This window comes from Bacillus sp. V3B (genome assembly GCF_024494465.1).
Taxonomy (GTDB): Bacteria; Bacillota; Bacilli; order Bacillales; family Cytobacillaceae; genus Bacillus_BD.
On sequence record NZ_JAETXM010000011.1, the window covers coordinates 1 to 57,671 of the forward strand.

Below are 57,671 nucleotides of genomic sequence, written 5' to 3' on the forward strand. Positions count from 1 at the left end.
TTTTCGTTATACCCAAAAATACTTGAAACTTCTTTTGCTACGGCTAGTAACTGTTGACTCGCCTTATGATCTGTATCTTGAGGAAAGAACTGTAAAAATCCGACAAGGATTATAGTACCAAGTAAGGTCCATCCAACTTTAGCCTACAACGTTTTATCGCCGGCATTAGTTTAGGGGGAGTCATGCCGAATCTTATTGTATTAGTAACCTAATATGTATGCTCTAAAAGAAGCTTCGCAATACTCTTGTTGCTATCATGTTTAGTGGCCATGTAATGGGGGCAATTGTTGCATCACTGGGTACTTTAGCGTTATTACCGATCGCTGACTGGCGCGCAGTTGTTTGGCTTGCCGGTATTCCGTTATTAACATTACCAATCTTATATAAATCACTTCCAGAATCTTATAGTGACCATTTAAATCCTGCAATAATATGTCTCACTTAAAATTTTGGCATGGCATCCACAGCTTCTGCTAAATCACGGTATGAATCCTTTAAGTACCTGCTTGTAGTCGCAATATTGCTATGGCCAGCCAGTCTTCTTACCTTTTCAATATCATTATTTGTAGCTTTTAACATCCATTTGCAAAACGTATGGCGAAACATATGAGGCGTTAATTTCTTATTTTGTAAGCTGTAACCCTCAATCATAGTCTGGATCCCCCGAACAGTAAACTTGGGTGATCGCTGACTATAGAACACATATGGAGATTGGTCCACATGTGGTTTCTTTTTAGCCCTATCTGCTCGGAATGTCAACCAATCTTGGATTTCTACAAGTAGTGTATCAGAAATCGGAATCGTTCTAATTTTCTTGCCTTTCCCTACGATTCGAACGCGTTTCAAATCTAAATCGATATCCATTAATTTTAAATTGGATAGTTCATGTACACGTAGACCGGCATATGTAAATAAATAGATGATAGCCCGATCACGACGATACTTTTCTTCTGGATCTACTCCTCGACTCTTGACTGGTTTCTTTCTTAATTTATTAAGCAATTCCTCAAATTCATCTTCCGTTAGCCACATAATTTTTTCGGAATCCTCATCGGCAGATTTTAAATCCTGAATATCCTGCATTGGGTTATGCTGTAATCTTTTATTTTTTGTTGCCCAAGAGTAAAAACTCCGTAAAGAATTGAGGCGTCGATTAATACTTGAAGTCGCTAGTGGTTTTAGATCGGTTGGATTTAACATTTCATGAATCCATTTACGAATGTCTGCTGCAGTGACATAGTCATCGGCTTTGATATTTGTTTCATTAAAAAAAACATTCAAATCACCCTTATAAGAAATGATCGTATTTTGAGCCATTCCTTTTTCTTCTAGGTAGGAAATATAGTCGTAAAACATCTTTTCACTCCCTTCACTTATATGCTGAATATATCATATATAAAAGGATATATTCAGCATATAATGGGATATTATGTGATGAGTTATATTAGGCTGTTTGAACCTATAATGAAAAATGCAAAGACTAAACATAATTTATTAAATTGAAGTAGAAAAATTCATAGCCTATTTCGACCAATAAAGTTGTTTAATTTTTTGTTAAAAATGCAAAGAAGATATTACTTAAATTGTAATATCTTCTAATAAAGTAATTTAAGACTCTAGTTACCTTGATTTTATATAGAAATATATTTAATTATTTAAAGTGTCTATTAGCGCTTCAGCTCCAGCATCATACGGTTCCCAACAAACTGTACATAAACCTTTTTTTACGAATGCAGGATGAGTTGTATCAACAATCCCTTTACATACTGTACATTTAATTCCTTCACCAACTTCAAGACGATGCTTTAGAAAGAATTCCTCATCTAGAGCCACTCGCCGAACCGTTCGAAAATTATCTATAACTCCAATTTCCGCCAGATTAGTTATATCTAATTCATTAGCTGTAACATTTGAGCTTGTGTAACATCCATAATCAACTGAATATACATCATAAACTACATCCGGTATATCTTGATGCGAGTAGCCCCTCTTCCTCAAATGGATAACTCTTAAGTCTACTAATTTTTGAAGATGTTCATTGCTAAAACAAATTTGTGGAATCAAAAAATGTGTTATTTTCTTTTCTCGAATCACATAATCTACTATCTTATCAAGAAGATTCTTTGCATCAGGTGAACTATCTATTCTATTTTGCTTATCCATCCTATACCAAGATTGAGTGGCTCTTCTAATTTGATTAACTGTTATTCTTTGATCATTACTATTTAAGTATTCTTGATGTGCATTAATAAAGATGTTTAAAAAGTCTCGTGATACCCCTGCACTACCAATTAGTAATTCCTTTAAAGCTTGAGGTGTAAATATAATGTTTAAAAAGTCTTCAGACACACTTCGAGCTCCTTCATCCCAATAAACTTTTAAATGTTCATGATACCTATATAAATGTCTATATAAAAGCTCTGAGAAATAAGCTCTAGTGTTAACTTTATTAGTTTCGTAAACATATTTATTATCAAGGTCGAAACCAAATATATCTCCACCGTCTTCTAATCCGTACGTTAAGCTGTCAATTTCTTTGAGAAGCTTTGTTCTATACTTTATAGCTCCTATCTTTAATTTGACGTTACTCGCTACAAAAGCTAATTTTAGGAGATCCGCAAGATAAGGTTGAGTTTTAATATCAACTTCAGACCATTCATCTAAAAGAAGTACAACGTTTTGCTGATTCAATAATTCTATAATTTCATTCATTAATAATGAAATAGCACCAAAGTTGATGTAACTATAACCCTCTATTTTTTCTTGCTGCTTTTTCTGTTTATTCATATTTACAAAAACGTTTTTCCAACCTACTTGTGCATTCGCTCCACTAGTAGTTTCGGAATCTACTATAAAATCACCAGGTTTTTGTATTTGACTTCCTTGAAATATTGCAGTTAACTTTTTTAAAGCTGTATGCCAATTATTCTGGATTTCTTTTACATCATAAGGAGATAATTGCAATATAGGATTAACAATAAACTCTAAGTTATTATTAATATTTTCAACCATATTCTCAATTATGTTCTTAAAATAAATAAACGCTTGCAACTGGTTATCATATATTGTATCAGCCTTAATAGTAGCTATATTTCTTAAATCTATATAAATTGGATAAACTTTATTTTCATGTCTTGTTTCATTAAATAGCTCCTCTAATGCTTTTAATAAATGAGTTTTCCCAGTACCCCTCCTTCCATAGATTATTTGATTTCTTATACTATGTACTTGCCCTAGTATGTCACCGGCATATAATTCTAAGTATTTACCTCTTATATCTTCAGATCTTAAAGAATTAGATACCTTATTGATAGATTCTATCATTGACTCCGACTTCAAATTCATTATAATATTATCACCTTCCACATTAAGCTTTATATTTGACTACTTTATTTCATCCTATTCAAATATTAGAAGTTCAATATATTCATTCTTTATCTCTTATAATTATCTAATTTTATCATGTGTATTGTAAAAACACCCTTTATAAATTAATAATGATCCTAGCTTCGTCCTTATCTAAAATCTGCTCATTGGAATTTATCTTGATTCATTTCAAAAACCATGGTTTTTAAGGGAAATAAAACAGAGGTGAAAGTCACCCCTGTTTATGTTTATTTTTCCGTCAAAACTTATTCCAAAATCAAACTATCATAAACAGTTGTTTTTGAATGTTTATAAATAGTATTAAATTGAAGATAACAAAGAAATTTAACACACCCTATTACCAATTTAGATAAATTCCTCAATTCACGATATTATCCAGAACAAGGGTAAAATATGACGGGTATTGTGAAAGCTTTTCACGAATTTCTCTTTCTTTACTCTTAATCATCTTTTTTAGGATCCCCTTACTTTTTGGTACACCTGATTGTTTTAAAACTAAACATAAATCTAAAGAAATAATTCGATCAGCGAAACCTAATTCATAAGTCATTACACTTAATGAATCAGGCAAACCATACTTTAAGCGTTTTTGCAATATCTTAAGGTTATCAACAATATTTTCATTTTGAATACCTATTAGAGATCCAGTTAGTTCTGCTACTGCACCAATAAGCAACATACCTTCATATGAAAATGCACTTTCGCAAATTTCTACAACATGATCTATTTTAAACACTCTTCTCTGCTTTTTAGTGCTGATTCTAATATCCTTTTCTTTAAGGATATTAAGTAACTCAAAGTATGATTTTCCATTAATCCACCCTAAAGCTATATCCCTTAAGACTTCTGGTTTTTCACATTTATTAAAAATACTGTTATTAATATTCGCTGATAAAAGTGGCCACAGAACATCTAATAGTTCCTCAATAGTGTTACAATCCTTTAGCTCTTCTAAATGCGTTGTGGTCCATTCTTCAATTATCATAGCGACTTTTACACCATACAGCATCTTTCCAAACAGTTTCCTTTTTGAGTTTTCGGGAATCTTTGTAGTAATATTCTGAGCAAGTAATTCAAAAAGGGAGATAATTTGTTCTTTTAACTCTTCACTGGCTAAGGTATACGCTAGTGTTTCTTTAGCAAGAGTGCTTATTTTAACTTCATCTATTTCTGGAGTAATATCTTCCCAATTAGCCATCAAATAACTCTCAATAGATGAGATAGCATCTATCTTAGATATAACTTGTCGCCTTAATCCATCCGATGTAAATCCTTCTTTAGCATATAATGTTGCGATTTTTTCTAAACCTATGAAAATTTTATCTGGATCCTCTATGTAGGCTTTAAAGAACTTCAGATAATCAATTTCATATTCATATTTTTTATCAGCACTATATAAGGGGTTAAATATTTTTAATAGTGAGCTTCCAACAGGTTCCGAGTTATCTGGATCTAATAATTCCTTTACTTGCTTCCAACGCCACTTTTCTCTTCTATTGTTTCGTTTATCATAAGCACTTGGGTCTGCAAAAATTATACTACCCTCTGTGTGCATACCAGACCGACCGACACGGCCAATTAAATTATGAAAATCGCGAACTTTTATCTTTTCAGATCCTTGATAAACACTTGTTACAATAAGATACCTAATTGGAAGGTTAACACCTTGTGCTAAGGTTGACGTACATATTACAAACTTTGCTAAACCTTCTTTCATAGAATGTTCAACAGCAAGACGAATACCAGAAGGAATATTTCCATGATGTGTTAAAATTCCTAGTTCTGCACTTTTAGTAACTGGCTCCCTTGAACCGAGATGACATTTATATAGAAAATGCAGTTTTTTTATTTCACTTTTTTCTGAAAAATCATAGGGTCTTTTTAGAGATAATCCACGATCATAAGCATCAACAATTTTTTCACAAAGACTTGATACACTGTTTTTCTTCCCACAAAATATGGCTACACTTCCATTTGAAATAAGCTTTAATCCTAAAAATAACGAAATAGTATTCCCATCGTTTTTTTTAGGAAATAATCGTTCGTTTTTTTCCCGTCCTTTTAGCTGCAGTTGTTGTTGTTCAATTATCCTTGGTACATAAAACTCGCCTTCATCCGGATTTTCTATATTTACAAATTCAAGCCTTCCAAGACGATCAAGCCAACTTGCTAATGCTACAGTACGATAAGTAGGAGAAAGATTGATTCCTGAAACTACTTTACTTTCTTCTCCATTAAGCCAGGAGCTGACGATTTCAGCATTGCTTATTACAGCTGATATTAATACTTTTTGTACATTTTCTGGGACCATCCCTTTTAATGATGTTAGTAGTAATTCATAATTAATTCCACGTGTTCCACTATCAAACTGATGACCCTCATCATAAATCAATAGCCCTATTCTTTCAGCTAACTCTGGAAAATGACGTAACATGTAAATCAGCTTTTCTGGAGTGACCACCAGGATTAGTTCATCCCTAAGTATTGACGCAAGTTTGAAATCAATTTGAGGTATATCAGACAATTCATCTATATTAATAGATTCATTTTGAAAAGACTTATTAAGACTGTCACTGATTTCATGACATAAAGCTTTAAAAGGAGCTACAATTACAGCTAAAGAGGTCCTATTTGATAGAAAAGCACTACGTATTATTACTTCTGTTGCTTTAGTCTTTCCTGCACTGGTCGGCAATTGGACTACAGCCGATTCCCCTCTGAAAATCCCATTTCTCCCAAGGAGATGCTGAGCAGGCCAGAACTCTTGTATAAAATTTTTATTCCTTAAAGTAACTCCCCAATCTTCAACGTTTAAACCAGAATATCTAGGTAAACATTTCCGGCTAGAATTTTCAATTCTTTTTTTTACTACTGCGCTTATTACATCAGCAAAAAGTAATTCTCTTGGTGTACCATACTGATATGCTTTATTCCTAAGAAAGTAAATAGCTTTATAAATTTCTGGCTCAGCATAACCTGAATCATAAAAATTACTCAGCAACTTTGAAGTTTCCTGAATTTCAATTTTATAGGTTCCTTCTATTACCTTTAAGTAGGTTGAGAAATCCCCAATAAGAAGCCAAACTAATAATGTATCTAAATTAGAACATTCTAAGTTAAGATTATCTTTATTAACACGATTCACTAGAACTAAGGAGCTTCCTGGTAAGTCACATAAATAATAAGAAGCCGAACCTAACAATAAAACGTAATTATCTAAATCAGCTCTAAGATTAGTTTGTAAATATGCATCAAAAAAGTGTGCGGAAAATTGGAGATTATCACGTAATTCCTTCACGTATTCCTCATTTGTATTCTCGGAATTCAAATGGGCAGATAAATCACCCAGTAAACCTATTGCTAATGTAAAAAGAGTTGATGGATCTTTGCTAAGGTTTATATGATATTCCTCTTCAACGCCGTATTCATTCATCTTTGCTTTTGATCGAGTAGCACCTAATAGTTGTCTTGATTGTCTCTCAGGCTTCATCTGCTGCCCTCCTATACAACTCATGAACAAGATCCATCATATCTTTACCATGAATTACTACTAACTTCAGATTATTTTGATTTGGATGATCATTAGCAGATGTATTAGAAATTATCGTAGGATCAAATAAGTTTGAAGAAAATAAAGCAACAGCTCCAGAAACTTCATTATACGGACGATCAATAGGATTTTGAAACCTGTCTATCCTAGTAGCTTCTTGCATCTTGTTCTTAAAAAATAGTTGTTGCTTAATTGCATTGAGAGATTCAGCTTTTCTAGCTTGGTCCTTAACTGAATCATTAATTGCATCTTGAAGCCTCGCCTTAGGTTTTTTTCCAGAGAATTGCGCTTTAGCTTCAAAGATTGCTAGTGTATCCTCTAGTTTATCTTCTCCATCTTTAATAATTTTAAAAGCTAGGGTGTCGCAACCTTTAGTTGATTCATTACTAACTGTTTTTGCACCATAACGAGTACGAGGTACCCAGTAATCTAGTATAAACTCAAGATAATCAGCAACTAATATCTCACTAAAATCCCCTGCTCGTGTACTAGGACCTGGAGCACGAGATGGATCAGGGAATTTAATTTTATTTAGGAATTCAGTTTTTGTGTAACCATAACCTTTTCTAAAGTAATCAATTTCATCATCCAAACAATAGTGCTGTCGAAAGTGCTCGGCCCAAAAAGATAAGACTTCTTCATCAGATTCATGTTTAAATTCCAAAACTTCAATATTTTCACCTTCAGGGGTTGTAATACTTTTACCTGTATTTGCAAACCATCTAATGTGTTCTGGTATAGTTGTTGTCATATAGCACATTCCTTACTAAATATATTTCTGTAGGAGCATTGTTTAATTAATATTTTAACAAACACCAAAGATTATTAGTTTAATGATAGACCAATACGTATCCCTTTTGTTAAAAAAACACATGCCTTTTTAAACAGAAGTTCTATTATATATATTTCTTCTATAATATATGTCTATTAAGACAGCTCTTCTTTATACAAAAAGGAACCAAGATCATTCAGAGGAATGAGGGGCCACATATGAAAAAATCATCAGTTTTTTATAACATATCTTTTTCCATTTCCTTGTCAAGAATCCAGTATTGTACCGTTTTTTTTATAACTCCAGTTTCTTTTGTAATGACAGTCACTATTTTCTCTGTGACTTTAAGAGATAAATTACACACTTTTTAAACGCTAAATTGCATTCAAAATGGATAGTCAGATTTTGTACTGACTACCCATTTTGTTTAGTCGTTAGATCCAATAACTTAAATGTCCCCTGCTGTTTCGATCGCTTCTATTGTTATCCTTTTAGTCTATTTATTCCCTTAATTCATTCAATTTCTAAAAACGAACGTTGAACTAGCTCCACCAGTAATTTTGATGATGTGACTGTGAACATTGCTCAAGTTCCCTTGCCCCCATGATTACTGAGAGGATTCATTTTCTTTTAGTTTTCGGTACAATGTCATTCTCGAGATCCCGGCCTTCACTGCAGCATCCGTACGACTCAGCCCTTGGTCTATAAGGTATAAAGCATAATTAACTTTTTCTTCATCGGTTTTCGGTCTTCCCGGATATTTTCCTCTTTTCCTTGCAGCCTGAATCCCTTCCTTTGTCCGTTCTGAAGTTAAGTCTCTTTCAAACTGAGCAATTCCGGCAAAAATGGTAAAAAGCATTTTACCGTGTGCCGTTGTTGTATCCAACCAGGATTCCTTTAAACTTTTTAGATGAGCTCCTTTTTGGGAAATCAGTTCTGTAATTTCAATAAGATCTTTCGTGGAACGTGATAGACGAGTCAGGTCGGTGACAACAACCGTATCTTCTGATCGAAGAAACTCCAGCATACGATTTAATTCTGGCCGATCTCGTTTGGTTCCTGTTACCTTCTCGAAAAAGATACGCTCGCATCCAAATTCTTCAAGTTGTCTTTTCTGGCGGTCCAGATTTTGGTCAATGGTAGAAACGCGCATGTAACCAAACTTCATTGTCATCCTCTCCTTTTATGATATTGTATCAAAAATCATAAAAAGTTAGTATTGTTACAAATAATAATGTTACATATTTTTGTTACACCTATTTTGCTAGTTTGCTAAACTGGTGTCACTTTACATTTTATTTTGCATGTTTTTGACAAGGTATTTTGCGCATTTGGTGTAAAAGAAATAGCAGAAAGTGGGTTCTTTCTGTGGCTTTGAAAGAAAGTCGTACTGTTTATAAAAAAGTTGTACCGGTTTTACCCCTTTGGATATGGTTATCTAAAGGGGGGGGTTTTATAGTGAAAAAGGAAAGAATACCTGAGTTGAAAGGTGGTTTATGGAACTGTTGAGTGACAATAGAGTTGTTCTGTTAAATGGCCCTTATCTACAGTATCAGTGAAAAAGGGTTGATAGAATGCAGCTTTTATCATTGTGTACATGTAGTCATAGATAAGCGTTTAAGGACTTGACTTGGAGCCTCTATGGGTACGATTTGTCTTGAAAGTCTGAAGCGGTTGTTTCATCAGGCAACGAGCCTATCATACCCATCTCTCCAAATAAAGTCCTATCTTTGTGTACGTTGAATACTATAAATAATTACTGTAGATAATGCTTCCACAAAGATAGAAAACTACCATTTTTGATATCATAAGATACGTTGAATACGATAGGAAAACATACTGTAGATAAGGGCCATATTATTGAACAACTACCATCATAAATTGAGGTTTAAAACAATTAAAGGGATAACCATAAATTAAGAACACTTACCATTTCTACCACCATACATAGTATCCTTTTATATACTATATCACTTAAAAGTGCGTACTTTTTAAAATGATATATGTGAGTAATAATAATATTGTAAGTTAAAAATAAAAAGATAGTATTAACAGAACGTATATGAGTTTTCGTAAGGTAAAAGAAGAATACGTTTTGAAGAGAAAGGCTGATATAAAGTGACAAAAATCGGTATTTTAGTTGGTAGTCTGCGGAAAGAATCTTTTTCTAAAAAAATTGCAGCCAATGTTGCGGCTTTATTCCCTGAAGGATATGAAAGTGAATTTATCGAAATCGAAAATTTACCTTTCTATAATCAAGATTATGATAATGAAAACAATGTTCGGGCAGAATATACTACTTTCCGTAATAGAATAAAGGAAATTGACGCTGTTTTATTTGTAACGCCTGAATATAACCGTTCTGTACCTGCTGTATTAAGTAACGCACTGGATGTAGGTTCCCGTCCTTATGGAGCAAGTGTATGGAATGGCAAACCGGCGGCTATTATCAGTCAATCTCCCGGTAATTTGGGTGGATTTGGCGCAAACCACCATTTGCGTCAGATTATTACATGCTTAAATATGCCAGTGGTTCAACAACCAGAAGCTTATATTGGTAATACCACAGATTTATTGGATGAAAGTGGCAAAGTTAAGAATGAAGGAACTGTTCAATTCTTACAATCATTCGTCGACACGTTTGTTAATTTGATTAAGAAATATCAAGCGTGAGATCATTTCGGTTCTTCTGCAAAGAAGATTAAATGTTCTCTGGCTGAAGGTAAAGAAAGAGGTTGGAGCATATAGCAGAAGAAATTCTGTTTTATGCTCCAACCTTTTTGTTTTAGAAAATAGAATAAAAAAAGACAAACTCCTGACTTTAAGGATAATGACACGAGCAAATTACAACAATCTCAATGAGTTAATCAAATTCAGAATAACTATTTCCGTAAACTCCTTAATCTTCTAAAGTTTCGAATTTACCCTCACGATAATCCTGATAAGCCTGTCGTATTTCTTCTTCTGTATTCATTACGAAAGGTCCATATGCTACTACAGGTTCTTTGATAGGCTCACCTGCAAACAGAACAAGTCGTAAGTTTTCGTTTGCAGAAACATGGATACCACTTCTAATCTCTTCATCTGTGGAACCTAGCCACATCGCTTGCCCTTTTTTCGCTTCGACTTTATTTTCTCCGAATGTGCCACTTCCTTCTAATACATAAATATAGCCATTATAAGTACCAGGAAGATCTTGAATAGCGTATGATCCTTTTTCTAAAACTATTTCTACAAATGTAACAGGTGCGTAATTCAGTGTATTCGATACAATATCTCCTGACGAACCTGAAAATACCCTAATTAAAGCACCATTCTCCTCACGAACAGGCATGTCTTTTGAATGCATATTTTGATAACGGGGTTTTACCATTTTATATTTACGAGGTAAGTTAACCCAAAGTTGAAGGAGATGAACTTTTTCACCATCAAGTGGTGATTCGTTATGAAGAACCCCTCTACCAGCAGTCATAAATTGCAAGTCTCCCTTTTCTAGAATTCCCCCCGCACCAGTAGCATTGTCATAATGTTGAAGTCTTCCATCGATGATATATGTTAGGGTCTCTATACCACGATGAGGATGCACATCAAATGTTCCTTTTTCAAATTTATCTTCCATTAATAATAAAAACGGGTCATAATCCACCCAATTTCCAGGTGCAAGAACGGGTCCAGCGGTATGAATAGGACTGATTTTTTGTTCGTTTACCGTCCATATTTTTTTTATTTCACGAAGTTTCATATTTCCATCTCCTTTTTTAGCTATTAGAATCATAATAAATCATTGAAATTAATTATGTAAGTATGCACTTTATAGTGGTATAGTATACAAAAGGATACTAAAGGAGGTTAACATGAAAATACAACCTAAATACTGTAAAGTACAAGGTCCTCTTTCAATTCTAGTTGGAAAATGGAAGCCAATTATCTTATTGTATCTAATGTCGGAGGGTACAATGCGATACGGGGAATTAAAAAAAGCACTAGTAGGTATTACACCTAAAATGCTAACAAGTCAATTACGAGAATTAGAAGAAGAAGGGCTCATAAGTCGGGAAGTATATCCTCAAGTCCCACCAAAAGTTGAGTATTCAATAACTGAGTATGGAATAACATTGAAGCCTATTTTGGAAGCAATGCATGAGTGGGGGACGAAGCATATCACAATAAAAATGGAGAATGTAAAGCATTAATGTTACACATACGGTCGAAGTTGTTTTTTATTCAGAAGGGTACGAAATAACTGAGTAGCTGTTTATTCAGATGTGCTTTTTAAGCAGGGAATAATCTCCTTTTATCGAATTATAAATGGTAAAAAGGAGATGAAACTATGGATCGCATTGAAGTATCAATAGCGAATCAGTCATTGAAATGTTCTAAATGTAATAAAGAAATAATGGATGAATAGGAATACCATGATAATAATGGAGTTTGCGATGATTGTTACAGTGTTCCTTTAAAAAAAAGCAGAGGTTTAATTATTAATTGATTATAGTATTCCTTTTGATAAATGGTCAAAGAAACGTAAATTAAGTTCCTTAGCGTATGAAGAAACTGAATAACCCGTTCGAAAAATGAACTTTTTCGAACGGGTTATTTTTGTATAGTTATTCCAGAAAGGGTCATTTAATTGAGCAATACCTTTAAAGAAAACTGGATATTTAATTAAAACAAGCTGCCTTAATTGGCAGCTTTTTATTTACTCACTCTTTCGTTCATTTTTTTGTCTTTTATGCAATGTATGCTTTGTTTCCCATTCATGCATTGCGTGTAAGATTGGTTCCAAGCTCCTGCCATATTCAGTAATCGAATATTCCACTTTAGGAGGAACCTGTGGGTAGACAACACGCTGAATAATATCCTCGTTTTCCAACTCGCGTAATTGATTAGTCAGCATTTTTTGCGTGATTCCAGGCATTCTTCGTTTTAATTCACTGAATCTTTGAGTACCGTTCTTCAATAAATGCAATAAGATAATTGGTTTCCATTTCCCGACTAATATGCTTAAAGAATCTGCTACACCACAGAATTCTGGTTCTATATTCATCCTAATTACCCCCTTAGTATCTTTTTATATACTATACCACTTTTAAGTGCGTACTTTTTAAAATGATTATTATGAGCAATAATAACATTATTCAAAGGAAATTTAAAAACATTTTAGATAAAGAGAATGAAAGGGGAGGACAAAAAGGTGGATATGAATACTGTCTTGCTACATTAGTTGTAGCAATTGCTATAGCTCTTACGGGTGCAGGGCAATATTCACTGGATGCTACTTTATTTTAAGGGAAGATCATTATATGAATGAAAGAGGGTTGCCTTATGAGCATTGCAAATCAAGAGAAGTTTGAATTTGGTATCTATACTTTTGGAGAAATAATTCCAGATCCCATTACTGGAAAAATGATTTCTGCAGAAGAGCGTATTCAAAATATCATCGAGACAGCGAAGCTGGCTGATGAAGTAGGATTGGATATTTTTGGTTTAGGGGAACATCATCGTTTGGATTTTGCGGTTTCATCTACACCTGTTGTATTAGCAGCGATTGCACAAGCAACGAAAAATATTCGACTAGCCAGCGCTACAACCGTATTAGGTACAGCAGATCCTGTAAGAGTATTTGAAGACTTTTCGACAGTAGATTTAATTTCAGGCGGGCGTGCTGAAATCATGGCAGGTAGAGGAGCATTTATCGAATCTTTCCCTCTTTTTGGCTATGACTTGCATGATTATCACGAGCTTTTTGAAGAGAAATTACAACTGTTACAAGAATTAAATAACAATGAACGGGTTACATGGAAAGGGAAATTTCGTTCGCCATTAAATAATAGCGAAATTGCACCTAGACCGAAACAAAATAAGATTCCTATTTGGAGAGGAGTAGGAGGAACCGATGCAAGTGCAGTGCGGGCTGGACAGGCTGGGTTTGGAATGGCACTTGCTATTTTAGGAGGTAATCCTCTTTATGTAAAACCTTTAGTAGAAGCCTATCGTCAAGCTGGGATTTCGGCAGGTCACGCAGAAGAGGATCTAAAAATTGCGATCACAAGCCATGGCTATATTGGCAAGACTGCAGAACAAGCTGTTAATGAATTTCATCCATATTATTCAAATTATATTAGAACGATGATGAGAAGAAATATTCCTAAAGAGCAAGTGGCAGCAGCTGTTTCTAAAAACGATGCACTTGCTGTTGGAGGTCCTGAAGAAATCGTTGAAAAAATTCTCTATCAGCACGAATTATTTGGTCATGATCGCTTTATTATGCAGCTTGATATTTGTCAGCCGTTCTCCCAAGTTGCAAGTGCGATTGAATTATTAGCTACTAAAGTAATGCCACTAGTAAGACGAGAAATAAAAAACAAATAAATTAAAAAGTTAAGATTCCAGAATAGGGCGCTTTAATGAAGTAATGAAAAAGCCCAATTTCTTATTAATTTACGGTCAATATAGAGATAGTAAATTTTAAATTGAAATTTATAATAACATCCTAAAGGAGAGTATGAAATTTTTATGAAAAAAAAATATATTCTAATGATAATAGCTTTATTTATTGCATCATTGAACTTGCGTCCGTCAATCAACTCGATTGCACCATTGCTCGAAACGATTAGAACCAGCTTAGGAATGAACGCCTCCGTAGCGAGTTTGCTGACCTCGATTCCGGTTCTTTGCATGGGACTCTTCGCTCCTGTAGCCGTAAAGTTCAGCGGAAAATGGGGTATTGAGCGGGTATTGGGATGGTCGCTGCTTGTCATCGGAGTCGGTACGATTCTTAGGTTCTTCACGAATTCGGTCTCACTTTTGCTTATTACCGCTTTTATCGCGGGTATAGGGATTGCATTTGCAGGACCGCTTCTTCCCGGATTTATTAAGCGCCACTTTCCTAAGCATGTGCCCTCGATGATTGCGATATACACAGTTGCGCTTACTTTGGGAGCAGCACTAAGCTCGAGCTTGACCGTGTCGATGCAGAATAGTATGAACTCTTGGCAGAGCGCGCTCGGGATATGGGCGGTAATCGCATTCGTCGCCGTGCTGTTTTGGTGGTTGTTCGTTATACGGCATATTAGACCGCAAGATCATCCCACTTCAACCGGCACGAAGACGAGAATGCCATGGACAGATAAGAAAGCGTGGCTACTTACACTGACGTTCGGCTTGATGGCCATGCTATTCTATTCATTCACAGCTTGGTTGCCACAGATTATTCAAGGGATGGGCTATAGTAAGTCCTACGCTGCAAGCGCGCTTACGATTTTCGTCGCTGTTCAGATTCCGGTAAGCCTTGTTCTGCCGATCTTGCTTCGCAAATTCCCTTCCCGTCGCCTTTGGCTAACGGTTGCAGCGCTGTTGGAACTTGTCGGGCTTGTGATGCTTGCGTCCTCCATTGAACCGTGGGTTGCCACGATCTTTATTGGTGTAGGCGCTGGTGCATTGTTTTCTCTCAATCTACTACTGCCTTTGGACGCTACCGACAATCCGCAAGAGGCGGCTGCTTGGTCGGCCATGACTCAATCAGCCGGCTATGTGATCGGGGCAACCGGCCCCCTTATTCTTGGCTGGATTTACGATGCGACGGATAGCTTCTCAACAGCAATAGTGGGGCTGATTGTAATTGTCTTAGCGATGATGGTCGTGCAGACTGTCGCCACTACCATAAAAAGAAAACAACAATCGGAAGAAATTAATCGCAATAATAAAATATCATAAGCCAACCTTATTGAAAATAATGTTTTAGATTGGGGTTGCTGATCTCACGCGGTTTTTAGAATTACAAAATCGGCAGCCTAGGGAAGATAAAGTCCTAGACTGCCGCTGTTTTATTGAACTATTGTTTCCCGTTTAACAATACGACCTAATTAAAGGTAAGTTGTTATTCCACAATCAGAGCGCGATTGTGGAGCAACATAGATAGAAAATGACCAATCCTTTTTTATAAAAGCCAAACCTAAACCTGCTGGAGAAGAATCCATTTTGATCAACCTTTTTTCAAAATGGATTCTTTTTATTTATCTTAAAATATGGGCTTCTGAGTTATTTTTGATCAGACTTTATTTCAAAGCGACACTCTTTGCTATTCGATTCCAATCACTAAATGATCACGGGCTGCTTCGACTACTTCTGTGGTAATTGTTCTTAATTGATTAATTTCCATAATTCGCTCAATTTGACTGAATAAACGTTGGATTAATCGAAAATTTCCTCCTGTAATCTTGATTATCGTTGTGATAGCTTCGTAATCAGAAAAATCTTCTAGTTTAATAGACAGTCCAAGTTCTTTCCACTTATATTCTAGTATATGATGTATTTCTTCCCTGCTCAGCTTAGCAAATTCATGAGCAAATCCAATCCTGGAATAAAGTTGAGGATATCTAGATAGTCTTTTTTCAATACCAGGCATACCTACAAGAATCATACCGAAATTATTTTGATCATAGATATCTCTTAATTGTTCAAGTGATTGTAACTTCAACCGATCTATCTCGTCAATAATAAGAAGTTCTACTCCATGAAAGCTTGGCACATAGAAATTTCCCTTTCCCGTTTGTTGAAACTCATAAGTGGATTTTGCTAGATTTAAACTTATGTCTAACGATTGCAAATCACTTGTCATTTTAGAAGCTTTAATTGCTGGGGCAGTATAAAAAAGTGTTTTACACTGTAAAATTTTCTTTTCTATCGGTTTATTTTGTATTTCTTTAAAATTATATTGGGTGAACTGTTCAACATAATCCCATTTAGAAAAATATCTAGACGATAGTGTTTTACCAACTCCAGGAAGTCCATAACAAATACCAATATATTTATATTTAATACAGGCTTCACAAAATTCCATAAAACGTTTATATTCTTTCGTTTCTATAAAACTCAAATGACTATTCATTGAAATACCTTTTTAATTTCGTCTTCTTATGGTCTGTTACAGTTTCTTTGTCAGCTAAATCTGCTTGCTTACTTATCTTGATTTCTTCTGATATAGTTCTTGTGGGGGCTATCTGTTTCTGTAATTCCCTGCGTCGCTTATTACGAGCAGCAACAATTTCTTTAACGTCCACAGTGAACTCAGAAAGCTCCGCACAAATCGCTGTACAAAGATACTTTTCTTGATAAAACACTCGTATTTCAGCCATATCTCTTGGATCATAGCGAATGATGACAAGTTCTCCTACATAGGCTGCCAAATTAACGTTCATATAACGAAATCCTTGAAAGTGAATGCCATCAGAGCGAACTTTTCTTGGTTTTGCTACATTCAATAGTAATAAATCTAGTGTTTCCAAACTTTCCGGTAGATTAGGTAAAAATCCAGATTCATTCCACATAAATGAAGGAGTCATTTTTGTCGTCCCATGTATTCGATTGTGATAATCTTCCAAGATGAAATGAGTCAGTTGGTTTTCCAATTCTTTAAAAGTGATAAGTCTATCTGTTGATTTTTCTTTTGTATATCCAGGTAAATCTTGTAAGAATAATTGGTTAATACTAAGAAAAAAGCGTTCTATTTTTCCTCGTCCCCTAGGGACTCCTATCGTAGAAAACAACAAAATCATTTTAAGATCAACAGCTACTTGTTCAAGATGTGTAGAAGTAAAATCACTCCCGTGATCCGTATAAAAGTTTTCTGGAATGCCACACATAGGCCAATTCTTATTCCCTTTTTTCCATATTGCACGATGTAAGGTAAGTGCAGTTTGAATCGCTGAAGGATCTTGGAAACTCAAAGAAAAACCAGTAATGGCTCTACTGTAGTCGTCCATAATAATGGTTAGCCAAGGTCTTTCTGGTTTTTCTTTTTCATTTAATACAATAATATCCAAGAGTGTATGATCTGCTTGCCATATTTGATTCGGATAGTTCGCTTCTCTTGAATAAATAAGGTCAAACTGATTCTGGTATTCTTTTTTTCCTTCAAAAGCGAGCGTCTTTAGAGAAGTGGGCATATTTTTGACTACAGAATAAACTTGCTTATAGGAAGGAGAGGTTAAATTTAAAGAATGGCAGTATTTACAAACTTTTCTATGAATAGAAGTAATAGAAGCCGAACGAAAAGAGAGGGCTAGCCGTTCTATTTCTTCTAATACACTCTGATTTATCCGATACGAATTTATGTCAGAACGTTTTTTTCTTATTAGTCCTTTTAAACCGAATTTAGAATACTTTTGAATCCACGATTGCAATGTTCGAATAGGAACACCTGTCTCTTTCGCAGTTTCACTCAACCTTGCCTGTTCCATTAAAATCGGCCTTATCATTTCGAACTTTTTCATAGCTTGCTTTCGCGATTCTTCAGAATGAAAAGCAAGCTCGTTATTATTATTGGTACTCACTATATCACCTCAGAGGGACACATTTTTTCTAAATACAGTTAACTCCCCACATTATTTTTATACTCTCTCCATCTGCGATAAAATGTTGCTTCACTTATATTCGTAATTTTACATATTTCTTTCACTGTCTTATTTGTAGTTTCATGTAATTCCATTGCATGACTAACTCCATCATGCTTTAGATTGAATTTTTGCTTTCTTCCTTTATATATACCTTTTCTTTTAGCAATTGAAATTCCTGCTTGTTGCTTTTCTTTGATCATCGTCCGATCTAACTCACTAAAAGCTGACATGACTGTCAAAATAAACTTTCCTGAAGGCGTTCTCGTATCAATCCCTAAATTCAATATCACTAAATGAATGCCACGTTTTTCTAATTCTTCTGTTAGTTCCAGTAATTGTTTTGTATTCCTCCCTAGTCGGTCCATTCTAGTTACAACCAACGTATCTCCTTTAACGAGTTGATTCAGTAAATGGTCTAATTTTTCTTTTTGTTCTAGTACTCCAGATATTTTTTCATGAACAATTTGATCTACTTTTGCATTCCTCAATTGTTCGATTTGAGAATCTAAGTTTTGATCAAAAGAAGAAACACGTGCATATCCAAAAATCATTAAAATCCCCTCCAACATCTCCATTCAAAAGACAAGTGTATATGATAGTTTGATTGTACAGTAAAATCAATACTCACTCAATCTATCAATTAAGTATACCCTATTGATAGTAATCGAAAAAGCATTTGGACCGTTCTAAAATCTAGTTTGAAAATTATGTGCAAATTATCTTGTTAAAAACACGCAAAATAAAATGTAAAGTGACAAAACTGGTCATCAGCCCTTGGATTGTTGTAACAAAAACGGTCATTTTTGTTGCGGTGATAGCATTAAAAATTCTACTTTATAAAAAGTAATAAAATTAAAAGCTACAGTTATTCTATTCGACAATCGGGCGATATTCTTGAAGATCAATCTCAAAGAAAAATTGGTTAATTATGTTAAGGTATAGATGAGATTGTGGAGGATTGTACTTTAAATGATGGGGCAGTAATGTTGAAGAAGGAAAAGATATGATTCTTGTAAAAATAATAATGAAATTTCTCATACCTATAAGCTTTACTCCAAGTAGGAAGTAAAGCTTATTTATATTCAAGATGCCTGCTAAAAAAACTTAAATTTTTTTGTATACATAATTACCTTTAATTCGTTTTAGTAGTTGTGAAAGGAGATGAAGAAGTGAGTAAGCCCTCAAATGAAGAAATAACTAGATTAACTAACGATATATATCAAAAGCTTTGCTCGATGGGGGCTAATCCAGAAGATGCAAAAGAAATTGTTCAAGAATCCCTATATCGTGGATTTTTAAATATCGATGGTATTAATTCTAAGGCATTTAAGTCATGGCTTTACAAGGTTGCCATCAACCAATATTACGATTTGTGTAGAAAAAATAACCGCAGTTCAATAATGGAGTTTGAGGATTATCTATTGGAATCGGAAGAAAATCATGTGGAAGATACCTTGATTAAACAAGAAACAAAAGAAGAGTATGAACAGGTATTACACAAATTAAAACCACTTGAACAAAAATTAATAAAAATGAAATATGAAGATGAATTTTCGTATAAAGAAATTTCTGAGTATCTTAATTTGAAAGAAAGTAACGTTAAGACCTATTTATATCGTGCTAGGAAGAAGCTTACAAAACTTTTTAGGAGGGATAATAATGAAAAATGAACCATTCCAGTCTAATTATATTGAAGGAATAGTTAAAAAAGCAAAAAGAAAAAGTGTTATTCGAAATATAATCATCTCAACTATTACCCTACTCTTTGTAGGGACACTATTTATAGTTATTAATGGTCAGATAGTAGGCAATGCTCATTCAAAAGCAGTTGAAGCAAATAGATTATTGTATAAAATTTCGCAACCGAATATTCAAATTGGAGGAGGGAAATTTGATTACGGGATTCTATCAGGAAGCTACACCTACCATAAGTACAAAATAATTGAAGATAGAATAATCCCTTGGGGTCAAGAAACACAAACGTTTAATGCAATGGGGCATAATAATAAGGCGTCAGCAATAGCAGTATACGATGAGGTTGGGGCAGGAGAAACCGAAGAAGAGTTTCGATATTATAACACTACAAACGGGCAAAGAACAATCCTGTTTTATCATCCGTGGTTTGAATATACAGCTATTCAAAACGATTTAGACTTAATTGAAAATGCTCCAGATGATGCAGTTATGGAAGCAGCCATCTCTTTTGACCAATCCTATTCAGTTAGTGAAATACAAGAGTTTTTTAATTTGAAAAATAAAATAACCTGGTACTGGATAAATGATTATAACCATAATGCTAAAAAACAATTGCAAGGTCTTCATAGTTCAGGTACGACTGCATCATATGTTTATGGTTTTAATGTTACTACACTTAAAGGTGAAGGAGACGTTGTACTTCAAGATGAAGAGGATTTTCTTTCTACATTAAGAGAGTTAAAAAGCACAGGAAATTATGACTTTATAGTAGACCAGCTTTTAGAAAGTGCGAAGCAAAACATGAAAGAAGGGTTAATCCTTGGGGTTGTGGTAACCGGAACTAAAGAAGAGCTATTAAAACTAAAAGAGGAAAAACATATTAGAACAATATCTTTAGGAGCTGTGGCAAGAGAATATTAGTATTTAATTTTGATTTTCCGCAAATGGGCACAATTCCAGCAAGAATTGTGCTCTTTCTTTAGGTTAAGGGCCATATAGTTGAACAAGAACAAGTAAAATATGGATTGACTGATTTCAAAATATAGAATAAAATAAGAAAAATTTCACAAATACTATAAACACAATGATTGGGAGTATTAAGGATTCATAATTGTTCAGAGAGCTGTCGGTTGGTGAAAGACAGTCAATAAAATTCCCCAACTCGCTCATGAGTGGTTAGACTGATATGTAGGTCTTAACGGTTGACTGCCGTAATTCGGTCCTAAAGTGGGTTCGTTATATATAATCAAACGAATCAAAAAGAGTGGTACCACGTAGGCAAAACCTATCGTCTCTTAGTAGACGATAGGTTTTTGTATTTTATAATCTTTATTTTTACTAATAGGAGGGCAATAAAATGCAAATGTCAACTACAAACTGGCAACGGCAAGATGTGACGCAGCATTATCTTGAACAAGTGAGAGGAGCTATTCCTTTCGGAGCTGAACAGACCAAAATTATGCTTCAAGTAGTCAATCATTTTACCCCTAGTCCGAAAAGAATTATGGATTTGGGGTGTGGAAATGGGTTTTTGGCTGAGATTTTGCTTAAATCTTATCCAGAAGCTTCTGCTGTGTTATTAGACCATTCTGAGCCGATGGTTGAAAATGCACGTATTCATATGAAAGACTATATGAACCGTTGTAAGATTATTCATGGTGATTTCAGTCATTCTATTCAGCAATATGCAGAACTGGGATCAGTGGACTGCATTGTTTCCGGTTATGCCATTCACCATCTTCCTCATGAAAAGAAGAAAGAATTGTATCAAGAAATTTACCACGTTTTGGCACCGGGTGGTATTTTCATCAATGTTGAACATACAGCTTCTGCAACCCCTGAAATTGAAAAATTGCACGATGAACTTTTCATAGAGCACATTGCTTTTCACAATAAAAGGAACCGAAAGGAAGTTGCCCACGAATATTACAACCGCCCCGACAAGGAGGATAATATTCTTGAACGAGTGGATGTTCAAGTTAACTGGCTTCGAGAAATCGGATTTAATCATGCGGATTGTTATTTCAAATGGATGGAACTTGCGGTATTTGGTGGAACGAAGTAAGTTATTTATGCTTTGGAACTAATAATGAGACAATAGCTTAGGGGTTGAAATGGCTTCTTTTCCATTTTTTATTTAGCTAACGGTGAGAATTTTTTTAAATAAGAGAGTTCACCTTTCTTATCAAACAAATGGACGCGATGCTTTAATAGAGTATCGCTTTTCTTGTTCAGCTAACTGGCAGGATTATTAAGGAAATAATTTCCACTGTCACCATAAATTTAGTTTTATAATAAGATAAATTGGGTTTACAAGGGGATGAAGAAATGGATTTTCAGAGAGTTGATGTTATATATGCACTATTATTTAATGAAAACACAAACAAAATCCTAATGGTATTCAACAAGAATGGTACATGGTCTTTACCAGGAGGTGCAGTAGAAGTAGGAGAAACTTTGCAAGAAGCAACTATAAGAGAAGTTAAGGAAGAAACAGGATATGATATTAAGGTTGGCAATATTGTTGCTTTGAACGAGGCTTTTATAGACAAGAATCATGTTTATTTTATTACTTATCATGGGCAAATTACAAAACGACCTAAAGAAATTCCACAAGAAGAAAATATCATAAAAGTTGAATGGGTGGATTTAGAGGAAGCAGACCGATTAATGCCGTATCATCCAGAAGGAATTTCAAAATTACTTAATGAATCAGGTGCAAAATATACTCTGCAAAAAAGGTAATTACCTCTTTATTAGGGGTAAGGAAACGATTCGAGGAATGAGGGGCCACATCTAAAACATTAACTATAGACGGGGTTTTGCTTAATATTTATTGTTTCTTTAGAGTTATCAAATGAGTATACCTTATTGATAAAAATAGACTGAACGGTAAAAACCGATCAGTCTATAAATAATTATCTTACTCCATTTAAGCGCCCGTTTGATGAATATCATTATATTGAAGCTGTGCTGCTCTGTTATTGCAGAAATGTACTCTTATTCTTAAATAACGATAAACATCTATAAGGCTTATGTATTTTTATCATTATTCTTTTTTCTCCTAATTTTAATAGCTGCAACAATACATACAAATGCACCCATAAAAGCCGAGAAAATTGCTATAAAAGCGTTGTTATCCAACTAAATCACCTTGCTTTCTAATTCATAAATTATAGTTACTACTTCAAGAAAACTGCCAGTTTACTTGAAGGACAAACCTTCATAATCTCTAATTAATTTTAACATAAATATCCAAATTAACTGCTAAGTGTTGTTCAATTAAATGGCCAGATTCTGGAACAAAAAAATCCTGTAACACAGAATTTTTGATCAAACTTTATTCAAAACCCGCACACTTTCCTTTCTTACAGTCTCGATTGTTGTCACCCAAGAAGATTCTGAAAGGTTCTGAAGTTCATTGTTTTGACCTTTAGTTCACTAAATCTTTATTCCTAAAGGAAATCGCAGCCTAAAGGCTACTAATTAAAAATGGAAACAGCTAAGCGAAAACCTAAGTGAAAGTTAAAACATAACTTTGCGCTACTCATTTTATATATATAAAGAACATTTGATCCTTTGTGCTGACCCTCGCATAGCCAAATTTCATATAATCTCCATCCTATACTTTGAACAAGGCTGTTTGAACATATTGATAGCTTGATATCATCGCATTTTCATTTTGTTCTAACAGGGTGTAACAATTATGAACAAGTGATAGTAAATATCTTTAAAATAAAAAACACTCTGGATTCGACTACCCAGAGTATTTTACACTATTAAGATATATATTTTATTTAACGGCTTCTTTTAATTCTTTTCCTGGTTTAAAAGCTGGAACTTTAGAAGCAGCAATCTCTATTTCTTCACCGGTTTGTGGATTACGACCTTTTCGAGCTGCACGTTCACGTACTTCAAATGTTCCAAATCCAATTAATTGGAGCTTTTCTCCTTCAGCAAGTGTGTTAGAAATCGTATCAAATAACGCGTCAACCGCCTTTGCAGCGTCCTTCTGTGTCAATTCAGATTGTTCTGATACAGCTTTTACTAATTCTGTTTTGTTCATTTTTATACACCTCTATTCTTAGATTACTATGTATAAACTAAAATATAGCATATATTCCCTTCGTATTCTACTTCAATTAAGTAACGAAACTACGTAGCTAAGTGAAATATGGAAATACCTTATAAGAAATGGCCATTCTTTATATTATCTTTACTCGACCAAAACATACGTGTGATCATTTTATCTTCTGGCTGATTTGGAACATTATCATAAAATTAATGGAACATATAGGAAAGGTAAGAGTTTAGTTCAAACCGATCATTATAAGCAAAATCTGAAAACTTTAATTCACTTTCTCTATACATCGTTTTCTCCCCTTGGACTTGAGTCAATATCTTGGACACAAATAAGTTAACTTTTCATGCTGATTGATGAAACTGATCTTCCACTTCTTGCGGCGTCTGAAAGTTTAATTGGCCGTGAATGCGTCGGCGATTATACCAACCTTCAATAAACTGAAACAAGGCTGTATTCGCTGATTCGAAATTTAAATAGATTACGTGATAGACTTCTTCCTTCTTTAAAATGGCATGAAAAGACTCAATACATGCGTTATCGTATGGGCAGCCTTTTCGACTAAAAGATGGAATGATTTCCTGTTCTTTAAGCGCTTGGCTAAAATCTTCACTGGTGTATTGAGAGCCAAGATCCGTATGTAAAATGACGCCAGGATCCGGCTGTTGGACAGAAACGGCATTGTCTAAAGCATGTAAAACAAGTTCAGTCGTCATGGAACGAGAGAAGGAATATCCGATGATTTTTTTAGAATACAGATCTAAAACCGTGGCTAAATAACACCAGCCATCTCGCAAAGTGTGGATATAGGTGATATCGGCCACCCATTTTTCGTTCAATTTAGAAGTAGAAAAATCCTGTTGTAATACATTTTCACGGGCCTCAATTGTTTTCTGTTTGATTGTGGACGGAATTTTTTAATCGTAATCGAATAGATTTCCGCCTTTCTCATGATCCGTTGAACCCGTTTAAGACTAACTGAAAACCCTGCTTTTAATAGAAGGAAATGAATCTTAGGTGCTCCATATCGGCCCTTACTCTCGGTATGGATTAACTGAATATGTTCAAGAAGCAATCGATTTTCCCGATCACGTACTGATTCTGTTTTCACTAAGGACTGGTAATAAGTACTTCTTGGCATGTCTAGTACTTCACACATGACCCGGACGGGAAACACTTCTTTTTGATTGTGAATCAAGTTTTTTAGCCCGGTATCGGTTACTTTCTGGCGAATATGGCCATAGCCTTTTTTAAGATTTCAATTTCTTGTTTCATTCGAAGGTTCTCTTTTTGGATTTCAGTTATGTCCTGTGGCGTTAGACTATTTTCCTCACCGTTCACTGGAGTTAGGGCTTTAATCCATTTATAAATTGTGACTTCAGATACGCCATATTCGCTACTTAACGTACTCACCGAGCTACCAGTGTGATAAAGTTCCACCACCATTTTCTTAAAATCATCGTTATATTTACGCTTGTTTCTCGATTTCATACCGAACACTTCCCCTCTTATTTTTATCATAGAGAGTTAACTAAACCGTGTCCATAAAACTATACTAACTCCAATTGTTAAGATTAGGTCTTGAGTGTATGATTAAGGTGTCTATTAAATAGATTTGCAAAAGGAGAAAATTACAAAATGAAAGTTGCTTATAAATGATATTTTTTTGTAAAGAATATTTAAAATGTTACCAATTATATAAAATTTTAGTATAATTAATCAAAGCTTGGAGTGATTATATAAAATTGAAAAGGTCTTGATGATAATGGTTGCTGTTGGAATAACGAGCTTACTTCTTGGATGGAAATTAGGGGATTGGAGAAAAATAGAAAAATATTATCCAACTATTCTATTCTTGATTATTGGTGATTTACTATATAACATTTTTATATATAGTGATCCAACGTGGAGTTATAACAAAACTTGGATATTCCCGAATCATACATTAGCGAATTTATGGATTATGATAACGGTGTATCCTGCAACGGTTATGATATACTTGTTTCACTTTCCTAAAAAGAAGAGGAAACAAATCTTTTATATTATATTTTGGGTGATTCTATATGTAATTGCAGAGATTTTTGGCCTTCATGTTTTCAATTTTATAGATCACTTCAACGGCTGGAATATGTGGTGGTCACTTTTGTTCGATATCATTCTCTTTGTTATGCTGTATATTCATTATAAACGTCCCTTATTAGCTTGGGGATTATCAATTATCGTTATCATTTTCTTTTTAAATGTATTTGATGTGAATTTACATATTTTGAATTAGTTATATAAAATAAATTAAAAGTCGATTTAAAATGTCCTTTACAAAGGGTACACTTTAATTCAGGAAATGCGCTCTATTGTTTATTAAACTTTAATTTCTTTTAATTTGGATCTGCTTAACTTGATTGTTGTTTTTATCAATTTAATATTGTTCCTTTACATCGTTATATATTTCTATTGCTTGTTCATAAATATCATTATTTGGCTCGATTTGATAATTTTCAGAACCATCGCTTAGATGAAAAATTCCCTTATCATCTATCGTTAAAGTACCTGAAATTTGATCATTATCGATAAATGTTATCGTTATCGCCTTTTCATAATTAATTTGTTGGTTTGTTTGTCCAATATATTTGATTTGATTGTAAGCATCTACAAGTGACTGAACAGTTTCTTGGTCTACTTTATTATATCCTTCGTACAAACTCTGTCCGAAGCCAATATCAAAATAATCTGCTTTAATTTTTTTTACAGAATTATTATTACAACCACTTAATGTTAAAAACACAATTAGTATAACGAGCATTAATAATAATTTTCTCACTATTCCATTCCCTCCAACTGACCTTTGTCCTGCTTATTTTCATTTACTCTCTAACAGAGATTATATCTAACATTTACATTCCTGACTTTAATTTTTTCCGTAAAACTTACTAAACAATATGGCCCGATTGCTGAACAAAGATCAAATACTCTTCAACTAAATGCGTCTTATATGTAGTATGATTTTCCACCGTATTGAACGTAAGTAAAGATACGAGAAATGCCAAATTTGTATCTTTGTAGAAGCATTATATATAGTAAGTAATTATAGTTATTAACGTTAACAAACATAGAACTTTACGTGGAGAGGTGAGTATGATAGGCTTGGATGCCTGATGAAACAACGGCTTCAGGCTTTCAAGACCAATCATGCCCACAGAGGCTCCACGTCAAGTTCTTAAACGCTTATCTATGGTTACATGGAAACGATGATAAAGGGGGCACCATATCAATGTTTCGGATCGAATACTATATATAAAAGTGCTTTAGTACAAGAAAAAGGGGCCCAATCCTTATTGTAGATAAGCCACCCTTTACTTTAAGTACAATCATTCACAATCTTTAATGAAAAAGAAAAGACTGACCTACTATTCATATGAATATCTTTCATAATTAAACTTGTTATCCACTAATATTGATAGATATTGTAGCTATTATTTTATATATCTTTACAACCAAATAGTGCATATTTAGTCGCCAACATAAAAAATACATTGAAAAAGACAAATAAAAAATTCTGGATTTTGGATAGGACAGTCTTCTTCAATTTCTAAATAAGTCTTAAACCATTCAGTAGTTTTCATTTTCCACCTTGCCACTTCTTTACCTTGATGATAGAACCTTACCCAATCCATTACTTCTTTTTCCATTGTAAATTCATTTGATTGACTTGTAATGAGGAATTCAGGTGCAATTTTTTGCCAATTTTTATAGGTTATTTGAAACACCTCATTAGTTTTACAGTTGAAAACTTGATAATATGGATGCCCAACCCACTTAGTTGTCTTTTTACACTTATATACAAGTTCTCCATCAACGGAATAAACATCAATTTGAGCATACCAATCAAAACTTCTCAAATAATTTACCAATCTTACTATAAAATTTTTGTAAGTTCTTTTAAATTTACATATCACATTACCTTGTTCATCAACCACATCAATTAATTTAGTTGAATCCTTAATTTTCGGGGGAGAGTAGGTATATTTCCGCATATGGACTCCTTTCACTAACCCGTTAGCACAAGAAGCGACTGCCTTGTTCCGCAATCGCTACCCGTTAGCCATCCATGAAGCCATGCTTCACCACAGAAAATGTAAGAAAATATCGTTCTTACATGGTAGCTTAATAAGATTTTTTCTTTTTTCCAGCTTAACACTTAATTTTTTAAAGTTTTCTATCTCATCAGGTAATGATAATTGCTTTGCTAATGTAGCTCCTTTCTGTATAGAACTCCTAGCTTTTTCAAATAAATTTGCCTTTATTTGAGCATCTGCAAGTGTATACCAATAGAACCACGTATCCATTTTTGATATTTTACCGTTATAAAATTTTTCAATTGCAGGATAATAACTAGAGTATAGTTCTTCATCTAGAACTAATTTTTTTCCATTCCATTTTAGAACATCTACAAAATAGGTATCTGCAATGTACCTTTGCCAAATGGCTATTCCAACTTTCTTATTACTTAATAGCTCCATCATATGATATGGTACTTCTGCTATCATCTTTAAAGAATTATTATTCCACTTAAAAATCTCTAGTTTATTTCCTGCTGAAGCACCAATTGTGACACCAAAGAGATACTCTTTAATACCATCACCAGTAATATCAGCAACACCTGAATAATCTAATCCTACCCCCTGTATTTGTGTTTCCCAAGTCTTTTTCCATCTTTCATTTTCTTTTCTTAATACTATTACGCCATATTGTGAAGGATTAGGTTGTTCTTTTGCCTTTATTTCAAAAGTAATAATAATCTCTTCTTGTCCATCTTGGTTAAAGTCATAAAACTGAAATGGTTTAGTTGATTTAGGTTCTTCAGGACTTACTAGTAATGAGTTTGGTGCTACAAACTCATTGATAATTTTCATTAGGTCTTTATTTAATTTTTCTTCAGCGCGAGTAAAAATTGGTGAAAGATTTAAAATGACTGATGCCAATATGGTAAATAATATAATTTTTTTCATCAATAATCCCCTTTGTTTAACTAATATTAGAGATTATTGTTCCCTGATGTTACCTGAATATCAGAAACCTTTGTTCAACAAAACTACACCTTTAGCACAATAGGAGTTGCCGTATAGACAACTCCTTGTTCAACTCTTGCTACCCGTTAATTTAAGTATTTCCCTTCACAAACTCATAGTTAATCGTATAAAAAAGCTAATTTTATAGAATAACGCTATCTATTTGTTTAAGAAGAAAGTGATTGTTTTTGCTTTGAATACTTAAATCCGAAAAAGATAAAAACGAAAACTGTAAACAAACCAAAAATAAACGCATTCACATACGGCATTACTATATCTCCTAAATCCCTTATTTCTTCTACTGGGAATAAAGTAATTCCGATTGACGCGAAGATTATGTAAAAGAATCCAGTTCCTATTGAAATCCATACTAATTCCTTGAATAAAAGCTTTTTTTTGTTAACGTAAAGAACAAATACAATTGTGGAAATGAGTAATGATAATCCGAAGGCAATCAGTAACTCAATTCCGTTTCTTAATAATAGAAAAACAGCCAACAATAATAGACTAAAAATAATTCCTTTGAAAAAACTCTTCATTTCTTCATTTGACCTCCCTACTTTTATTAAATTAACCTACCACTTTAGAAAAGGTTCCTATCATCTTTCAGAAACGCCCCCGTTAGCACAATAATAATTAACTAATCCAAGTCACTTTCGCTTCTTTGGATTTCCATTTATTATCTTTATAATGAACTGTAACTTCTACTCCAACTGCCCCTAAACCTGAACGATATTTGGAACCCTCAAAAAAGACTTTATTGTTGAACTTAAAATCAACTTTTTCTATTCTAAGAAGTACGCCATCCAAAACCATCGTATCTGGATTATATAATCCCTTTTCTTTCAGTTGTTCAAGGGTAGCATCCATTACTTCAACTTTATATTTTTCCTTGAAGTAGCTTAAAATTTCATCTTTATCACTTTCATCTACTTCCTCAAAGTTACTCATATCAATAGCTATATATTCCATATCACTACTTAATGCTTCATCCTGTTCCATTATTGAGTTCAATGCAACACTATATATTTCTCCTAAATATTCCTTTGGCTCTATTCCAGTATTGCAAGCAGAAAGCAATACCGACAGTATAAACAGAATACTAAAATATTTAAACTTCAAATTTACCCCTCCTTCACTATATGGGGTCCCGGTAACAAAACGCGGAAAACATACGCTAAGCAAATTTCGACATAGAAAAGATAAGTATTCTATACTCTAAGACTATCATTGGTGTAACAAAACTTATCTTTTTCATATTAACTGAACATAGATAAAGGGATGAGTTATTGAACATCAAAAAGGGAAGAAAATCTTTATAAAGTCTTTAATGATAAGTTGTTTAGAAACTCATGAGTTTATGTACATTACGAATGGATATAATTGTTAATCCTAAAAGATGTATTTTTACGGAATATGAAATTTTTAAACCAATTATGGACACATATAACACCGTCCCAAATATATAAAGTCGTCTGTTATGACTGGTTAAGATAATCGTATTTTCTCAACATTACCCTAATAATAGTAAAAGCCAATGATTCCTTAGTGTAGGAAAAATTGGCTTTATTCATATCGAAATTTGCTTAGCGTTTTCCGGTCGTTTTGTTGATGAGATCCAATAAAAATTTATCCTTTTTTAGTGATCTAGGCGACTGGTGTACCATTTTTAACAGGTTTGTCCGGTTTTAAGAGTACCACGTCACCATCTTCTGGAACACCGCCAATTACCAATACCTCAGATTTAAAACCTGCGATACGCCTAGGAGGGAAGTTTACTACTGCAACCACTTGACCTCCAATAAGTTGTTCTGGCTCATATCTTCGTGTAATTTGTGCTGAAGATTGTTTAATACCAATCTCACCAAAATCAATCTCTAATTTTATTGCCGGTTTTCGTGCTTCTGGAAATGGCTCTGCTTTAATCACGGTACCAATACGAATATCCAACTTCAAAAAGTCCTCAATTGTTGCCAATATTATTACCTCCAATTTTTTATATTAATCTTAATTTTATAATATTCCCCAAATAAAAATTGTCAAAATAAACGGTTAAACTTTTATAAAAATGATATGACTTTATTTTTAATCCACAACTACTTCACCACAGCTAAGCCATACCAGACCATTATTTTTTGACTCCTATTTTTTCTGATGTCTCTTCTGGAAACGAGCAACCTTCTTTCGATTCCCGCATATTTTCATTGAACACCACTTACGTCTTCCACTGGTATCCATAAATAATAGAACGCAATCAGGATTCGCACAGCGATGAGTTTTGGTCAATTCTCCAGTTGCTAAAAGTTCAAGTGCATCCAAAGAAATTAAAGAAGTAAGTGCGTATACAGGTTTTCCTAATGGAACGGGCATTAACTTACCTTTATTAATTTTGTAAGAAAACGGTGCATTTGTAATATGCGATTCAAGTTGACTTGTCCATCCATTAGGGAGATTACCGCCATCGGCAATCCTCTCGAATCCTTCGCGAAGTAGTGACCTGAGTTTATGCAGGATAGGTAAAGCTTCCCTAGCCCAACTTGTCACGTCTTCTGACAATTGCTCAGTATATATAATAGTTTGAGCCAGTAAGGTATTGACCCAAGCTTCGACATCCTGTTCAGTTTCAAGCAGGTTATGTCGGATTCCATGCCGTACAACTTCTGTGTTAACAAGGTCAAAGGAAAGATGACCAGATATGAGTGGAAAAGATTCTTGTTCAATAGCCATAATTATTACCCCTTCGGATTAATTATTAACCTATTATAACACAATTGACAGGTTAGTAAAATCGGAATATAATAACCACTAAGATTGATGTTTGAAGGTTAGTTTAGGAGGAGATTAAAATGCCACAATCGTTTTTAGGTTCAAGAATTGTTTTTGTCACGTTTCTTACGCTTATGGGTGCATTTGGTTTAAATCTTGCTGTGGGTCAGTTTTTTACCCCTCTTAACGAAACATATGGCTGGAGTTTAACTACGCTTAGTTTGGGTGTTTCGTTAAATATGATTACTTGGGGGGTTTTTCAACCTGTGATGGGAAAACTGATTGATCGTTTTGGTCCAAAACCGGTAATTGCCGGAAGTGCAGCGTTAATGGGTAATGCTTTTTTGCTATCGGCAACAATTACACATATATGGCAATTCTTTCTTTACTATGGTGTTTTGACGGCAATCGGTTTTGCTGGGTGTGGTTCGATGGCGAATTCCGTTTTAGTTTCCCGTTGGTATGTAAAAAGAAGAGCCGTTATGCTTGCTAGAAGTTCAATGGGAATGAATATCGGCCAGTTGGTGCTTTTACCCTTAACGGGCATCTTGATCGCTAGTACCGGGTTTCGAACTGCTTTTTTTGTACTTGGGTTGATTATGCTATTCATCATTGTCCCTGTGGTATTATTCTTGACAAAAAATAACCCACAGGATGTTAATCAGGTTCCCGATGGAGACACTTCTTCCATAGTTTCTTCACCTCGGAGTACTTTATTGTCAGAAGCATTACTAAGTAAAGAATTCTGGATTGCAACAATAGGTTTTGTTTCGTGTGGTTATACTCTTTATTTGGTAACTATGCATCTGCCAAAATATGCAGTTGACCTTGGAGGAGGAACAGCTCTTGGTGGTCAGTTACTTGGTATTGCTGCTCTAGCAAGTGCAATCTCAATGTGGTTAACTGGGCAATTATCACGTACATATGGAAAACGAAACCTTCTAATCGGATTATATATGATACGGATGGTTGCATTTGTTTGGATTGCTCTTTCCACTAGTACTTGGCAACTTTATATATTTGCTCTTGTGTATGGAATTTCATCAATGCCAATTATTCCATTAGTTACCGGTATTATTGGCGACCGATTTGGAAAAACGCAATGGGTAGTATTTTAGGGTCTGCTTGGTTAATTCACCAAATTTTCGCTGCTTGTGGTGTTTTTTTAGGAGGATATCTTCGTACCATTACAGGGGATTATCAATATGCCTTTTGGACTGGTGCCATAATTCTTGCAGGTGGTGTCATAATCACTTTTTTCCTTAAAGACCTTGACTTCGAAATTCAAACTAGAGGTAAAAAATCAGAGATAACAAGTTAGAAAGCGAGGGGGACATTTTGTTAGCAGCATTACTTCATGGGATTATATTGGCCTTTGGGTTAATCCTTCCCCTTGGCGCACAGAATGTTAGACTTAAAAAATGGAAGTTTGCCAAAATATAATAACCTCTTATCCTATAATATTAAAAGCCGATGATTCCTTAGCGTAGGAAAAATCGGCTTTTTTTATGTCGAAATTTGCTTAGCGTATGTTTTGCGCTTTTTGTTGGTGGGACCCCTTTAAGTAAAAATGTTGTCTGTACCACTTGAAGAAGAATTGCATAAACACCCCCTTTTTATGCAGTTAATAGCCCTCTGAAGAGAGGAAAATTTTGATTTGCCACCGATATATATATATATATAAACGATAAAGATTGAACAAACACCAATCCCTTTAAGAGTCCATTTCCAACAATGTCCGTCAATGTCGATAGTACATTATTAACCGGTACTTACAGTGATCAACATTAAGTACCAAGGTTAGTTTGGTAAAAAAAGTAAATTACATTATAAATTATGGAATCCGTATTCGAGAGCTTATAAAGTTAGAATTAAAACAGTCCAAGGAAGATATTTTTTTACAATTAGTGAAGTATCTATAGAACATCTCTATCACTTTAGAAACAAACAAATTAAACTAGTTACATTCAATATTTTTGTATATTTTCCCAATTATAATAATGCGATTTTAGCTCAATATAATAGAGGTAATTAAAAAATCAAAGGAGAGATACTAATGCCTCAAAACCAACAACAAATTGACGTAAATCAATTAAACCAAGCTAAAGCAAATGTGACTCTTACACAAAACCTATTAAATCAAGCAATTGAGAAATCATCTTCAGACCCAACTTTAGCACAAGAAGCAATCAAACAAGCTGCGATGGAAATCGGACAAGCTCAAACAGCAGTTAGTCAATCGCAAAGTGCATTTTTAGCCTCACAGTCAGAATAAACATACTTACTTTCCCCTGTAATACAATAAATGTTGCAGGGGATTATTTATTTCAATAATTAGAAGTTAAATTAACAAAAACATAAGGTTATCTCGAATAAATGTCGTAAATGTTTAATGACAATAATAAGGCTTCATTACAAACAAGGGTGTTAAAAACGTCAACATGTTATACTATTAAAGGGCGTTTTAATTAAACAAGCAGCTAAAAGGATCTTCCAGCCGAAGATCCTGTTTCAGTGCCGATAACATCGCTTATGTTGACTAGAATTAGATGTGTAAATTTTAGTTATTTACACCATTCAATAAAAGTTGGATAATAATATCAGAATATTCAAATCAATTATAAGAGGAGGAAAATATGTCCTGTGCTGATTTCGATGAAATTAAAACAATTTGTATAGAATTGTGTAAAGAAACAGAAGATCATGGTGTTGATACACCTTTTGATAAATTGATGATCTTGCCCTACGATATTGCTTAAATATCAAATTTCTCTTCATACCCGTTTGTAAAAGTACGTTTCTATAAGCAAACGAGTGCTTTAATCCAATAAGCAGCTAAAAGGATCTTCGATTAGAAGATCCTTTTGTTATTGCCGATAAGAATGATTATGTTAATGACCTTAAGGTAAATGCTACTGTCTAAAATATATATAACTTATTGGATATTAATTTTAGACTATCTTTTAGATATGTTATAAGGGATAAAAAATCTAAAATGATAAGGTGTCTCAGACTATCTAAAACTTTAACTTTTAGATTAGAAACTTCTCCTCTACAATTATCCCATGCCGTTTAATCAATTAATCTATCGTGTTATTGAATTTTCTAAAAATATATATTTAACTCATTTTACATAAATTCGATTCGATCAGCTCCAACATTCTTTAACTAACTTGATCGTTCGTATTTCCCTTGGTCCGATTTTTTTGATCGGCTAGATAATTGCAGTTAGCATGCATAATTCTTTTTAGTAATCCATCCACAACGACTAGTTCCCCCATTTTAAGTTCTTCCATACAAACATGACAATGAGGAATGACTGTATCAATAAACATGTGAATGCCTGCTACTAAAAACATAATCAAATATAATTATTTGACTACGCTAGACAATTTCCTGCTTCCAAGAACCCGACCTCGCCAAATGCTCACTACTATCGTTGGTATAGCTCTCCACAGGCTTAAATTCGGATGTAGCCCACTCTATTCTGAAAGACTGAGTTTTCCTTTCTTATGACCACAACAAGAGCATCGTTTAGAAGATGGATACCATGCCTTTCACGTTTAAATCTTCGATGGTGATATGGGTTGGCTTGGTTTTTACCAACTGATTCACCACAGATCGAACATATTCTGTACGGATATTGGCTAGTCTAGCGTGCAGTTTTTGAACCTTTACAAGTTGTTTCTGCCTGTTTTTAGAGCAGAACTCACCTCTCTTTCTATAATGGTTTTGTTCGTAACTCCTACTTAATTTTCTTTGTTGTCGTTTTAACTTTTTTTCAAGTTTCCTTACCTTTGATGTTTTATTGATATTTCCAAATGTCTTATGATGGCTGCAAGTAGCAAAATCTTTCAGTCCAAGATCAACACCAATCCCATCATGGATGTTGATTTGAGTATTCTCACCTGATTTAACCTCACATAAAACAGATACATAATAACGACCTGCTTTTTGTGAAACGGTACAACTTGAAGCTTTCACATTTAAAGGAATATACCCATATTCTTTTAATTTCACCCAACCAAGAGTAGGAATCTTTATTCGATGACGCTCGACTACTAAATCTTTAGGATTGTTCTTTGGAAAGTAAGCCTTCACACCTTGATGTTTCTTTTTTTGAATTATGGAAACTTCGCTCTACCTTCAAAAAAGTTTTTAAAAGCTCGATCTCGATTCATAATAGATTGTTTAACTGCTTTACTGGAAACCTCTTTCATCCAAAAATCGGTTTGTTTCATATGAACATTGTTCAACCACTTAGAAAAATCATAACCTGACAAATGTTTGCCTGTTTCTTTATAATGTTCATGTGAAGTAGCAAGATACAAATTATACACATAACGACAAACACCAATGGTTTGATGTACTTTTTGACATTGCTTTTCTCTTAGGATCATCTCAGTCTTATAGGCTTTTTTCATAGTTCGTCATCATCTTTCAGCTTTTTCTTGTATTTTCTCAATCCATCAATCCGACATGAAAACACCTGAATAATAGAAACTAAATCTTGAACGAGTTCCTCTTGTGGAGACAGTGATTCATTATGAACAACAAGTAATTCAACCCCACACTTCTGTAAAAAGCCTTCAAACCACTCATAACCAAAAAGAATAAAACGATCCTTGTGTGCAATCATAATCATTTTTACTTCCCTTTTTTGCGTTTGTAGTTTAATCCACTACCGATATCGGTTAGAACTTCGTCTACAATGATCCCCCTTGCATTAGCAAACTGTTTTAGAAATTCAACTTGATTCACTAAATCATCTTTTTGCCCTTGATTAGATACTCTAGCGTAAATGATCGTTTTACCTACTTTATTTTCCTTTGAAATCCCCAAATATTCTCGATACTGTGTCTCCGTATAATATCTTCTTCCTTTTTCGATAGCTTAATTAAGCTGTTCCAACCTCCTACATATCCCAAAAATCACTCATTTTGGCGTTAGAATCTATTTTTCTAATGGCGGTTAACAGTTTTTTTATGACGTCCTGACGAGGAATATAATCTTTTTCATTACAAGCTTTTGAAATGGTATTTTTACTTACTCTTGCAGCTTTAGCAAGGTCCTGCTGATCCAGTCCTCTTTTATCCATCCATTTTCCGAGTTTGCTACGTGGTTTACCAATTCCCCACATCGATATAACTCCCTTCCAAATCTTTGTTAGCAACATTCTTGACTAAAAATCCTAAAAGTATTCAACTTAATCCCAACAATTTGGGAATATTGGACAAGCTTTTGCTATATCATTTATCAAGACGTCAACCAGTTCAAATTATCATTTAAGGCGAGAAGATTCCTATGTTAAAGACGTCAGGGAGTTCAATTCACAGGATAATTAACTGGAGAAAAGGAGAAGTAAAGTAGAATTAGAGGAGAAAGAAGATTTAGAGTTTAGTAATGATTTTGTTTTAGACTGGAATAGCAACATTACTAAGTTTACTAGTGGATGGAATTTCAACAATATAAGGAGTGATGACGTCATGTATAGACCGACTGTTCGATACGACGATATTTTTCGAGAATATGTAGATACACTTTTTCATGCCACTAACTTAGATCGTAACCAAATTATAAGAGCTGCTCTCTTTACTGCTGCTCATTCAAAAGAATTTCGGAACCTATTAGAACCATACAAAAAAAAAGACGTCCCTCTCCCCTCTCCTTTATGGAAGCTGGAACAGCAGTGTTTCTGGTTGGAGCAATGTCCAGAATTAAAACGATTAGATGGAGAAATAAATGACGTCAAGGTCAAGAATGGAGAAATAGTTAAGGGTTTCGAACCTTCTGCTGATTCCATTAGAATTTTAGAGGGTTCCGAACAGATTGTGCAACAGTCAAAGGTCATCCCTTCTCAACCAATCAAGTTCAAGAACCAAGGTGGTATTATTTTTAGTATTAATTAATATTTAAAGATCCCTTCTTAAAATTGCGATAAGAAGGGATTTTCTTACGGGGTATTTGACATTGAAAAATCCCAAAAGCTTACCTTGAATATAACGTTTCAATTCTCGGAGTTAATTTAAAACACTTATTTAGAAAGCATGAAAATGTAGATGAATTACCAGTATTTGAGAAGTTTTTACTTGGTGATCTTTACTTTAACAATTTTGCCCCCAGCTTTCTTCCCTGCCTGTTCTAAGAGCTTCGCAAATTGTCTCTTTGTTTCTATATCCTTCTTTTTCTTTTTCATTATTGTTGTCCCTCGCAAGTTAATATTCTTGCTATATAGTATCGACATTAAAATGGCTGTTCATACCTTCTCGAGTTCTAAAGTCTCCCCTCCCCCACTATATTAGTAATAAAGTGGAAAACTGACCTAGTGACCATATGATATTTTCTCATTTTTAAAGATTAAGAGCAGAGAGGAGAGAGGGTATGTCATCTTTGAACCCTTTTTTTGAAGAGTTAAACAGAGAAAAATCCAAATCGAAAATTATTGAAAAAGCATCTTTAACAGATCCTTCATATCTATCTTCCATAAGAAAGGTCAGAAAAGACAAGCAGCATGACATTAAATTTCCTGTAGATTATGCCATGAAGGTGAAGCTCCGAACAATTTGTAAAACATGGAATCCTACATACAAGAAAAAGTCAGGGAAGCCTTTGACGCAAACCAACCTAAATACGCTGTTGCTGCGGTTTAGTATGGGTCGGTGGAAGGACGTGGATTTTTCAATAGCCTACAAGGATACGAAGGAATATATGCATACGCATCTATTGGAAACAGAATACAGTCAACGGGGAGGATTGCGTGATCTCTCTATCTCCCAGGATCTGTCTGATCGTAGAATTGTTTATAGTATGATCTGTTATGCTGTTTCCTGGCTAGAAAGAGGGGAGTCTATTGAAGAAATCCTATAGTCAATTTAGTCTTTTAAAGAACAGGCTACTTTATGGGACCAAGACAAAAAAGGGTTTTTTGGATTATCTAATGCCACAGTATAGGTATCTTAAAATTGAGATCCCCTATTATGAATATTTAAGAGGAGAGGTATTCGTTGAAGATATTAAGGACTTATTTGAAGAGGCACAAGATCTGACTCTTTATCATCTGATAGTCCTTCTATATTTTGACTTTTTAGGACAAGTGAAAAAAGGGACTAAATATGAGCAACTTTGCCCTTTCTTGATTTCTTCCAAGAAAAAATATCTTGACCAACCAACTGTTCAAAAAAGAGTGCTAAAACAAGTGACCCCTCATTTGCTTTCTTTTGAACAAAGGGAAGAAGAAATAGAAGTGACGTCACAAGAAAAAAAAGCTGAGATCACACTGCGGGTCAAAGAATCTGAAATTTACCGAGGAGAGATATTTCTTCATGATAGCTCTCCATACTTAATGGATGAAGAGCTTACAGTAGAAGATCTTTTAGTCATCTTGTTTCTGGACTTTTTACAAAGCGTTAAAGAAAAAGGGAATTCTACTCAAGTGATGAAAACCATTTTAGTGAACTTTGAGAATCATTTCTAAAGGAAGAACGAATATCACGACTTTTATGTGTGGATTTTAATTAAAATTTGATGATTAATGTCCGCACACTCGTGACTTCAGTCGTGAGTGTGCGGGCATATTTTTTTAAAAAACAGAACGTACGTGTGTATAATATTAAATACATATGTTAAAATATATTTAGGTGAAAAATATGGAAATAAGAAAAGGAAGAGGCTCTGTTTACGGAATTCAATACCATCTAGTTTGGTGTGTAAAGTATCGTAAAAAGATTTTATCTGGTGAATTAGACAAAAGATTGAAAGAAATAGTAAAAGAACAGGCAATAAGTCATCGTTTTACGATCATAGAGTTAGAAACTGACTTAGATAATATACATATGTTAATTGAATGCTCCCCTCAACATTATATTCCAAATATAGTAAAAGCTTTAAAAGGGAATTTAGTTCGTTTTCTCTTCAAAGAATTTCCTTCTCTAAAAAGACATTTATGGGAAGAACATCTTTGGAACCCATCCTATTTTATTTGTACAGTCAGTGATCGAACAGAAGAACAAATCAAGAAGTATATTCAAGAACAACAGACAAAACTACGAGAACGTGGAAGACCTAAATAATAAAATCGGAGGTGAACCTAATGGCAAAAAGGAAGACAACCAAACAACGGAACGAAGAATTAGCTAAAGAAGGAAAAATCCTCCGCCATTATGGGCTTCACCTTCGAATGGAACCAAACGAAAAACAAACAGAACAAATTCACCAAACGTCGGGTTGTGCTCGATTTACGTTTAACTTCTTTTTAGGCGAGAAAAAGGAAGTTTATAAATTGACCCAAGAATCATTAAGCTCAAATGAATTCAAAAAATCATTTAATGGATTAAAAGAACATCCGATGTTTGCTTGGTTAAAGAAAGCGGATAAATTCGCATTAGAAAGTGCGTTGGAAGCTGTAGATGATGCATTTACACGCTTTTTCAATGGTCAAAATCAATTTCCAAGATTTAAATCCAAACGAAAATCTGAACAAGGCTATACAATGAAAGAAACCAACGGAAATATTAAGTTGGATATTGAAAAGCAAACCGTTCAATTGCCGAAATTAGGCAGAGTAAAAGTTCGTCTTTCCAAGAAACACCGTCAGATGTTTCAAGAGAGTTGTTTTAATGGCAAAATTAAAACCGCAACCATTAAATATCGTAGTAGTGGCCAATATTATGTATCTTTGAAAATGGAAGAAATCGTTCCTTTACATGAAAAAATAGATTTTTCTCAAACTCTAAATCATCAAATTATTGGGATTGATTTAGGATTGAATCACTTTTATATCGATTCAATGGGTAAAAAAGTAGAAAACCCTAAATTTTTAAAAGTTCATTTAAAAAAGTTAGCCAAACTGCAACGTCAGTTGAAAAATAAAAAGATCGGCAGTGCTAATTATAAAAAATTACAGCAAAAAATAAGTAAACTTCACCTTCATATCGCCAATACTCGTAAAGACTTTTTGCACAAAGAATCTCATAAATTAGTGAACGAAAACCAAGTCATTATTTTAGAAGATTTAAATGTTAAGGGTATGATTAAAAATAAAAAATTAGCACGGAGTATTGCAGATGTCAGTTGGTCTATGTTTAAAACGTTCATTTCTTACAAATCAGATTGGGCGAATAAAAAAGTGGTTTTTATTGACCGTTTTTTTGCCTCTTCGAAGCAATGCAGTGGGTGTAAAGAGAAAAACCAAATGTTATCCCTCTCGGATCGTGAATGGGTTTGTCCAAGATGTGGAACAAAACATGATCGTGACATAAATGCTGCAAAAAATATTAAAGAAGAAGGCATCCGCCTCCTTCAAGAACAATTCGTTTTCATTTAATCAATTTATTTACCGCAGGAACTGCGGAGTGTGCCTGTCAGCACGAAAGATGCTGTTTGCTCAGCTTCATCGAGTAATGGAGAGAGTGTAAGACGTTCTGTACTGGGACGCAGTTCTCAATGAAGCAGGAATCCCACCAGCTTGGTAGTCTTTAAAAGGGTTTTAACGTTCGTAAGGACGCTAGAATCCTGTGACTTTAGTTGTGGTGTGGGAGGTTCAAATTGGAAAACCTCTGTTATGTTATTCCATTGAGATTAGATTCTGATAATTCTCACCGCTAAAGCAGTGAGGTTTTAAGATACTAATAGGCTTCTTAACAGTACCCTTATCTTTCTATGCAGAAAGAGTTTCTACTGAAACACTGACGTATATTCTCAAAGAACCTGAACGGACGTATGGCGTATAGCCAGGCACTTCACCAAGCCAGCCTAAAAGACTTCTTGTGTGCTTTTCGTTCCGCATCGAACGTTATCAGGACCTTCCGAAATATGAGTCACTCCCCTCTCTTATTGCAATAATTATTGGGTGTTTTTCCATTTTCCTTCAGTTCATATCTATCTTTTAGTCTACTAATTTCTAATACACTTATTGATCTAATCCCATTTCCTTTTTCAAGCATTCCTCGAAATACCTATTAACATAATTTCTAATAAATTCATTCTTTTTCTCAATATCAACATCTTTTCTAAATAATCCAACCTTCTTCAACCGTTCAGAATCCGGTAGTTTTAACCATTCCTGGTTAGCCTCTTCTTGAAGTTTACTTTCAATTCTTCTGTGGATTATCATTGTTTGAAATCTCTGTTCTTTCTTTTCTTCTTCGGATATTGGTTTCGGTAAATTATTCAATAGTGTTTGATACTGACTTTTAACTTCTTCAATTTTGGTGGCAGCCATTTCTTCAAACACCTTTTTTATTTCTTCTGTTAACTGTTTCTTGATTAAGTCTATATTGTCTGCTGGTGCATTGAATTTTTCTTCTTCAATTGGAAATGGTCTTAATTCAAAATGGTTTGGTAGATCCCTTTCTATGGCTGATAAAGCCCACTTTTCTTCTCTTTTCTTCTTTATAAATAAAGCAATTTTAAAATCTAGTTCATCGTAAACTTTTTCGTTAGTCTGTTCTTCGCGGTTAACGTAGTGAATACGATTATTTTCTAAGCGCTTAAACCATCCATTTATGGTATTGGTATGTAATTTTTGATCAAGAGTCAAGTTTAGCTCATCAACAAAATCTCCAATTTTCCAAAAGTTTCCGTTCTCCATTACTAATCCCCCCTCTTTATTGTTCATTGTGTTAAGGATAAATACTTTGTAGACCACTCGTAGACTATAAACTACAAGTGGTCTACAAAAAACACGAGTGCTTGATACATATTATTTTAGATTATTTATGGTTTGTAGTCCACAAATACGAGGAATCAATAAATTCTTTTGAAAGTCTTTTGTGGAGTGTTGGTTATAAGTGAAAAACTTTTAAAAGTGGATTTTTACCAGGTGTTATGTAAACTAGATTTTAAGATACATGTTGTCTATATTCGCGCTACAAACTACAAGTGGTCTACAATCAGTATGGATTAATAAGTTTGATCTCGGAATGTTTATGGCTAACAGAATATGAGCTAGTAATTATTTGTAAATGGTTTTATTATGTAAACTACAGTTATGGATGATTTGTAGACTACAAACTACAAGTGCTCTATAAATATATCGAATTACAGATTCTCCAAGAAGGGAAACGTCTTCTAACCGTTGGACAGACGGGGATCGCCTAATGGTTGCCATACAGCGTTCTAGAGCAGCCTTTTTGGGCCAAAGGTTCAAAAAGGCATAGGAAAAGAAAACATATGGCTTAAGAAATTCTATCAAGAGATAAGAGGAATTAATGTAAGTGGATTGTTAATACCAGCTGGTTTAGAGAATTCATAGTTTCATAGAGACTGAATGATTTATTAATGGGTTTGGTAAATTGTCTGATCTATAGAGAACTGTGCTAGTCATGATGATTAGATATATACAATCCGATTATATAGGAGGATTTGTAGACTATATGTGTACTACAAACTACAAGTAGTACACATATAGGAAAGATAATAAGTGATATTAGAGAAGACTTATAGAATGTAGAATAGAAGTTAAATAGCAATAGTTCAGTGAATAAAATGAATTTCAATAAAGATGTTATGTAAACTTAATCTGTAGTATACAAATCATCTATAAACTACAAGTGCTCTACAAATATAAAATCAAATAAATTTTGTTATTGCCGACATATAGACTATAATCTATAAGTGTTCTACATATTAAGGAGAATATATAGTGTACTTGCAGTGCATTCATGTCAAAAAGTCTGTGTAATAGTAGGGAAAGTATTATGATGGCCAGGCCGGTTAGCAGGCCAATTTTGATTACATAGAGAAAGTTTTAGAATATCAGTGGTTCTCTGGTAATAGCGACCTGTTATTATGTTAACTGAAGTTTGTAAACCATTTGTAGACTACAAATGGTTTACAAGAGAGTGGTTATGAATCATTTCTCGGCAGATGTAGCAATTCTTTCTAGATATCCCTTTTGGAATATTAAAGAAACCCCCAAAATGGGGGTCAATCGTCATCATCATCAAAGTTCAAGAACGTTTTTTGTGCGAAGTTTTGAATGGCTTGATTGGCTTGGAATGTTTTTGGTTCCTCGGAAACCTTTTTATTTACTGGTTCAGTAAAATCAAAAGGTATATTTGGTTTATTGACGACCTGGTAGAGCATTTGACTTAATAATGATTTCGTATGAGGGTGATTGATCCATTCCTTTTGTTCGGATGTTAAACCGGTAGGAAGGGGGATAATCACCTGCTCATGTTTTTCATTATCCAGAGCTTTTTGAGAAAGAGCGTCAACAAAGATAGAAGATATGTCACTGCTGAATTTTCTACCTAGAGCCTTTTTTCGTTTTGTTAGATCTTCAAGCACATATAAAGGGGTATCATGTGGTAATCGAAATGATATTGTTTTTCCAGGCTCGAAATGATCCATTCTTATGTCACTCTTTAGTTGGTGCTACACTTTGTGCAGCAATCCCTTTAGTTTGTAAGTACATTAATAGAATCTTGAAATATGCTCTAGCAATCATCCAGATGCTATCACTTTCTGATACAAAGCGAAGAGGGTAGTTTTTATCAGCTTGGTTAATTTCAGTTAGATATGGCTTTAAAACAAGAGAGCCTCCACCAATCTGATAGGCCATGCGGATATCCGGTACATTTCGCCACATATCTTTAATCAGTTTATATTCTTCTTTAGCTAAGGTTGATAGTTCTTCATCAATGATATTTTTAATTGATACACGAGTTCCGCCAACCCAGATATGATACTGTTCTTCTGGTTCTTTATGAGTAATAATATCAACTAATGTTTGGCGACTTTTAATGGTGTATTTGTGTTTTGAGTATACTTTTCGAATAATGTTATCTAAATAAGTAGACACACCTCTTTTAATTCCATTGCTAAATTCATTATCTACTTCGGCCTCAGCTGTAATGATGGCTGAATCAGTAGATAGTCCACCAATATCATTAATTAATATGGTTTTTCCGATTAACTCTTCATTTTTAGTGGATCCATTATCATTTGTAGTTAAGTCAACAAATGCAGCAAATCCTTCTGTATTAACAAGGACTTGTTCGAATTTAATTCGTACGATTTTTCCTTCAAGAGAAGGAGTTTTTAAAAACCTGATTTCATGTTGCGTTGTTTTTAGTTTCTTCCTAAAGTCTTTCGTTTTTCCACTTTTTGTCTCATCGAGTGGTAATCCTGTTGAAAGGTAATAAGAAGCTTCAATTACACCTTCTTCTTCAGGGAAGTGATTAACTGCATCATATGCAAGGGCTGTTAACAGCAGAATCACGGGTTGATCGCTATCAGATTTATCCATTTCTGGTGTTAGTTCATCATTATCCGGATATTTTGCTGCTAATTTTCCAACAGCAAACTTTCCATGTTTACTTTTTAATGCAGAGGAAACGATTTCTACATGAAGCCCATTTAATGGATTTTTCTCCATTTCAACAATTTCACGGTCTCGTACTTGCGCTATTACATTTGGAATATGTATCTGGTTGTCTAATTCACCTAAAAATCCTTTTAGTGCGTCATTACCAATATCAATTGAGACTGATCTTGTCATATTTATCATATTCCTCCTTGTTTTTCATTAGTTTTATAAATTTTCATTTTAATTGTATGCAATTTGTATGCAAAAGTCAAATGTTTATGTGATTTGTATGTGCTTTGTATGCAAACTGCATACAAAACTGTGTGAATATCGTGTATTATGATGGGGAAACGGATTCTATAATAATGGATTGCCCAAACTTTTTTCAAAGAATTCCACAGAAATACAATAGGGTGGGAGGCTTGTGGCTTTAGCAGCGAGAGAAGTCAATCCTTAATTCATTCATGAGATTTATAGTCTACTTACAGTGTGTTGTCCATTTATAGCCTACAATTTGCTCTACAAATCAAAACGAAAAATGCATAATTTAGAGGAGTATAATTAAATTAAGTAATCAATTATTAGAGATTTTGAAAAGGGAATATCCAAGTTTTTGAAAAAGGACTAAACACTATTCACCGGTGAACCATTTGTAGACCACAAACTATAAGTGTTCTACAAGAGCATTTATCATTTCCCGATATTCATCTTTCACCGTAGCCCAATGAGTAGGTGGAAGATGAATGTCGGTAGCCTAAGGCTGTCTTGCGAGATGATCTTGAATTAACTTTTCAAGAATCTTACTAACGTCTGTTTTTTCTGTAATTGCTGGAACTTTTAGGTGTTGTATGATTTGTTCCTTATACATTAATCAAAGTTTTTTCCTTCAGCCAGTTAAGCATTTTTTCATCGTTTTTATTGTTTTGACGTTTATTCTGTTTTTTTAAATACCGAGAGAGGGTAGTATGAGCAATGCCAATCTCCTTAGCCGCTTGTCTAATACTCATATTTAAATGATTAATCATCTCACTCATGGACTCGGGTGATAATTTAATTTCCTCTTTTACATCAAGATCAAAAGCTTGTTGTTTAAATTCTCCAGTTCCCAGTCGGTCATTATCTTTATGGTAGTTTTTCTGTGGTGTTTTTTCAATAACTTCTGCTTCTACAGTTGAAGCAGCTTCTCTTATTGCAGACTTTGAACTACTGGAAAATTTTTCTTCTTCTGTTCTTAACGGGGTATTTCCTTGACTTAGTGGATGTATCTTTTCTAAAATGGTTTGATCTAGTATTGCTTGAGAGGACAGTTCCACATTCTTTTTGTATCCTTCGAGCAAATCGTCTGTTGGATAAATAATAATACTATAGTTGATCCAGTTCTTATACCAGCCCTTTTTTCCTACTACAGATTCATCAAAGGATTCTTTATACTCCCAATCCTTTATGACTCCATCAGCTTTAAAATCATCCAACACATTCTCTAACTTGTCTTTTTTATCACTCCAGTTATACCGTATAGGTATATCCATCTCTTTTAATAATGTTGATATTTTAAAAGGTTGAGTCAATTTTGATTTCAGTCTGATTCTCATCTTCCATTGTCGATCAATGTATCGTAGCAGCCGTTTATGCTCTTTTTGTGTTTGATGGCTATATTGAAAAACTTTAAGATGTAATAACCCAATCATTTGGCTAGAGGCACTAATTAAAGGAGTGAGTAGGGCTGTTGGTTTAATTTGTAGCGCATAGATCCCTTGTGCTTCTCCAGTATTCTTATCATAGGCCACACGTATGGCTCCAATATCAAACATTCGCTTAAAATCTTGAAAATCATATTGTTTATCTTCTTGAGTGATGATCTTCCCTTCACTCAGTGACACCCACATGCTTGATAAAGCGACAACTCTTTTCATAATATTAAAACGATCTCGTTCTCGAATTACCAACTCTTTTGCGTTTTTCTCAGAGTCCAGTATTTGCCTTAATCGCAAAGCATCATTACTATGAAATTCAATATATCCTTCGTTGTTTTTAGAAGTGACTAGCCATAGATAGGTGATCAAATCAAATAAATCAGCTGTCCATTCATCCAAAGAATTATAAGCTGAATCTACCAACTTCATCCAAAGATCTTCTTGATCTTCCTTCAATGCAATGCGCGTTGTTTGAGTGGGACGGAGTTCGGCCATTCCTCTAAAATTGCCTTTGTTATCAATTAGATCAGCAGCCAATTGCCCCGCACCCCTTTTTTTAAATTCTTTCTTTTTTGCGACAATATTCCGTATCATATGGTAGTCATTATCCATACTGGTATATAGATAATCCTGTTCCATGGTTTGGTCAATCGTTTTTTCGTTCAAACTTAGATTGACCTCTTCAAGAAATTCATTGTATAAAAAACTCGAAAGGGTAGCGTGAATGATTCCCGAATGTCTCAGAACAGCTTCTTTTATCATACCTTTTGTAATGTGCTTTTGAAAATATAAGCTTTCTGTGAGGAAAAAATATAATGCCTTAAAACTCGGACTCATTCCGATAGGAGGATATTGATTCCTGACCTCATCCTCAGTCATTTGATAGGCTTCTTTGCACCATTTTTCTGTAATACTTGGCCGGTCTTCAAAAAGACGTTTTGTTTCTTCGAATATAGCAATCTTTAATAATTGATACGGTAAAATTAACTGATCTTCAATTTCCGAATAATTGGTCGTAATCAAAAATAGACCTCCTCTAACGATTGACTATGTTCTTCTTAATGGCTAGAAGGGGTTATAGTTTTATGTTTTTGAATTAAATCCTCTATAGCGCTTCGTCTAACAAATGATACATAGAAGTACGGGGAATATTAGAAAGCTCTTTTAGCTTTTCTAGTAACCTGGTATCTAGAGTATTTTCTATTCTTGTTCTAGTTTTTAACATGTTCCTCTTCAATCGTATGAAGGGTGAACCCTAACGATAAGGGGGAGATGAATTTCGGTTGACGATAGCCAAAGTTATTTTTGGAGACCTTTTCTCAATAATTCGAGAATAGTTGCTGTTCTTGTCGCAATCCCATTTTCTTTTTGGTATTGGTCTAATTTTTCTATAATTGCTTTAGGCATACGGATTTCTACACGTTCTTTATCATCTTTCATTATTTATCACCTCTCGCATGATTGTACGGTATTTTTACGATAAAATCAATTCATACGATGTTATCCCGTACAAGGTGAGGTGAAATGATATGACCAAGCATAACAAATCTTATAAATTCCGATTAATTCCAACAAAAGTACAAGGTATTTTGATTCGCAAAACATTTGGTTGTGTCCGATTTACCTATAATAAGATGCTAGAAGAACGAAAAGAAACTTATGAGAAATACAAGAGAGATAAAGAAACCTTTAAACAACAAAAATTTCCAATCGCTGCTAAATATAAAGATGAATTTCCATTCTTGAAAGAAGTGGATTCTTTAGCTTTGGCTAATGCACAAATGAATTTGCAAAGTGAAACAGTACGTATATAAAATTATAGTAATCTATTTAAAATTAAAATGCACCACGAATTTGCACCACTGCGTCCAACTTGTGCTCCAAAATCATTTTAAATGCACCACTGTAACCTTGTACATCCAGACCGTGTGGAAAAAGAAGGTGTTAATCAATGGAAATGGCCATTAATTTAGTTTTCTCCAAACCGAGTGTCAGAATAAAGTATGATCTATCAACGTTTTGAAAAGACGTTTAAAATAAATATCATAAAAATGCACCACGAATTTGCACCACCTCGTCCAAACCGTGCCCCAAAATCATTTAAAATGCACTATTGTAACTTTTCTCGTCCAAATCGTGTGGGAAAACGTAGTTTTGCACCACTTAAAATGAATATTAATATAATTTCGTCCAAACCGTGTGTCAGAATAAACCCTATATATCAATGTTTTGAAAAGGTATTTAAAATAAATATCATAAAAATGCACCACGAATTTGCACCACCTCGTCCAAACCGTGTATTAAAAGTGCACCATCCGTCTTCACTGCTTCGTCCAAACCGTGTAGTAAAAAAATATAATTAGTAAGCAAAAACTTAGATAAATAAACATTTTTGAGTACATATTTAAAATAGACTTATACGGAAAAAATGGTGCATTTTTACATTTTTGGTGCATTTCCTCGTCCAAACCGTGTAGTAAAAAAATTTCAACTTTTTTTTAAAACCCTTGAGGCGCTTGGCTTTAAGGGCTTTTTTTTTTTGGTGCATTTTCTCTTAGAGAGCACCAATTTGCAAAAATCGAGTTTGTTATAATTTCTTTTAATAAATATTGGTCGAAAAAGGAAGTTTTATTAAGAAAGAAGGTGAACTAAATAGTGACAGTAATTAAAAATGTATCACGTAATGTCGTATCAGCAGTTGAAATCATGCAGTTTATGACACACAATAGTTTACTTTTATACAAGAAAAAAGGATCTCGTATCTCACATGATAGATTCACAGCTTATGAGGCAAAAGAAAAACATAATCCATACCGTAAGGGCGTAGTCTTTGTTACACCTTCTAAGGATGATCTTGTTGAAGGGAAGGGATATGTCGTTACTTCCTATGAAACGCTCCATGAAAAAAGACAATCTTTATCTCATTGGACCCCAAATACTTTTCGAGGTGGTACATATTATAATTTTCAAAAAAGAATCATAAAAGGACACACGCGTGATAATCTAAAACAAATCAATGTAATCGGGTTTGACATTGACACGAAGGAAATTGACCTGTATGCCCTTTATTTGGGTTGCGAAGAATTAGGGTTGCCACGTCCAAATTTATTATTGGAAACTCCTAGAGGATTTCAGTTTTTCTATGTACTAGGAACACCTTTTTTTATACATAAAAATCAAGATTATAAGTCTTTAAGAGTAGCAGAACGTTTAGCTGCTAATGTTCGTAAAGCATTATCTACATATGTCCCAGTAGATACAAATTGTGCACCATTCGGGTTTTATCGGATTCCAAGAGAGGATAATGTTCTGGATTTTTATGATGAACCGGCTAATACAAGGGAGCTTCTGTCTTGGTCTAAGAGCTATGATAAACAAGAAAAAAGAACCTTTCTACGTGTTGTTTACAATAAGAACAGTGCAGCGATCGATCAAACGTCATCAGATTGGTATCGTGCACTTATTTGTGCTACAGACATTGACAGAGGTCATCATAGTGCTAGCCGAAATAATGCTTTAATGACATTAGCACTTGCTAATTACGCAAGTGAACGTCCCATTGAGGATGCATATGATGAACTAGATCAATTTAACAGTAATTTGGCTCGTCCGTTGAATAAGAATGAGTTTGAGCGAACGTTGAATAGTGCTTATTCCGGTAAATATAAGGGTGTAAAACGATCTTATGTTGAAGGATTACTGGAGATTTGGACGGATGGACAAGCTCGATTTTCTGGAAGAGAAGGATGGTACAAGTTTAAAAAACCTCGTGAAGAACGAAAACGCTCTCATTATACAGAACGGGAAGAAGATATTCTTGCCTATTTAGCAGTACATACAAACCAAGAAACGCCCTTTTTAGAGGGTTCTTTAAGTATGTTGGCTGAAACATTTGGAATGGCAGTATCATCGCTAAAAGAGGTTTTGAAACGTTCAAATAAAGTTATAAAGCGAACTATTGGTAAAGGACGTGCAGCTGTTACAAAATTGGCTAGTAGATCCATGCTGTTTAAAAGGTTGCTACTCTTACGTAAAAATCAGATTAAGCAAGCGCAATTAACATTGGCAGAGCTGTTACCAGAGCTAAATGCACCTTTTCGTACACTAGAGGTGCCATCCTTAGAAGCGCAATTACTACTTTATGAAATCGATTTATTGTACCGGATGAAAGGATCCCCACCAGATCGGTTGACTAGTTGAAAATTAATAAGCCAGTCTGCCAATACATATCTATATTATCCTTTGGTTGTTTTTATTCTTTTGTTGTTTTGTATTTCTTAGGTACGGGCTCTGTATTTAGCTTTATTTATGGAGGAGTAGTTTAACTAGATTTATAAAAAAATATGGGGCGTTCGGTTTATTTATTATGCATCTATGTGTAATTAGTTCAATGTGTTAATTACACATACTGGGGTGAGTGCTAGGTTTTTAAGAATTTTTAAAGTTAATGTAATAAAATAGTTTTATATCAAGGTTTTTAACTATTTGTGTTTATATATGGAGTGAGAGCATGATCTGATTCTAGGCGGAATTATTATTGGGGATGATGGTAATGTTTTCTTTGGTGGGAAGGAAGTTATCAGTATTTAAAAGGGCTATACCAAAATTTTCCTGTAAAGGAATCGTTCTTTCTAGATGTGACAAGGGTAAACCAATTTTTTTGATGAAAGGTTAGACAGAACACAAGCTGAAACAAATACGTGCATGAAAAGCCAAAGGTTTTTCGAATACCTGCCTTACGTAAATGTTTTGTTAGTTGTAATTCAGATAATACAGCAGAAAGTTTATTTGTAGGAGGTTTCTGACCTGTTTCTTTCTGCACATGATCTAAGAACTCTACAAGTAAACTAAGCCCCTCAAGAGTATGAGATACTTTAAAGCTCTTACGAAAAGGTTTGCCTTTATCTACAAAAGCTTGAACTTGACTTTCCCCTTTTGAAATATCCAGATTAATGACTGGATTCATCCTCCATCATTTCCTAATCTTTTATTTGTCGGTACGCCTTATCCTTCTTGTAGTGTCACAGCTTCGCTTGTTATACGAGATCTATGTCCTAACCAGCCTCAATCATCTTTATACAAGTAGGGGCAAACTGTTTAGCTGACGGGATCTAGGTCTCACGGGTAGCGAGGAATCCAGAGTTATTCCTTTCTTTATAGAGGGAGGTTAGTGAAAATTTAGGAGAAAATTCTTGAACAAGGTCTTGAAAGAGCTTTGGATATGTATGTTCAGCCACTAAGAGATTGTGAAGATTTATACTTAACTATAGTTGAATAAAATTTTACCATAATTTTCAATTCTCTTTGTTCACTGATAGTAATAATAGGCTAACATTAATAATGGGGGTGGAAAAATGTTATCAAATATAGGTGTACCAGTTTTAGTTCTTGTTATTAATATTATTCTTTTGATTGTTGGTCTATTTATTCTGTATATAGTAATTTCAACAGCAGTCAAGGACGGTATTAACAAGTCAGTGGTTAGTCAATATATCGAAAAAAAGTATGGAGTCAAAGACAATAAGAAATCATTTCTTGATAGTGATTTAGACAATGATAAATAATTAACAGGAGATATAAAACAGTAAGATAGAATTAGCAATACAAATAGGATATAGAATCGCAAAAGTTCAATATCCTATGTATTTGAAAAAATATTCAGTTGAAATAATTTCAAGCAAAAGGTATGTGCCAAGTTTTTCTTGTTAATGAACAGAATAATGCCATTATCACTTAGAATAAAATACCTGCTAAATAAATAACTAAAGAAACAGTAAAAGCACTAATAATCGTTGAAAATAAAACCACCTGGGCAGCAAATTCAGGGTAGTTCTTGTACTCCTCTGCAATTACAGCACTATTTACAGAAGTCGGCATAGCGGATGCAATCAGTAAGGCCTGGGCAGTAACTCCATCAACTCGAAATAGCCAAATAATTAACAGCGCAATGATTGGACTAATGATTAGCCTAACCGTAAGGCTTGAGTAAACAGCAGAAAGTGCTGTTTTAAATTGGATACGTGCTACTTGGGCACCTAGTGTAAGTAATGCAAGACCTATCATCGCATCTGCAATAATATTAGCTGGTACCAAAATAACCGATGGAATTGGAATATTTAATGCATTACATAATAATCCAGCCATCATCGCATACAAGACTGGCATCTTAAAATAACCAATCATCGCTTTCCACTTACTCGTATTCACCGATTGTAATGCAAAAATCCCATAGGAAAAGGTGAGTATATTTTGCAGCGTTAGTACAATTACCTGAATAGACATCGCAAAAGGATCACCTTTAAATACCAACTCATTAACGGGCACCCCATAATTTCCAGAATTAAAGAAAATGGTACTATTTGAAAAAGTAGTTTTCTCCCCTCGATTTAACCCTAAAACTTTAGCAAAAAGAGTAGAAAAAACATATAAAATAATGACCAATAATATGAAAAACAATAGAACATGCCCAAATAAGCTAGCGGAAAACTGTGTACTATATAATTTCACAAATATAAAAGCGGGAACAACAAAATAAATATTTAACTTGGACAAAGTAGAGATGTCCATCGCAAACTTTTTCTGCAAGATAAAGCCAATTGACATCACCATAAAAATAGGTAAAATAATATCTTTAAAAATTGTAAGTAGTTCTAACAAAAATTGACCTCCGTATAGATAGATTTCATAATAACAAGCATTTCCAGTGATTCTATTTCATATTACTACTTTCTTGGTATCTGGATCAAAGCTCCACTCTAATTGCTTCGTAGAACACCTGTTAAGTTGCTAAGGCAGTCCTTTTATAAAATAATTCAGCAGGAGATGGAAATCATCGAACGGGAAGGAGAAATATACAGGGAACGCATTCAAAAGGAAAAGGAAGAAAAAGAAGAAAGGCGTTCATTAGGAGTATAACAAAAAAGGGTTCCAAATTTTTATCTTAACTAACAAAGAGTCAATCCCCATATTTATGGGGTTGGCTCTTTGTTTATGTGTGTTTTATGTATTTAACAGAATTATGGTAATAGGTGGACTGAATAGTGTACTTTTAACTAAGGGCTTTTCTATTATTATTGTCTAATCATCTTCAATTAGCGGTCAGGTTAGTGCAATCAAGGGATTTAGTAAAATAAGGAAAACAATATTTTCAAAGGAGATCTAGTATGTTCAACAACTTGTTGCTGTAATTGATTAAGAAACGATCGTCATCGACGGTCTTTTTTTATGGTTTCTAATTATATTGCTGATTTTATCTGTAATTCTTAATATGTATCAGTATATTCAAATCAAGCGTTACAAATTGAACGAATGGTCTTACAAAGCATCTTGGCAAGAGGTAATGAATTTAAAAAATCCTATCAGTCTAATACTGTGGTGGATGTTATGTTCTTATTTGATAATCGGGCTTATTTTTGGATTTGTTTCTTTATTTATTCTTTAAGTTTAGGGTGCAAAAAGACGTTCTATTAAAATAATGTAAAATATTCCACTTAAAATAAAGGGGTGCGTTCCTTAAATTAGTGACTGCACCCTTGTTCAATTAACGAAGCACAAGAGTTGAAGAAGTATATAATAAAAGGACCAATAAGTGGTTTTTTAAAGGGAAAAATCTAAAGTGTTTAGTAACTTATCAATTTTTGTTTCAAAGGTAAAAAAATAAGACTTATTTTCATCATCAAATATGAGTAAATATGGCTTTTCATCTTCTGGAATAATAATGATAACTTCATCAATCAGAGCACTCATCCATTTATTTTCTAATTGAAGAGATGGCTCTAAGGGGATTTTGACCATATAACCTTTGTCTGGAATAGGGTTGAATTTTTTAACAATATTATCAATTTCTTTAATGATTTTTTCAGCTTCTGATTGTATCTTAGGATTTGTTGGGGTTGTTTTTATTATCTTACTTTTTTCAATATCAAGAAGTTCAATATTCGTAATGCTTTGTGCACTTACGAGAAATAGATTAAATAGGAAAAATATAGGAACTGATGAAAGCAATATTTTACGAACCACATGTACCACCTCGGTTGTAGCATGACCGAAGATTATTTTTTTATGCTCTATGCCTTATGCTTTATTTCTTATGTTAAAAATAGATTTTTTCGAGGAAAACGTTTGTTAAAAGATATATATGATAAAAATGAGTTAAAACAAGTTGAAAATAACTCTCGATAAAAAACCATATAATTAGCAGTATGGAAATTATTTGGTTGTTATAAAAGATGATAAGTTCTAATGGTGGTAATTACTTGTCTTTGTTTCCATGAGAATGTGAAAAAAGAGTGTTCTCACTCGTTGATAGTTTTTTGAATATTCATACCTTTTTCTTTTGCAAATTTTGTGTAAAACAATATACTTACAAATAAGATAGAATGTATTTCATTAAATATAGGAAGGGTGATTTGTATGACATCCTCAAAGGTTGCTTCAATTTGGAGATACCCCGTTAAGTCAATGATCGGAGAGGAATTAAACGCATGCGAGATTACGGAAAAGGGGTTATTAGGAGATAGAGCTTATGGAGTAATTGACAATGAAACTGATAAACTTGCTAATGCTAAAAATCCACACAAATGGCCCAACATGTTTCAGTATCGGGCAAATTTTATTGATCCCCCGCAGAAGGATGCTGCTATTCCGCCGGTAAGAATCACTTTTCCGGACGGTCGTTCGATTATTAGCACAGACGACGAAAAAAATAAATTGCTTTCAACCAGCTTTAATCGAAATGTTCATTTGTCAACCCCATCCTCAATGGATGTACAGTTTGAAGGATATATTCCTGAAGAAATCGAGGAACTTGACAACAAAGGCTCGATTTTTACAAGAACTTCACCTAAAGACACGTTTTTTGATATTGATATGGTGCATATTATTACAACCTCAACGATTAATTACTTAAGGAAACTGGCACCAGAAAGCAGAATTGAGGCACGGCGGTTCAGGCCTAATATTATTATTGAAGTTCCGAATTCGGAAGCCTTTATAGAAAATAATTGGGTAGGTAAAACCTTAACAATTGGCAGTGTACAACTCAAGATTTCTCAAGAAACAAAGAGGTGTGTAATGACAACATTGGCCCAAGGCGATCTTCCAAAAGATCCAAATGTACTAAGATCTATTGTGAGAAATAACGCCGGAAGCTTTGGAGTTTATGCTTCCGTAGTGAAACCTGGAAGGGTAAGCATTGGGGACAGAATTGAGGTTGATTGAAGCATGGGGAACGCTCCCTAACGGGTCCAGTGACAGGGTTTCTGCTATGAACTGCAAAGTAGTTCACCTTATATGGAAAATTGATAAGTATTTAATTAATGATATTTACCAAAAACATCAGTTTTTGTAATGACATCGTAAAACTTTAATAGTTATTGATACGATCAACTTTGAAGTTTACCAAAAAACATTCCCAAAACGATTACCAAATCTCTTTACAAGAATGTTTGGTCTTAACAGGCTTTATTTTTCCCTTCTAATGGAATTCACTTTGCGGTCTATGACAAGAACCCTGTCACTAGGCCTATTTGAAGGATTCTTATAGCGATTTGGCCGATACAGTTGATACCATGTCGAAGTTTTAAATATCTTTACGTTATGGTGTTAATGAAATTTAAATCATATTTAATTCAATGGGGTGACTTTATAATGATCTGGACCTAAAAGTAAATACGAATATATTAGGCATTAAGTTCGGTATTGAACAGAAATCATGCCTTTACTTGTTAAATGACAATAAAATTATTTAATTTACAATAAAGTCATTTTAAAACAGAATGAAGTCCTTTAATCGACTGGACCAAAGATTAAAGAACATCTTATTTAGCAGTCTGGATTTCCCATTATCTTCGTACGTTCTTCACGTTTTCGCATTTGGGTTTAGTAAGCTATCTACTGGTCTCTCGATATCCCGCATCTCCTTCAGACACTACATTATAATAATACCCTAGATTAGACTTTATAGGCTGTGCCGGTACTTCTAGGGGAGGACTTTCACCTCCGAGAGAAATAACCTTCCAGGATTCGGAAGCCGTTTTACCAAAGTAACGTGCCCCAACCTATATAAGTTATATCTTGCAGCGTTACTGTAAAAGGACAACTAACCGCCGCACAAAGAAAATCCTGGGACAAAATGTCCTAGGATTTGAGTATTTGATTATATATGTAGGTTTTTTCAACGTAGGAATCAATCGATAATTGTATAAGTTCAAAATCCTTATTTGTTAGTTCGCGTACCACTTCTCCTGGTGATCCTAAAACAAGTGAACGAGGAGGAATGATTTTTCCAGATGAAATGAGGGTATTGGCCCCAACGATACATTCTTCTCCAATAACTGCACCATCTAAAATAGTAGAACCCATTCCAATAATCGATCTTTTCTTAACTGTGCATCCATGAAGCACAACATTATGTCCTACTGTTACTTCGTCCTCAACAATAACTGGAGAACCTTCAAATAAATGGATCGTGGCATTATCTTGAATACTACATCTCTCTCCAATTATAATGGCATCTTCATCACCACGTAATACAGCATTAAACCAAATTGAGGTTTCTTTACCAACCTTAACATCACCAATTAAATAGGAACCAGGAGCTAGGAATGCAGTGTTGTGTACGGTTGGTTTTTTTTCTTGATAAGGGATAAGCAAAATACAGAACCTCCTATTATGTTTGAATTTTCATATAACTATATCATACTTGATTTTATCTGATAAAGCGGGAAGTAATAAACTTATTGAGCAAAATCGATAAATAGCTTCTGATTTTCGAACCCTTTTAATCACTTTTTCAACTAATGGCTCTAAGATATGACTGTCATGTGTGTTACCTGGTGTTACGATGATGCCAAGTACAAAGCCATTTCGGTCTGCGGCCACATGGAAGGAATAGGCGAACTGTTTTGTACGTTCGTCTTTGACGTAATAACTACTCTCTGGGTCGGTTGTGTTT

At 34.1% G+C, this 57,671-nt stretch carries 52 protein-coding genes, 7 pseudogenes and 1 other annotated feature (1 of these 60 running past the window's edge); of the genes and pseudogenes, 26 read left to right on the forward strand and 33 right to left on the reverse strand.

Going from position 1 to position 57,671, the window contains the following annotated elements:
* Window positions 1–256 precede the first annotated feature (256 nt).
* Window positions 257–445, forward strand: coding sequence for a hypothetical protein (locus tag JMM81_RS13090; protein ID WP_256242023.1), 189 nt, complete (start codon window positions 257–259; stop codon window positions 443–445).
* On the opposite strand, the gene JMM81_RS13095 is transcribed toward JMM81_RS13090, so the two are convergent.
* The 5 genes from JMM81_RS13095 to JMM81_RS13115 all read right to left on the reverse strand — a co-directional run bounded on the left by JMM81_RS13095 (window position 442) and on the right by JMM81_RS13115 (window position 8,877).
* Window positions 442–1,356 carry a tyrosine-type recombinase/integrase gene (locus JMM81_RS13095; RefSeq protein WP_256242024.1) on the reverse strand — a complete coding sequence of 305 codons (915 nt, stop codon included), beginning with the start codon at window positions 1,354–1,356 and terminating at the stop codon, window positions 442–444. The genes JMM81_RS13090 and JMM81_RS13095 overlap by 4 nt on opposite strands.
* A gap of 291 nt (window positions 1,357–1,647) precedes the next feature.
* The gene (locus tag JMM81_RS13100; protein ID WP_256242025.1) at window positions 1,648–3,345 is read right to left on the reverse strand and encodes a hypothetical protein; all 1,698 of its coding nucleotides are present in this window, start codon (window positions 3,343–3,345) and stop codon (window positions 1,648–1,650) included.
* Between the two features lie 400 nt (window positions 3,346–3,745).
* Window positions 3,746–6,877, reverse strand: coding sequence for a DEAD/DEAH box helicase (locus JMM81_RS13105; RefSeq protein ID WP_256242026.1), 3,132 nt, complete (start codon window positions 6,875–6,877; stop codon window positions 3,746–3,748).
* Window positions 6,867–7,688: a Hachiman antiphage defense system protein HamA gene (locus JMM81_RS13110; RefSeq protein WP_256242027.1), complete on the reverse strand. Its 822-nt coding sequence runs from the start codon at window positions 7,686–7,688 to the stop codon at window positions 6,867–6,869. The genes JMM81_RS13105 and JMM81_RS13110 overlap by 11 nt, the downstream gene beginning before the upstream one ends.
* A gap of 628 nt (window positions 7,689–8,316) precedes the next feature.
* Window positions 8,317–8,877, reverse strand: a complete 561-nt coding sequence (locus JMM81_RS13115) for a recombinase family protein (RefSeq protein ID WP_256242028.1) — start codon at window positions 8,875–8,877, stop codon at window positions 8,317–8,319.
* Window positions 8,878–9,827: 950 nt separating this feature from the next.
* Between JMM81_RS13115 and JMM81_RS13120 the strand changes: the two genes are divergently transcribed.
* Window positions 9,828–10,382 (forward strand): NADPH-dependent FMN reductase, encoded by a 555-nt coding sequence (locus JMM81_RS13120; protein WP_256242029.1) that lies wholly within the window; start codon window positions 9,828–9,830, stop codon window positions 10,380–10,382.
* Between the two features lie 226 nt (window positions 10,383–10,608).
* On the opposite strand, the gene JMM81_RS13125 is transcribed toward JMM81_RS13120, so the two are convergent.
* Window positions 10,609–11,451 carry a pirin family protein gene (locus JMM81_RS13125; RefSeq protein WP_256242030.1) on the reverse strand — a complete coding sequence of 281 codons (843 nt, stop codon included), beginning with the start codon at window positions 11,449–11,451 and terminating at the stop codon, window positions 10,609–10,611.
* 112 nt (window positions 11,452–11,563) lie between these two features.
* Between JMM81_RS13125 and JMM81_RS13130 the strand changes: the two genes are divergently transcribed.
* Window positions 11,564–11,902, forward strand: a complete 339-nt coding sequence (locus tag JMM81_RS13130) for a winged helix-turn-helix transcriptional regulator (protein ID WP_256242031.1) — start codon at window positions 11,564–11,566, stop codon at window positions 11,900–11,902.
* Between the two features lie 506 nt (window positions 11,903–12,408).
* Here the strand turns inward: JMM81_RS13130 and JMM81_RS13135 are convergent.
* Entirely contained in the window at window positions 12,409–12,756 is a 348-nt protein-coding gene (locus JMM81_RS13135) for a winged helix-turn-helix transcriptional regulator (protein WP_256242032.1), read from the reverse strand.
* A 71-nt stretch (window positions 12,757–12,827) separates the two neighbouring features.
* Here JMM81_RS13135 and JMM81_RS23095 point away from each other — a divergent pair, with 71 nt between their 5' ends.
* From JMM81_RS23095 to JMM81_RS13150, 3 genes are all read left to right on the forward strand, one after another.
* Window positions 12,828–12,998, forward strand: coding sequence for a hypothetical protein (locus tag JMM81_RS23095; protein WP_375162383.1), 171 nt, complete (start codon window positions 12,828–12,830; stop codon window positions 12,996–12,998).
* Window positions 12,999–13,034: 36 nt separating this feature from the next.
* A complete protein-coding gene (locus tag JMM81_RS13145) occupies window positions 13,035–14,081 on the forward strand; it encodes an LLM class flavin-dependent oxidoreductase (protein ID WP_256242033.1) in 1,047 nt (348 codons plus the stop codon).
* Window positions 14,082–14,225: 144 nt separating this feature from the next.
* A complete protein-coding gene (locus JMM81_RS13150; RefSeq protein ID WP_256242034.1) occupies window positions 14,226–15,425 on the forward strand; it encodes an MFS transporter in 1,200 nt (399 codons plus the stop codon).
* A 364-nt stretch (window positions 15,426–15,789) separates the two neighbouring features.
* On the opposite strand, the gene JMM81_RS13155 is transcribed toward JMM81_RS13150, so the two are convergent.
* From JMM81_RS13155 to JMM81_RS13165, 3 genes are all read right to left on the reverse strand, one after another.
* Window positions 15,790–16,599: an AAA family ATPase gene (locus JMM81_RS13155; protein WP_256242035.1), complete on the reverse strand. Its 810-nt coding sequence runs from the start codon at window positions 16,597–16,599 to the stop codon at window positions 15,790–15,792.
* Window positions 16,592–17,983 carry a Mu transposase C-terminal domain-containing protein gene (locus JMM81_RS13160; RefSeq protein WP_256242134.1) on the reverse strand — a complete coding sequence of 464 codons (1,392 nt, stop codon included), beginning with the start codon at window positions 17,981–17,983 and terminating at the stop codon, window positions 16,592–16,594. The genes JMM81_RS13155 and JMM81_RS13160 overlap by 8 nt, the downstream gene beginning before the upstream one ends.
* A gap of 98 nt (window positions 17,984–18,081) precedes the next feature.
* Window positions 18,082–18,657 carry a recombinase family protein gene (locus tag JMM81_RS13165; RefSeq protein WP_256242036.1) on the reverse strand — a complete coding sequence of 192 codons (576 nt, stop codon included), beginning with the start codon at window positions 18,655–18,657 and terminating at the stop codon, window positions 18,082–18,084.
* Between the two features lie 618 nt (window positions 18,658–19,275).
* Between JMM81_RS13165 and JMM81_RS13170 the strand changes: the two genes are divergently transcribed.
* From JMM81_RS13170 to JMM81_RS13185, 4 genes are all read left to right on the forward strand, one after another.
* On the forward strand, window positions 19,276–19,776 hold the full coding sequence (locus JMM81_RS13170; protein WP_256242037.1) for an RNA polymerase sigma factor: 501 nt from the start codon (window positions 19,276–19,278) through the stop codon (window positions 19,774–19,776).
* Window positions 19,766–20,722: an anti sigma factor C-terminal domain-containing protein gene (locus JMM81_RS13175; RefSeq protein ID WP_256242038.1), complete on the forward strand. Its 957-nt coding sequence runs from the start codon at window positions 19,766–19,768 to the stop codon at window positions 20,720–20,722. The genes JMM81_RS13170 and JMM81_RS13175 overlap by 11 nt, the downstream gene beginning before the upstream one ends.
* 154 nt (window positions 20,723–20,876) lie before the next feature.
* Window positions 20,877–21,100, forward strand: a binding site (T-box leader).
* A gap of 58 nt (window positions 21,101–21,158) precedes the next feature.
* The gene (locus JMM81_RS13180) at window positions 21,159–21,866 is read left to right on the forward strand and encodes a class I SAM-dependent methyltransferase (RefSeq protein ID WP_256242039.1); all 708 of its coding nucleotides are present in this window, start codon (window positions 21,159–21,161) and stop codon (window positions 21,864–21,866) included.
* A 263-nt stretch (window positions 21,867–22,129) separates the two neighbouring features.
* Window positions 22,130–22,546 (forward strand): NUDIX hydrolase, encoded by a 417-nt coding sequence (locus JMM81_RS13185; RefSeq protein ID WP_256242040.1) that lies wholly within the window; start codon window positions 22,130–22,132, stop codon window positions 22,544–22,546.
* A 1,048-nt stretch (window positions 22,547–23,594) separates the two neighbouring features.
* On the opposite strand, the gene JMM81_RS13190 is transcribed toward JMM81_RS13185, so the two are convergent.
* Entirely contained in the window at window positions 23,595–23,867 is a 273-nt protein-coding gene (locus tag JMM81_RS13190) for an HU family DNA-binding protein (protein WP_256242041.1), read from the reverse strand.
* Window positions 23,868–24,226: 359 nt separating this feature from the next.
* A pseudogene (locus tag JMM81_RS13195) lies at window positions 24,227–25,373 on the reverse strand (IS3 family transposase).
* 268 nt (window positions 25,374–25,641) lie between these two features.
* Here JMM81_RS13195 and JMM81_RS13200 point away from each other — a divergent pair.
* Window positions 25,642–26,157, forward strand: coding sequence for a CBO0543 family protein (locus JMM81_RS13200; protein WP_256242042.1), 516 nt, complete (start codon window positions 25,642–25,644; stop codon window positions 26,155–26,157).
* Between the two features lie 141 nt (window positions 26,158–26,298).
* Here the strand turns inward: JMM81_RS13200 and JMM81_RS13205 are convergent, their stop codons facing one another.
* From JMM81_RS13205 to JMM81_RS13235, 7 genes are all read right to left on the reverse strand, one after another.
* Window positions 26,299–26,700 (reverse strand): hypothetical protein, encoded by a 402-nt coding sequence (locus tag JMM81_RS13205; RefSeq protein ID WP_256242043.1) that lies wholly within the window; start codon window positions 26,698–26,700, stop codon window positions 26,299–26,301.
* 688 nt (window positions 26,701–27,388) lie between these two features.
* On the reverse strand, window positions 27,389–27,913 hold the full coding sequence (locus JMM81_RS13210; protein ID WP_256242044.1) for a tubby C-terminal domain-like protein: 525 nt from the start codon (window positions 27,911–27,913) through the stop codon (window positions 27,389–27,391).
* A gap of 87 nt (window positions 27,914–28,000) precedes the next feature.
* Entirely contained in the window at window positions 28,001–28,888 is an 888-nt protein-coding gene (locus JMM81_RS13215) for an FG-GAP repeat domain-containing protein (RefSeq protein ID WP_256242045.1), read from the reverse strand.
* Window positions 28,889–29,115: 227 nt separating this feature from the next.
* Window positions 29,116–29,487 (reverse strand): hypothetical protein, encoded by a 372-nt coding sequence (locus JMM81_RS13220; protein ID WP_256242046.1) that lies wholly within the window; start codon window positions 29,485–29,487, stop codon window positions 29,116–29,118.
* A gap of 97 nt (window positions 29,488–29,584) precedes the next feature.
* A complete protein-coding gene (locus JMM81_RS13225) occupies window positions 29,585–30,070 on the reverse strand; it encodes a peptide ABC transporter substrate-binding protein (RefSeq protein WP_256242047.1) in 486 nt (161 codons plus the stop codon).
* Window positions 30,071–30,595: 525 nt separating this feature from the next.
* Window positions 30,596–30,925 (reverse strand): chaperone CsaA, encoded by a 330-nt coding sequence (gene csaA, locus JMM81_RS13230; protein ID WP_256242049.1) that lies wholly within the window; start codon window positions 30,923–30,925, stop codon window positions 30,596–30,598.
* 165 nt (window positions 30,926–31,090) lie between these two features.
* Window positions 31,091–31,675: a CGNR zinc finger domain-containing protein gene (locus JMM81_RS13235; protein ID WP_256242050.1), complete on the reverse strand. Its 585-nt coding sequence runs from the start codon at window positions 31,673–31,675 to the stop codon at window positions 31,091–31,093.
* A 119-nt stretch (window positions 31,676–31,794) separates the two neighbouring features.
* Between JMM81_RS13235 and JMM81_RS13240 the strand changes: the two genes are divergently transcribed.
* The 6 genes and pseudogenes from JMM81_RS13240 to JMM81_RS13260 all read left to right on the forward strand — a co-directional run bounded on the left by JMM81_RS13240 (window position 31,795) and on the right by JMM81_RS13260 (window position 34,473).
* Window positions 31,795–32,832 (forward strand): MFS transporter, encoded by a 1,038-nt coding sequence (locus tag JMM81_RS13240; protein WP_256242051.1) that lies wholly within the window; start codon window positions 31,795–31,797, stop codon window positions 32,830–32,832.
* Window positions 32,817–33,035: a hypothetical protein gene (locus JMM81_RS13245; RefSeq protein ID WP_256242052.1), complete on the forward strand. Its 219-nt coding sequence runs from the start codon at window positions 32,817–32,819 to the stop codon at window positions 33,033–33,035. The genes JMM81_RS13240 and JMM81_RS13245 overlap by 16 nt, the downstream gene beginning before the upstream one ends.
* 17 nt (window positions 33,036–33,052) lie before the next feature.
* Window positions 33,053–33,124: pseudogene (locus JMM81_RS13250) on the forward strand (LysE/ArgO family amino acid transporter); the annotation flags it as partial.
* 309 nt (window positions 33,125–33,433) lie between these two features.
* Window positions 33,434–33,621, forward strand: a pseudogene (locus tag JMM81_RS23100) (alkaline phosphatase family protein); the annotation flags it as partial.
* Between the two features lie 149 nt (window positions 33,622–33,770).
* Complete coding sequence (locus tag JMM81_RS13255) at window positions 33,771–33,989, forward strand: hypothetical protein (RefSeq protein WP_256242053.1); 219 nt, start codon at window positions 33,771–33,773, stop codon at window positions 33,987–33,989.
* A 361-nt stretch (window positions 33,990–34,350) separates the two neighbouring features.
* Entirely contained in the window at window positions 34,351–34,473 is a 123-nt protein-coding gene (locus JMM81_RS13260) for a hypothetical protein (RefSeq protein ID WP_256242054.1), read from the forward strand.
* 405 nt (window positions 34,474–34,878) lie between these two features.
* On the opposite strand, the gene JMM81_RS13265 is transcribed toward JMM81_RS13260, so the two are convergent.
* From JMM81_RS13265 to JMM81_RS13280, 4 genes and pseudogenes are all read right to left on the reverse strand, one after another.
* The gene (locus tag JMM81_RS13265) at window positions 34,879–35,049 is read right to left on the reverse strand and encodes a hypothetical protein (protein ID WP_256242055.1); all 171 of its coding nucleotides are present in this window, start codon (window positions 35,047–35,049) and stop codon (window positions 34,879–34,881) included.
* 150 nt (window positions 35,050–35,199) lie between these two features.
* Window positions 35,200–36,138 (reverse strand): annotated as a pseudogene (locus JMM81_RS13270) (RNA-guided endonuclease InsQ/TnpB family protein); the annotation flags it as partial.
* A pseudogene (locus tag JMM81_RS13275) lies at window positions 36,135–36,592 on the reverse strand (IS607 family transposase); the annotation flags it as partial. The pseudogenes JMM81_RS13270 and JMM81_RS13275, both read right to left, overlap by 4 nt.
* Window positions 36,593–36,629: 37 nt before the next feature.
* Entirely contained in the window at window positions 36,630–36,854 is a 225-nt protein-coding gene (locus JMM81_RS13280) for a helix-turn-helix domain-containing protein (RefSeq protein WP_256242056.1), read from the reverse strand.
* A gap of 346 nt (window positions 36,855–37,200) precedes the next feature.
* On the opposite strand from JMM81_RS13280, the gene JMM81_RS13285 reads away from it, so the two are divergent.
* The 5 genes from JMM81_RS13285 (at window position 37,201) to JMM81_RS13305 (ending at window position 41,036) form a co-directional block, all read left to right on the forward strand.
* A complete protein-coding gene (locus tag JMM81_RS13285) occupies window positions 37,201–37,623 on the forward strand; it encodes a hypothetical protein (RefSeq protein WP_256242057.1) in 423 nt (140 codons plus the stop codon).
* A 472-nt stretch (window positions 37,624–38,095) separates the two neighbouring features.
* Window positions 38,096–38,581 carry a hypothetical protein gene (locus JMM81_RS13290; RefSeq protein WP_256242058.1) on the forward strand — a complete coding sequence of 162 codons (486 nt, stop codon included), beginning with the start codon at window positions 38,096–38,098 and terminating at the stop codon, window positions 38,579–38,581.
* Window positions 38,582–38,651: 70 nt separating this feature from the next.
* The gene (locus JMM81_RS13295) at window positions 38,652–39,188 is read left to right on the forward strand and encodes a hypothetical protein (protein ID WP_256242059.1); all 537 of its coding nucleotides are present in this window, start codon (window positions 38,652–38,654) and stop codon (window positions 39,186–39,188) included.
* Window positions 39,189–39,360: 172 nt separating this feature from the next.
* Complete coding sequence (gene tnpA, locus JMM81_RS13300) at window positions 39,361–39,783, forward strand: IS200/IS605 family transposase (RefSeq protein WP_256242060.1); 423 nt, start codon at window positions 39,361–39,363, stop codon at window positions 39,781–39,783.
* Between the two features lie 20 nt (window positions 39,784–39,803).
* Entirely contained in the window at window positions 39,804–41,036 is a 1,233-nt protein-coding gene (locus tag JMM81_RS13305) for an RNA-guided endonuclease TnpB family protein (RefSeq protein ID WP_256242061.1), read from the forward strand.
* A 585-nt stretch (window positions 41,037–41,621) separates the two neighbouring features.
* Here the strand turns inward: JMM81_RS13305 and JMM81_RS13310 are convergent.
* The 5 genes from JMM81_RS13310 to JMM81_RS13330 all read right to left on the reverse strand — a co-directional run bounded on the left by JMM81_RS13310 (window position 41,622) and on the right by JMM81_RS13330 (window position 48,157).
* On the reverse strand, window positions 41,622–42,302 hold the full coding sequence (locus JMM81_RS13310; RefSeq protein WP_256242062.1) for a MerR family transcriptional regulator: 681 nt from the start codon (window positions 42,300–42,302) through the stop codon (window positions 41,622–41,624).
* A 1,337-nt stretch (window positions 42,303–43,639) separates the two neighbouring features.
* On the reverse strand, window positions 43,640–44,065 hold the full coding sequence (locus JMM81_RS13315; protein ID WP_256242063.1) for a hypothetical protein: 426 nt from the start codon (window positions 44,063–44,065) through the stop codon (window positions 43,640–43,642).
* A gap of 7 nt (window positions 44,066–44,072) precedes the next feature.
* Window positions 44,073–45,215 carry a ParM/StbA family protein gene (locus JMM81_RS13320; RefSeq protein WP_256242064.1) on the reverse strand — a complete coding sequence of 381 codons (1,143 nt, stop codon included), beginning with the start codon at window positions 45,213–45,215 and terminating at the stop codon, window positions 44,073–44,075.
* Window positions 45,216–45,883: 668 nt separating this feature from the next.
* On the reverse strand, window positions 45,884–47,740 hold the full coding sequence (locus JMM81_RS13325; protein ID WP_256242065.1) for a helix-turn-helix domain-containing protein: 1,857 nt from the start codon (window positions 47,738–47,740) through the stop codon (window positions 45,884–45,886).
* Between the two features lie 276 nt (window positions 47,741–48,016).
* Window positions 48,017–48,157: a ribbon-helix-helix domain-containing protein gene (locus JMM81_RS13330; RefSeq protein ID WP_256242066.1), complete on the reverse strand. Its 141-nt coding sequence runs from the start codon at window positions 48,155–48,157 to the stop codon at window positions 48,017–48,019.
* An 89-nt stretch (window positions 48,158–48,246) separates the two neighbouring features.
* Between JMM81_RS13330 and JMM81_RS13335 the strand changes: the two are divergent.
* Together JMM81_RS13335 and JMM81_RS13340 are read left to right on the forward strand one after the other, a co-directional pair.
* Window positions 48,247–48,513, forward strand: a pseudogene (locus JMM81_RS13335) (helix-turn-helix domain-containing protein); the annotation flags it as partial.
* Window positions 48,514–49,372: 859 nt separating this feature from the next.
* Window positions 49,373–50,917: a primase C-terminal domain-containing protein gene (locus JMM81_RS13340; protein WP_256242067.1), complete on the forward strand. Its 1,545-nt coding sequence runs from the start codon at window positions 49,373–49,375 to the stop codon at window positions 50,915–50,917.
* Window positions 50,918–51,296: 379 nt separating this feature from the next.
* Here the strand turns inward: JMM81_RS13340 and JMM81_RS13345 are convergent, their stop codons facing one another.
* On the reverse strand, window positions 51,297–51,683 hold the full coding sequence (locus tag JMM81_RS13345) for a hypothetical protein (protein ID WP_256242068.1): 387 nt from the start codon (window positions 51,681–51,683) through the stop codon (window positions 51,297–51,299).
* Window positions 51,684–52,071: 388 nt separating this feature from the next.
* On the opposite strand from JMM81_RS13345, the gene JMM81_RS13350 reads away from it, so the two are divergent.
* Window positions 52,072–52,281: a hypothetical protein gene (locus JMM81_RS13350; RefSeq protein ID WP_256242069.1), complete on the forward strand. Its 210-nt coding sequence runs from the start codon at window positions 52,072–52,074 to the stop codon at window positions 52,279–52,281.
* 169 nt (window positions 52,282–52,450) lie between these two features.
* Here the strand turns inward: JMM81_RS13350 and JMM81_RS13355 are convergent, their stop codons facing one another.
* Together JMM81_RS13355 and JMM81_RS13360 are read right to left on the reverse strand one after the other, a co-directional pair.
* Window positions 52,451–53,374: an AEC family transporter gene (locus JMM81_RS13355; RefSeq protein WP_256242070.1), complete on the reverse strand. Its 924-nt coding sequence runs from the start codon at window positions 53,372–53,374 to the stop codon at window positions 52,451–52,453.
* A gap of 939 nt (window positions 53,375–54,313) precedes the next feature.
* Window positions 54,314–54,736, reverse strand: a complete 423-nt coding sequence (locus JMM81_RS13360; RefSeq protein WP_256242071.1) for a hypothetical protein — start codon at window positions 54,734–54,736, stop codon at window positions 54,314–54,316.
* Window positions 54,737–55,129: 393 nt separating this feature from the next.
* Here JMM81_RS13360 and JMM81_RS13365 point away from each other — a divergent pair, with 393 nt between their 5' ends.
* Window positions 55,130–55,936 (forward strand): MOSC domain-containing protein, encoded by an 807-nt coding sequence (locus tag JMM81_RS13365; protein WP_256242072.1) that lies wholly within the window; start codon window positions 55,130–55,132, stop codon window positions 55,934–55,936.
* A gap of 918 nt (window positions 55,937–56,854) precedes the next feature.
* Here JMM81_RS13365 and JMM81_RS13370 read toward each other — a convergent pair.
* Both JMM81_RS13370 and JMM81_RS13375 read right to left on the reverse strand, forming a co-directional pair.
* A complete protein-coding gene (locus tag JMM81_RS13370; protein WP_256242073.1) occupies window positions 56,855–57,370 on the reverse strand; it encodes a gamma carbonic anhydrase family protein in 516 nt (171 codons plus the stop codon).
* Between the two features lie 102 nt (window positions 57,371–57,472).
* Window positions 57,473–57,671: pseudogene (locus tag JMM81_RS13375) on the reverse strand (transposase) (its annotated part continues 154 nt past the right edge of the window); the annotation flags it as partial.

Bases quoted from the DNA above. Each gene is read 5' to 3' on its own strand.
- JMM81_RS13350 (WP_256242069.1), top strand. From the start codon at position 52,072: ATGTTATCAAATATAGGTGTACCAGTTTTAGTTCTTGTTATTAATATT.
- JMM81_RS13145 (WP_256242033.1), top strand. From the start codon at position 13,035: ATGAGCATTGCAAATCAAGAGAAGTTTGAATTTGGTATCTATACTTTT.
- JMM81_RS13305 (WP_256242061.1), top strand. From the start codon at position 39,804: ATGGCAAAAAGGAAGACAACCAAACAACGGAACGAAGAATTAGCTAAA.
- JMM81_RS13185 (WP_256242040.1), top strand. From the start codon at position 22,130: ATGGATTTTCAGAGAGTTGATGTTATATATGCACTATTATTTAATGAA.
- JMM81_RS13125 (WP_256242030.1), bottom strand. From the start codon at position 11,451: ATGAAACTTCGTGAAATAAAAAAAATATGGACGGTAAACGAACAAAAA.
- JMM81_RS13295 (WP_256242059.1), top strand. From the start codon at position 38,652: ATGCCACAGTATAGGTATCTTAAAATTGAGATCCCCTATTATGAATAT.
- JMM81_RS13345 (WP_256242068.1), bottom strand. From the start codon at position 51,683: ATGAATCCAGTCATTAATCTGGATATTTCAAAAGGGGAAAGTCAAGTT.
- JMM81_RS13190 (WP_256242041.1), bottom strand. From the start codon at position 23,867: ATGAACAAAACAGAATTAGTAAAAGCTGTATCAGAACAATCTGAATTG.
- JMM81_RS13280 (WP_256242056.1), bottom strand. From the start codon at position 36,854: ATGTGGGGAATTGGTAAACCACGTAGCAAACTCGGAAAATGGATGGAT.
- JMM81_RS13310 (WP_256242062.1), bottom strand. From the start codon at position 42,302: ATGGAGAACGGAAACTTTTGGAAAATTGGAGATTTTGTTGATGAGCTA.
- JMM81_RS23095 (WP_375162383.1), top strand. From the start codon at position 12,828: ATGAGCAATAATAACATTATTCAAAGGAAATTTAAAAACATTTTAGAT.
- JMM81_RS13180 (WP_256242039.1), top strand. From the start codon at position 21,159: ATGCAAATGTCAACTACAAACTGGCAACGGCAAGATGTGACGCAGCAT.
- JMM81_RS13150 (WP_256242034.1), top strand. From the start codon at position 14,226: ATGAAAAAAAAATATATTCTAATGATAATAGCTTTATTTATTGCATCA.
- JMM81_RS13215 (WP_256242045.1), bottom strand. From the start codon at position 28,888: ATGAAAAAAATTATATTATTTACCATATTGGCATCAGTCATTTTAAAT.
- JMM81_RS13235 (WP_256242050.1), bottom strand. From the start codon at position 31,675: ATGGCTATTGAACAAGAATCTTTTCCACTCATATCTGGTCATCTTTCC.
- JMM81_RS13255 (WP_256242053.1), top strand. From the start codon at position 33,771: ATGCCTCAAAACCAACAACAAATTGACGTAAATCAATTAAACCAAGCT.
- JMM81_RS13220 (WP_256242046.1), bottom strand. From the start codon at position 29,487: ATGAAGAGTTTTTTCAAAGGAATTATTTTTAGTCTATTATTGTTGGCT.
- JMM81_RS13260 (WP_256242054.1), top strand. From the start codon at position 34,351: ATGTCCTGTGCTGATTTCGATGAAATTAAAACAATTTGTATAGAATTG.
- tnpA (WP_256242060.1), top strand. From the start codon at position 39,361: ATGGAAATAAGAAAAGGAAGAGGCTCTGTTTACGGAATTCAATACCAT.
- JMM81_RS13090 (WP_256242023.1), top strand. From the start codon at position 257: ATGTTTAGTGGCCATGTAATGGGGGCAATTGTTGCATCACTGGGTACT.
- JMM81_RS13365 (WP_256242072.1), top strand. From the start codon at position 55,130: ATGACATCCTCAAAGGTTGCTTCAATTTGGAGATACCCCGTTAAGTCA.
- JMM81_RS13240 (WP_256242051.1), top strand. From the start codon at position 31,795: ATGCCACAATCGTTTTTAGGTTCAAGAATTGTTTTTGTCACGTTTCTT.
- JMM81_RS13135 (WP_256242032.1), bottom strand. From the start codon at position 12,756: ATGAATATAGAACCAGAATTCTGTGGTGTAGCAGATTCTTTAAGCATA.
- JMM81_RS13105 (WP_256242026.1), bottom strand. From the start codon at position 6,877: ATGAAGCCTGAGAGACAATCAAGACAACTATTAGGTGCTACTCGATCA.
- JMM81_RS13155 (WP_256242035.1), bottom strand. From the start codon at position 16,599: ATGAATAGTCATTTGAGTTTTATAGAAACGAAAGAATATAAACGTTTT.
- JMM81_RS13265 (WP_256242055.1), bottom strand. From the start codon at position 35,049: ATGTTTATTGATACAGTCATTCCTCATTGTCATGTTTGTATGGAAGAA.
- JMM81_RS13320 (WP_256242064.1), bottom strand. From the start codon at position 45,215: ATGACAAGATCAGTCTCAATTGATATTGGTAATGACGCACTAAAAGGA.
- JMM81_RS13175 (WP_256242038.1), top strand. From the start codon at position 19,766: ATGAAAAATGAACCATTCCAGTCTAATTATATTGAAGGAATAGTTAAA.
- JMM81_RS13130 (WP_256242031.1), top strand. From the start codon at position 11,564: ATGAAAATACAACCTAAATACTGTAAAGTACAAGGTCCTCTTTCAATT.
- JMM81_RS13285 (WP_256242057.1), top strand. From the start codon at position 37,201: ATGTATAGACCGACTGTTCGATACGACGATATTTTTCGAGAATATGTA.
- JMM81_RS13200 (WP_256242042.1), top strand. From the start codon at position 25,642: ATGATAATGGTTGCTGTTGGAATAACGAGCTTACTTCTTGGATGGAAA.
- JMM81_RS13210 (WP_256242044.1), bottom strand. From the start codon at position 27,913: ATGCGGAAATATACCTACTCTCCCCCGAAAATTAAGGATTCAACTAAA.
- JMM81_RS13315 (WP_256242063.1), bottom strand. From the start codon at position 44,065: ATGGATCATTTCGAGCCTGGAAAAACAATATCATTTCGATTACCACAT.
- JMM81_RS13165 (WP_256242036.1), bottom strand. From the start codon at position 18,657: ATGATTTTTGGATATGCACGTGTTTCTTCTTTTGATCAAAACTTAGAT.
- JMM81_RS13115 (WP_256242028.1), bottom strand. From the start codon at position 8,877: ATGAAGTTTGGTTACATGCGCGTTTCTACCATTGACCAAAATCTGGAC.
- JMM81_RS13330 (WP_256242066.1), bottom strand. From the start codon at position 48,157: ATGAAAGATGATAAAGAACGTGTAGAAATCCGTATGCCTAAAGCAATT.
- JMM81_RS13245 (WP_256242052.1), top strand. From the start codon at position 32,817: ATGGGTAGTATTTTAGGGTCTGCTTGGTTAATTCACCAAATTTTCGCT.
- JMM81_RS13110 (WP_256242027.1), bottom strand. From the start codon at position 7,688: ATGACAACAACTATACCAGAACACATTAGATGGTTTGCAAATACAGGT.
- JMM81_RS13095 (WP_256242024.1), bottom strand. From the start codon at position 1,356: ATGTTTTACGACTATATTTCCTACCTAGAAGAAAAAGGAATGGCTCAA.
- JMM81_RS13100 (WP_256242025.1), bottom strand. From the start codon at position 3,345: ATGAATTTGAAGTCGGAGTCAATGATAGAATCTATCAATAAGGTATCT.
- JMM81_RS13290 (WP_256242058.1), top strand. From the start codon at position 38,096: ATGTCATCTTTGAACCCTTTTTTTGAAGAGTTAAACAGAGAAAAATCC.
- JMM81_RS13160 (WP_256242134.1), bottom strand. From the start codon at position 17,983: ATGAAAAAGTTCGAAATGATAAGGCCGATTTTAATGGAACAGGCAAGG.